We start from the raw sequence: 53,090 nt of genomic DNA on the forward strand, positions 1-53,090 counted from the left end.
AGACGGGGAGGTGGAGGGGCTCTGGCTCGGTGCGGAGGGCGAAGGGCTGCGCGGTCCTGACGGCAGCGCGGCGGCATCCTGACGGTCCGCCGTGGGGGAGCCGCCGTTCCCGGACGGAGCCCACGCGCCGTACGCGATCAGTACCGTGACGGTCGTCGCGAGGGCGGCTGCCCCGGCGTACCACCACCGGAGCCGACGAGGTGATCGTGCGCCGTGTCGTCTGCGTCCTCGTGCCATTCCCGCGCCCTTCCCAGTGCTCCTCGGATGCGTCCCTGCCTATCGGTGACCTGGTCTACGGCGGCCCGACAACATAAATTGCGAAGCCGATCGGCATACATCGCGAAGCCGGTCGGCCGATTTTCTGTTGTACGCGGTTGCGTCGGCGGTCTCCGTTCCAGGGAGCGCGCTCCTCAAGTCCCGTTCCGGAAGCCCGGTTCCGGGCCCTGGGAAGCCGCCGCAGCCGGACCACACGCGGAGGAACAGAACCACATGCCCAAGTTCCACAGGAGTGGACCCGACTCCGCCGTGGTGACGGCCGCAGGCGCGGGCGACAGACAGGCCCTGGACGCCTTGGTCACGCAGTGCCTGCCGCTGGTCTACAACATCGTCGGCCGGGCCCTGAACGGTCACGCCGACGTCGATGACGTCGTACAGGAGACGCTGTTGCGCATGGTGCGGGGGCTGCCGAAACTGCGGGACCCGTCCGCGTTCCGGTCCTGGCTGGTGGCCATCACGATCAGACAGGTACGGGACCGCGAACAGTCGCGGGCCACCGACCGCGACCGCAGGGCGCACCTGGAGGACGCCGAGGCGATCACCGACCCCGCCCTCGACTTCGCCGGACTGACCATCCTGCGCCTTGGTCTGACCGAGCAGCGCCGCGAGGTCGCCGAGGCCACCCGCTGGCTCGATGCGGACGACCAGGAACTGCTGTCCCTGTGGTGGCTGGAGGAGACCGGCGAACTGGAACGCGCCGAACTCGCGGGCGCGCTGGGCCTGTCCGACCGGCACGCCGCCGTCCGCGTGCAGCGCATGAAGAAGCAGATGGAGATATCCCGGGTCGTGGTGCGGGCGCTGGCGGCCACCCCGCGCTGTGCCGAACTGGACGAGACGGCCGCCCTCTGGGACGGCACGCCGAGTGCCCTGTGGCGCAAGCGGTTCGCCCGGCACATCCGCGCCTGCGGGGTCTGCGAGGGCCTGGACGACGGCCTGCTCCCGATGGACCGCCTGCTGAGCGGCCTCCCACTGCTGGCCGTCCCCGCCACCCTCGACCCGTCCCGCGTGCTGGTCACCGTCATAGGCGGCGGTCAGCCGGCCGACGCGGGTGCCGGTTCCTCGACCGGCTCCGGCACCCCGTCCGCGCACTCCGCGCACAAGGCCGGAGCGGGCCGCGGTCATCGGGCGGCGCGCGGAAGTCATGGGCGCCGAGCGGCTCGTACGGGCCTGCGTGCCGCTCGCGGCCAGGTGATCGGCGGTTCGGCGGCGGTCGCGGTCCTCGCGGTGGCCGCGTTGGTCGCGGCGCGGCTGACGGGGGACACCGCCACCCCCGCCGCGGAGTCGGCACCGCCCAGCCCGGTGGCCGTCACCTCGCCCAGCTCCACTCCCTCGCCTTCCCTCTCCCCGTCCGCGAGCCCCAGCAAGTCCCCGACCCGCAAGCCCAAGCCGAGCCCGTCCAAGCACACCGCTGCCGCCCCCGTGCACATCGCCTCCGGCGCCAAGAAGGGCGTCGGGGTGTGGACGTTCAACGGGGTGAGTCAGGCGCTCGGCGCGAGCGGGGCGAGTTGGTACTACACCTGGAACACCCAGCACCAAGGGGTCACGACACCGTCGTCGACCTCCTTCGTGCCCATGATCTGGGGCGCGGACTCCGTCACCGACAGCGCGCTGGCCCAGGCCAAGGCGAACGGTCCCTATCTCCTCGGCTTCAACGAACCGGACATGGCCGCGCAGTCCAACATGTCGGTCGAGCAGGCGCTGAGCCTGTGGCCCAAGCTCATGTCGGCCGGCCAGACCCTGGGCAGCCCCGCGGTCGCCTACGGCGGGGACACCGCGGGCGGCTGGCTGGACCGGTTCATGTCCGGGGCGGCGGCGAAGGGGTACCGGGTCGACTTCATCACGCTGCACTGGTACGGCGGTGACTTCCGCACCCCGCAGGCCGTGGACCAGTTGAAGTCGTACCTGGCAGCGGTGTACGCGCGCTACCACAAGCCGATCTGGCTCACCGAGTACGCGCTGATCGACTTCTCCCAGGGGACCCGGTTCCCCTCCCCGCAGCAGCAGGCGGACTTCGTCACCGCGTCCACCAAGGCGCTCGACGGCCTGTCCTACGTGCAGCGTTACGCGTGGTTCGGGCTGGGCGCGGATCCGTCGAAGCCGAGCAGCGGGCTGTTCACGAACGGTACGACGGCGACGGTGGCGGGCCGCGCGTTCCAGGCCGCCGACTGATCTGCGACCGACCTACGACTGACCTGCGTCATGGGCGCCCGCCTCCAACGGAGACGGGCGCCCGCACGAGGTCATGCGCTCGACGTCATGGACTGACCCCCCAAGTGATGCGGTACCCGCACTCTCCCGAGCAGGTCAGCACGCTGGTCTCGTCGTCGTTGACGTAGGAGTACGCGAAGGGCTCGGCCTTCTTGAACACGGCCGCCGAGTTGATCGGCCACGACGAGGGCACGCACTGGGGCCGCGCCGCGTACGCGCCCTCGCAGCAGGTCTGGTCCGTCTTGAAGACCAGGCAGGCGCTCAGACAGGCCACGACCTTGCCGCCCCGGATCCGCTGCAACTTGGTGGGGCAGGACGCGTTGGCGTCCTTGGTGCAGCCCGCGGCGGAGCAGCCGTTCGCGTCGATCTTGTCGCGGGACGAGCCGCCGTAACTGTTGATCCACATCGGCAGGTTGTTGCCCTCGACCAGGCTGACGTCGTAGAAGTCCATGCCGTTCCACGCGTTGAGGTTGAACTCGGCCAGTGTGGAAGGGAATTCGCCCCAGGTCGAGCCGCACTGGAAGCGACCGCAGTCCCCGGTCACGCAGTGGCCGTTGCCCGCGGAGTCGAAGGAACAACCAGTGCGCGCCCATACCCGGACGTCCCAGTGATCGGGGACGGCGAAGCTCAGGCTGGCCCCCGGCTTCAGCACCCAACCCGTGGCTTCCACCGGGTGGTTGGGGTCGGCGGCGATCGCGGGCCAGATCGTCTGGTCGAGGCGGTTGACCAGGGTGACGGTGCGCTTGCCGGGGCTGACCCCCGTGTTCTGCTTGGCCGTTCGGGACGGCGAGGCGCTGGCGGACGGCTTGCGCGCGGCGGGTGACTTCGACTGCGAGGGCTTGGTGCGCGGCGATGTCGTAGGCGAAGGGCCAGGGCGGGATGGGGAGTTGGTGGCCGACGTACTGTGCGCGGACTTCGGGTCCGCGAGGTCCGTACGTCCTCCCGAAGGGGTTCCTGTCTGGCCGCGGGTCAGCAGGACACCGACCACCACCGCGAGGCACGTGAAGAACACCGCGGAGACCAGAGCGACCCGGCCGCGTCTCGGGCCGCGCGGGCCGGACGGGGATGCGCGGTGGCGGCTCGCCGGGGGTCGTTCGCGCCCGCGTCGGGGGATGGGCAACCGGCGACGATGCATGTCCACAACACTCCTGTCCGCTCCACGGCCCGCCGCGCCGCGCTCCGGCGGACGGGGTCTTCCGTAGAGGAGACCGGGTGCTTTCGGGGCGGATAACGGAAACGGGGGCCGCCCGGCCAACTCCCGTTCGGCACCAGGCTCATGGGCGGAGGCGGAGGCGGAGGCGGTGCGGGCGGCTCGGCCGGCGCCCCGGGGGGCTCGTCGCCAAGTACCCCCGGGTCGCCGGCGTGACCGACCGGGTCGGCTTACGTGATCGCGAGTCGGAACCAGCCCGCCCAGCCGCCCGTGGCGTCCCACCACGTGCTCTGGACGAGTCCGTCCGTGCCGACCGCGAACACGTCGAGGTGCTCGGTGACCCGGCTCAGTGCCGCGATCTGGCTGCCGGGCTTGGCGAGGCCGCCGGAGACGTTGAACCAGGCGGCCCAGCCCGTGGTGTCGTGCCACCACGTGGAGTAGACCCGGCTGTCGGTGCCGACGACGAACAGGTCCATGTGGTTCGTGTAGCGGACCACGGCCGTCACCGGGGAGCCCGCAGAGGCGACTCCGCCGGAGATCTGGAACCAACTCGCCCAGCCGCCGCGGGCGTCCCACCACGTCGACATGATCTTCCCGTCGGACGCGGTGGTGAACAGGTCGAGATGGTCGGGGTAGCGGGCGACCGCGGTGACCGTGGAGTCGGGACGGCAGGTCACGCCCGGCAGCGGGAACCAGTTCGACCAGCCGGTGCGGTCGTCCCACCAGGCGCTGTAGACGCGGTTGTCGGTGCCCACCGTGAACACGTCGAGGTGGAAGGGGTATCGGGCGACCGCGGTGACGGTGGCGCCGTTCGCCGCGACCCCGCCGCCGATCTGGAACCAGTCGGCGGCCCAGCCGGTACGGGCGTCCCACCAGGTCGACATGGTGCGGCCGTCGGACGCGGTGGTGAACAGGTCCAGGTGGTCGGCGTAGCGGCTGACCACGTTGACCGTCGAGCCGGGGCGGGCGACGAGGCTGCCGACCCGGAACCAGGGCGCCCAGCCGCTCGACCGGTCCCACCACGACGAGTAGACGCGGTTGTCGGTGCCGACGACGAACAGGTCGAGGTGGCCGGAGTAGCGGGCGACCGAGGTGATCGGCGAGCCCGTGCCGCCGGGTGAGGCGAAGCCGCCGGACAGCTGGAACCAGCCCGCCCAACCGCTGGACTGGTCCCACCAGTCGGACATCGTGCGCCCGTCCGAGGCGACCGCGAACACGTCGAGGTGCTCGGGGTAGCGGGCGACGACGCTGATAGGCGTACGGTCGCGGGCCGGCAGGGTGGCGAGCGGGCCGATCCGGTTCCAGATCACCTGACGGCAGACCCGGCAGAACGGGACGCTCAACTCCCGCATCTTGCAGTTGTGTTCGGGGCGGAAGGCGCCGCAGTGGTAGTAGTGCGCGCCCTCGAAGCAGCCGACCGTGCCGGCCGGGACGGTGCTGGCCCGGTTGTCCACCGTCGCGCAGTCGGGGTTGCTCATGGTCGGCAGGGCGGTGGCCGCGGCGACCGCCCAACCCCACTTGAGGGTGGTGCGGTTGGTGTTGAGCGTGACGTTCGGCTCGCCCGGTTCACCGGCCGGGTGGTGGTCGTGGCCGGTCTCGTTGCCGCCGGCGTAGTAGGCGTACTCGTCCGCGAGACCGTAGGCCGTGTGCCCGGTCTCGTGCAGGGCGATCTCGGTGGCGCCGGCGGCCAGCGAGTAGGTGCCGACCGAGCCGCCGCTGCCGCCGTAGACCGTGGAGTTGACGACGACGATCGCCACGGAGAACTCCGGGACCTGGGCCGCGGCCGTCTGTAAGACGGTCGAGTTGTTGCAGACCAGCAGCCGGCGGATGCCGTTCGCGCCGAAGGTGGAGTCGAAGTAGGTGCGGGCCGTCGCGCCGGTGCCGCCCGCGGCGACCGGGTCGTCGGCGCCGGAGTCGGTGGAGGCGACGTTCACTCGCCATACGTTGATCGCCGGCGCGAGTTCGTCGTAGGGAGGCGTGGCGATCAGGGCGTCCACGAACTCCTTGCAGACGGTCTCGAAGTCGGCCTGCTGCGCGGCGGTGAAGCCGTCGCCGAGCAGGACGACGGTGAAGGCGCGGTTGCGGGGCGCGGAGCCGAATATCTGCGTGCGGCCCTGGACGGTGCCGTCGGACGTGGTCATGGCCGCCCCCTACCGCTCTAGCCGGAAGGTGGCGAGATCGATGTCGGACGTCGTGCCGGGCGGTGGACTGGTCGCGCCGCCGAAGGGCTGTGCCTCGGATCCGGGCCGGTCCACGCGGACGACGGCGACCTCGGTGGCCTCGGGCGGGGCCGGGAGCAGCACGGTGAACGCGCCGCGCGCGGCCACGTCGACGCGGGTGATGGGCTGCGAGTGGTCCTCGGGGAAGACCTCGGCGCTCTGCTGGAAGGCACCGCGCGCGGCGACCCGGGCCAGGCCGTGTCCGTCCTCGTCCCGGGCCTCCACGAAGTGGCCGGGGCGGACGTCCGGGTGGGCGTCGAAGCCGCTGACGACGGTGTCGACGGGCTGCTGTGCGACAAGCGTGACGGACTCGCCCTCGTACTCGAAGATCAGGCGGACCGTATGGCTGGTCGATGTCTGTTCTGGGCTGGTCATGCTGAATCATCCCCCGGAGAGTCGGTTGTCCGGAGATGCTCCTCGGTGACCATGTGCCCGGCAAGCCCTGGGAGTTGCCGGGTACGGGAAGTCGCATCGGCCTGCGCCGTGCCGTCTAACGACGGCTCGGGCAAAGGGGCGAGGGCTGAGGGAGGTAGGACGCCGTCCGCTCGCGGCGTCTGCCGCCCGACGGGTTCAGAGCACCTTTCGCTGGACGAGCGCCGACAGCACCAACGCGCCCGGTATCAGCGGCAGCCAGACCGTCAGGACGCGGTAGCCGATGAGGCTCGCCGCGGCGAGGTCCATGGGGGCGCCGAGCACGGTGAGGGTGAAGACCATCGCCGCGTCGATCGGGCCGATGCCGCCCGGCGCGGGCACGGCGCCGACCGCGGTGCTCGCCACCAGGAACGCGAAGGTGACCTGCGCCCAGGTCAGGGTGAGGCCCAGCGAGGCGCCCACGCACATGATCACGGTCGCCTGGAGCACCGGCGCGGCGGCCGCCCCGCCCCACAGGGCGATGATCCGCGAGGGCCGGGTGTGCAGCGTGCGTACGTCGGTCAGGGCGGTGCGTACGCCGTCCAGGAGCGGTCGGCGCAGCGGCCGTACCGTCGTCACCAGGACCGCCGCGGTGCCGAGGCCGAGCAGCGCGCTGCCCGTGACCAGGAACAGAGTCCGTTTGTCCGGGACGAGTCCGCCCAGGCCCAGCAGATCGGGGTAGGCCACCAGGAAGCCGAGCAGCACCATCGTCTTCGCGATCGGCCGGACCAGGGAGTACAGGGCGAGGGAGGCGGTGGCCCGGGCGAAGGGGATGCCGCGGCCCAGCAGGAAGCGCAGGGTGACGGCGTGGGCGCCGAGACTCGCCGGGAGTACGTGGTTGGCGGCGCCCGCGGCGAACTGCGACGCGATCAGCAGACCGGTCGGGAGCCGCTCCGGCAGCGCGCCCTGCCGTACGCACGAGGCGGACAGCCAGCCCAGGCAGGTGAAGAAGAACGCGGCAAGCAGCCACCAGGGGTCGGCGGAGCCGAGGCGGGTGGTGCCGTCGTACAGGGTCCGCCAGTCGGACACCACCCAGGCGCCTATCAGGAGGACCGGGAGCAGGACGAGGGTGCGGCGGGCCGCGCGCGCCCAGGAGCGGGGCAGGCGCGGGAGGGACAGGAACGACGGGAGCGACGGGAGGGGAAGAGGAGCGAGAGCGGGGGTCGCGGTGCCGGTGGGGGCGCCGGCGACCGCGGGGACGAGGGATGCGGCGGGGCAGGAGGCCGGGGCGGGGAGTGGCCCGGCGGTGAGCGGATCGGAGGGGGCGGTGGGCGTGGCGTCGAGCGGCAGCAGGGTCACGGCGCACGTCGTCCTTCCACGTCACTCCCGCACACCGCGGGGGCGGCGTGCGAGCGGGACGGATACGGGGCGAGGCAGGAGGGGACGGCCGAACCGTTCCCGTCCGGCGTGACGCCATGGTGTCCGGAAACCGACGCGCCGCGGGCGCGTACACGTACGAGTCTTCCCACACCGCCCGGATCCCACCCGCCCGCGGCCTTGCCGACGGTCCCATCCGCCGTCCCGTCGGTGGTCCGGGCCTTGGGTCACCAGGACACGCCCCGGTGACGCGGCCATCGCCGGGCATGAAACGCAGGCCGTCGAGTCGGTGAATCAAACAATCCAAGGCTATGTTGACTTTCGGCTGATTGAGCCAGAAGAATTCCGAGGGTGACCTTCGAGCGCGTGTCCGTCGGCGAGGCCCCCGCCCCGGCCCTGTCCTCCGTCTCCTCCGACCTGGACGAGGCGGTCCACCGCTGTCTGGTCGCCGGCTTCGAAGGCACCACGACCTTCCCCGACACCCTCAAGCGCCTCATCGACCGCGGCCTGGGCGGGGTCATCCTGTTCACCCGGAACATCCGCGACGCCCAGCAGGTCCGCGAGCTCACCGACTCACTGCGCGCCCTGCGCCCCGACCTGATGATCGCCATCGACAACGAGGGCGGCGGCATCGGCCACCTGACGAAGGCCGGCGCCCCCGAGGTCCCCGGCTCCTACGCCCTCGGCGTCGCCGACGACCCGGACCTCACCGCCCGCTGCGCCGACGCGCTCGCCGGCCACCTGGCCGCCCTCGGCATCACCGCCTCCTACGCCCCGGTCGCCGACCTCCAGTTCCGCCCGGACAACCCGATCGTGCGCACCCGCTCCTTCGGCGCCGACCCCGACCTCGCCGCCCGCCACCTGCGCGCCTGGATCACCGCCACCGAGGCCCGGGGCATCGCCTCCTGCGCCAAGCACTTCCCCGGCCACGGCGGCACCGTGACCGACAGCCACCACGACCTCGCCGTCGACCCGCGGTCGTACGACGAACTGTGGGCCGATCTCGCGCCGTTCCGCGCGGCCGTCGCCGCCGGGGTGCCGATGCTGATGAGCGCGCACGTCGTCTTCCCGGCCCTCGACGCCAACCGTCCCGCCACCCTCAGCCGCCGCATCCTGCGCGATCTGCTCCGGCACGACATCGGCTTCGACGGAGTCCTGGTCAGCGACGCCCTGGAGATGAAGGCGATCGCCGACCGCTACGGCGAGGCGGCCGGCGCGCGCATAGCCCTCGCCGTCGGCGCCGACCAGGTCATCGTCGCCGTACCGGACCTGGAGGTCACCCTGGCCTGCCGGGACGCGGTGCTCGACGCCCTGCACACCCGGCGGCTGACCGAGGAGCGCGTCTGGGAGGCCGCGGGGCGGGTCCGGACGCTCACCGACCGGTACGCGGCACCGGCCGCCGCCGCGGTCGCCGGCTGGGACTCCGGCGCCGGCCTCACCGCGGCCCGCAAGGCCGTACGCAGCCGCGCGCTTCCGATGCCCGTACGCGGCGCCCACGTCGTCGACCTCTTCCCGACCCCGCACCCCGCGCTCAACTGGGGCGGCGAGGACCTGCTCACCGAACTCCGCCCGCTCGACCCCACGGCCACCGGTACGGCGGTCACCGGCGAGGCCTGCGACCCCGCCGACCTCGTCGACGGCATCCTGCGCGTGGTCGGCAACTCGCCTCTGATCCTGGCCACTTGCGACGCCGAACTGCACCCCTGGCAGACCCACCTGCGCGACGCCCTCCTCTCCCGCCGCCCGGACGCCCTCCGCATCGACACCGGCCTCCCCGAGGGCGGCGCCCTCTGCTCCTACGGCCGCGGCCGCGTCAACCTGCGCGCGACGGCAGAGGTGTTGGCGGGGAAGTAGGGACCGGAGCCGGGACTTCCGGCCCGCGTCGATCAGCGCCGTGCCCGTCCGGACGTCACAGTCGTACGGTCCTCACGATCCCGCGCGCCGCCAAGTACCCCGCGTCCTCTGCCCGTTCGGCCAGGACCACGGCAGGCCGTTCCCCTTCCTCGCGCAGTCGCATCCACGCCTCGAAGTACGCCCCGCCCGGGCCGGAGACGGAACGGGTGGCCGGCGCGCAGTCCAACACCAGGGCGGTGTCGCGGGGTTGGGGTGAGAGGGGCCGCTCCCGCAGCTCGGCGATCGTCGTGGCGAGGGCGTCGGCGATCGGCTTGGCGCGGCCGGCGGAGTCGAACAGGCCCAGGGTGTACTCCAGTTCAGGGAAGTCGAGCAGCGCCCGGTCCACGTCGTGGGAGCACCACCAGGTCACGCCCCACAGGTCCGTGCAGCCGGCCGCGTTGAGCACGGTGGCGCGGGCGAAGGCGGGGGCGTCGGCCGCCGGGATGTGCGGCTCGGGGGCGCCCGTCTCCTGGATCCAGACCGGCCTGCCCGGATCGTCGGCGTAGGCCTTGGCCAGTTCGGTGCCGTACTCGGCGAGGTGCAGCACCTCGGGGGAGCCGGGGCCGTAGCGGCGGGCGCAGTCGGCGGAGAACACCCAGGGGTGGACCGTCGTCACATCGCCCTTGCGGGCCGAGGCCTCGGGGGTGAAGGGGTGGTCGTCGCCGTACCAGGCCGCGTCGTAGGCGGAGTGCGTGGCGAGCTGCCCGGGGCGCAGGCCCTCGCGGGCGGCCGTCAGCAGCGTGTCGAGGTAGTGGTCCACCTCGGCCGCGGTCACCGGGTTGTGCTCGACCAGGTTGTTGAGCTCGTTGCCGAGCTGGAGGCCGATGAGGTTCGGGCGGTCGGCGAGGGCCCGGCCCAGCGCGCGCAACAGCTCCGCCTGCGCCTCGATCGCCTCGGGGTCGGTGAAGACATTGCGGTGGTGCCAGCCGCGGGCCCACTCCGGGTAGAAGTCGAAGCTCGATAGATGCCCTTGCACGCCGTCCACCATGACGTCGAGGCCCGCCTCGCCCGCGAGGTCGACGAGGTGCGCCAGCTGGTCGACGGCGGCGGTGCGGATCAGCGCGCGGTTGGGCTGGAGCAGCGTCCACAGGTGGAAGACCCGGACGTGGTCGAGGCCGAGACCGGCGATCTGGGCCAGGTCCTCACGGGCGCGCGCCGGGTCGAAGTCCTGCCAGGAGTGGAACCAGCCGCGGCGGGGCGTGTAGTTGACGCCGAAGCGGGGTGTGGGAATGGGATCCTCCTCGCGTCGCCGACCCGGAGGGGCCGGGGGCTTGTCCTCGCTGAATGTATCAACCACCATGGTCGGTAATGAATAACGATTTCAACCAGAGCGGTCCGCGGGCGGATGCCGAGGCGGTTCGGGCGGATGCTGAGCCGCCTCGGGCGGACGCCGGCGTACTTCGTGCGGATGGCGGAGTGCTTCGTGCGGATGCCGACGAACCGGCGCTCGTAGTCGGCCTGGACGCCGGCGGCACCCGCACCCGTGCTGTCCTCGCCACCGCGGCCGACGGCCGTCTCCTCGGCGAGGGCGCAGCCGGTCCCGGCAACGCCCTGACCGTGCCGTTGCCCGAGCTCACCGACCATCTCGTCGAGGCCGTGGCCCAGGCGGTGCCGGAGGCCGCACGGGGCCGGGTGGTCGCCGTGGCCGGCGGTTTCGCGGGCGCGACCGGCGTCTCGGCGGACGACCTGGGCCACCGCAACGCCCAGACCGCCCTCACCGTCGCCCTCCGGGGGCTGGGCATCTTCGCCGGGCCGCCCGGCATCTGCAGCGACATCGAGGCCGCCTTCGCCTCCGCCCCCGGCACCCCGGCCGACGGTCTCGCCCTGGTCGCGGGCACGGGCGCGGTCGCCATGCGCATCACCGACCGCCACTGCACGGCCACCGTGGACGGCGACGGCTGGCTCCTCGGCGACGACGGCAGCGGCTTCTGGATCGGCCGCGCGGCGGTACGGGCCGCGTTGCGGATGGCCGACGGGCGGGGACGGGAGACGGTGCTGGCGGGGTTGGTGGGGCGGGAGTTGGGGTTGCCGGGGGAGGCGCTGCCGGAAGGGGTGGCGGCGGAGGGGGCGTCGACGGAAGGGATGCTGCCGGAGGTGGCGTTGCCGGAAAGGGCGCCGGCGAAAGGGGCGTTGCCGTCCGCCGCCCCCGCCCCTTGGTCCCGCCCCGGCCGAGAGGCCTACCGCATGCACCTGCTCCCTGTCGTCATGGCCGAACCCCCGATCCGGCTCGCCCGGCTCGCCCCGCTGGTCGTCGAGGCGGCCCAGGACAAGGACGCCGTGGCGCTGGCGATCCTCGACGAGGCCGCTGATCAACTGACCGCCACGGTGCGGGCGTTGGAGCCGGGGCCCGGCGAACGGGTCGTGGCGACCGGTGGTCTCCTCGGTCCTGACGGGCCCCTCACCGACCGTCTCGCCGCCCGCCTCCACACCCTCGGCCTGCCCCTGGACTGGGTCGCCGACGGCTGCCTGGGTGCCGTGGCCCTGGCCCGGCTGGAGTACGGACGCCGGTCATGACACAGGCACCAGTCGCGAACGGCACCTATCGCGATCCCGCCGCGCCCATCGACACCCGCGTCCAGGACCTCCTCTCCCGGATGACCCTGCGCGAGAAGGTCGGCCAGCTCAACCAGCGCATGTACGGCTGGGACGCCTACCGCCGCACTCCCATCGGCTTCGAACTCACCGACGCCCTGCGTGAAGAGACCACGCGCTTCGGCGGACTCGGCGCCCTGTACGGCCTGATGCGCGCCGACACCTGGTCCGGCGTCGGCCATCTCAACGGGCCGGACGCCGAACACAGCGCGGAACTCGCCGAGTCGGTACAGCGACACGTCATCGACAGCAGCCGCCTCGGCATACCGGCGCTGTTCGTAGAGGAGGTCCCGCACGGGCACATGGCCCTTGACGGCACGGTCCTCCCGGTCAATCTGGCCGTCGGCGCCACCTGGGACCCCGAGGTGTACGAGCGGGCCGCCGCGCACGCTGCCGCCGAACTGCGCGCCCGCGGCGGCCATGTCGCCCTGGTCTCGGCCCTCGACATCGCCCGCGACCCCCGCTGGGGCCGCACCGAGGAGTGCTTCGGCGAGGACCCGCACCTCGCGTTGCGGCTCACCGAAGCCCTCGTGCGCGGTATGCAGGGCGCACCGGCCGAGCACTTCGCCACCGACAAGGCTCCCGTCGTCCTCAAGCACTTCGCCGGACAGGGCGCCACTGTCGGCGGCCGCAACTCCGCCGAGTCGGAGCTGAGTTCGAGGGAGCTGCACGAGATCCACCTGCCCGCCGCCCGCGCAGGCGTCCGTGCCGGGGCCGCCGCCGTGATGGCCGCGTACAACGAGGTCGACGGCCTGCCCTGCGCCGGCAACCGAGCCCTGCTCACCGAACTGCTGCGGGAGCGCTGGGGGTTCAGCGGCCTGGTCATGGCCGACGGCCTCGCCGTGGACCGGCTGGCCCGCATCACCGGCGACAGGGTCTCCGCGGGCGCGCTCGCGCTCAACGCCGGTGTCGATCTGAGTCTGTGGGACGAAGGCTTCACGCACTTGGCGGAGGCGGTCGAACGAGGTCTGGTGGCGGAGTCCGTCCTCGACATGGCCGTGGCCCGCGTCCTGCGCCTCAAGTTCCGCCTCGGCCTCTTCGAACAGCCCTACGCGAGGGGAGAGTTGCCGTCCCCCGAGCAAGGCCGTGCCTTGAGCACCGACCTCGCCCGGGCGTCGGTCACCCTCCTCAGCAACCACGCCGGTACGCTCCCGGTCGCGCCCACCGTCTCCCGTATCGCCGTCATCGGTCCCCAAGCCGCCACCACGGCACACCAGTTGGGCGACTACACCGCCCCGCAGCGCCCCGGTGTCGGCACCAGCGTGCTCGACGGGCTGCGCGGGCTCGCCCCGGCCGGCGTCGACATCCGGCACGCGCCCGGGTGCGCCCTCACCGGCGACGACCTCTCCGGCATCCCCGAGGCGGTCGCCGCGGCCGCCGCCTCCGACCTGGCCGTGCTGGTGCTGGGCGGCAGCAGCGCCCGTACCCCGGACACGAACTTCGCCGCCAACGGGGCCGCGGTCGGGGCGGTTTCGGAGATGACGTGCGGCGAGGGGGCCGACCTGGCGGGACTGCGGCTGGGGGCGGCCCAGTACGCCCTGCTGGACGCCGTCGTCGCGACGGGCACCCCGACGGCGGTCGTGCTGATCCAGGGCCGCCCGCACCTCGTACCCGAACGGGCGGGAGCACTGCTCACCGCCTGGTACCCCGGCCCCTGGGGCGGCGAGGCCATCGCCGAGGTCCTGCTCGGCCACGCCGAACCGACCGGCCGACTGCCCCTCTCCGTCCCGCGCTCGGTGGCCCAACTCCCCGTCCACTACAACCACAAGGACATCGAGTACGGCGGCTACATGGACATCGACGCCGAGCCGCAGTACTCCTTCGGGCACGGGCTGTCGTACACGAGCTTCGAGCTCGGTCCGCCGCGCCCGGTCGGGGACACCGTCGAGGTTGAGGTCACCAACACCGGTCGGCGGCAGGGCCGTTCGGTCGTCCAGATGTACGTGCGCCGACTGCTCACCCCGGTCTGGCCGCGCACCCTCGAACTGCACGCCTTCCAGGGAGTGGACCTGGCACCGGGCGAACGCCGCACGGTCGTCCTCCCCTTCGGCACCGACCGGTTCGAGCAGGTCGGTGCCGTGGAGGTCCGGGTCGCCGAGTCCGCGCGGGCCGCGCTCGCCGTCGAACCCTTCCTTGTACGCCTCAGAGCTTGACGGCTCCCGCCGACACGCCCTTGTAGAACCAGCGTTGGGTGATGACGAACAGGAGCAGGACCGGGATCACGGAGATCACCGAACCGGCCATCACCACCCGCTGGTCGTAGCCGAACGACGAACTCTGCAGCCGCGACAGGCCCAGCGTCAGCGTCATGTGGCTCTCCGAGCGCAGCACGATCAGGGGCCAGAGGAAGTCGTCCCAGGCGCTGATGAAGGTGTTGATGACGACCACCAGGATCGCGCCCCACGCGGACGGCAGATACAAGTGCCGGAAGCGCTGCCACTCGTTCGCTCCGTCGAGCATCGCCGAGTCCTCGATCTCGCGCGGCACCGCGAGGAACGCGCCGCGCATCAGCAGGACGTTGATGGCGCCGACGAACCCGGGCAGCCACACCCCCGCCAGGCTGTCGACCAGCCCGAGGTCGCGGATGCTCAGGAACAGCGACACCATGATCGACTCGAAGGGGAACATCATCGAGGCGACCAGCACCACCCAGACCGCCCTGCGGCCCTTCCAGCCGGGCTTGGAGAGCATGTAGCCGGCCGTGGTGGAGAACACCAGTTGGCTGGTGACCGAGAGGGCGACCACGATCAGGCTGTTCCTGATGTACGTGGCCACCGGCACCTGGTCGAAGACGGTCCGGTAGGCGCGCAGGGTCGGGTGCTGAGGGAGCAGCGAGGCGTTCGCGCCGAAGACGTCCTCGCCGGTGCTCTTGAGCGAGGCCAGCAGCTGCCACAGCAGGGGGCCGACGGTGAGGCCGAGGACGAGGAGCAACAGCAGGTAGCGGACGACCAGTTCGCGCGGGCGGCCGTAGTCCCGCCAACGGGGTGTCAGGCGGCGGGACTTGGGCCGCACGGCGGTCGCCGTCATGACTCGTCCTCCTTCGTGAGGCGCTGCGCCAGCAGGGTCAGGCCCAGGGTGAGGACGAACAGGGCCACGCTCACCGCCGAGCCGTATCCGGCGTTGCCGGTGATGGGGTCCAGGCCGACATCCCGGATGTAGAAGGGGAGGGTGCGGTCGGCGCCGCCGGGGCCTCCGGTGGAGCTGCCCAGCATGTAGATCTCGGTGAACACCCGCAGCGAACCGATGCCGGTGAGCGTGCCGACGAGCATCATCGCCTGCCGTACGCCGGGCACGGTGATGTGCCAGAAGCGGCGGGCGGCACCGGCACCGTCCATGGCGGCGGCCTCGTGCAGTTCCTTGGGCACGTTCCCGAGGGCGGCCAGGTAGAAGACCATGTACCAGCCCAGGCCCTTCCACAGGGTCAGGCCCATCGCGGAGAGCAGGATCAGCCACGAGTCGGAGAGGAAGGGGATGGCCGACCGGATCAAGTGGGCCTTCTCCAGCCAGGTGTTGACCAGTCCGTCGTCCGCGAGCAGCCACTGCCAGCTCAGTCCGACGACCACGCTGGAGGCGAGCACCGGCGTGTAGAAGGCGGACCGGAAGAAGCCGATGCCGGGCAGGTTCTTCTCCACCAGGACGGCGAGCAGCAGAGGCAGCAGCACCATCAGGGGGACGACGATCAGCGCGTACAGGACGCTGTTGCGGGTCGCCAGCCAGAAGTCCGAATCGTCCAGCATCCGGGTGTAGTTGGAGAGCCCGACGAAGCTCGCGGCGCCGCCGAGCGGCTTGGCGTCGGTGAACGACAGCAGGAGGGTGTTCAGGAAGGGGAACACCCCGAACACCACCGCGCAGCCGATCGCGGGCGCGGTCCACAGCCACGGCAGCCACCAACGGCGGTACATCGCCGCCCCGTTGGCACCGGGAGCGGGACCCGGCAGGACGGCCCGGGCGAGTCGGCGGAGGCGGGAGGGGGCAGTGCCCGGCGCGGTGGCGGTGCGACGCGTACCGGGCACGGTGGCGGTGTGCTCCGCGCCCGGTACGGACACCGGGTCGGTGAACTGTGCCGTCACCGTCAGCCCGCCTGCTTCAGCAGCTCGTTCGCCTTCTCCTGCGCGTCCTGCACTGCCTGTTCGGGGCTCTTCTTGCCCTGCATGGCCAGCTGCACCTGGCCCACGATGGCGTTCTGCACGGCCGTGGAGAGGTTGGTCTGGTAGGCGGTGGCCGTCTTGAGCTGCTCGGCGACGAGCTTGCGGGCCTGCGCGAACGGGTCGTCACCGCTCGCCTGTTGGAAGAACGGGTCGTCCAGCGAGGCCGTGGTCGTCGGGAAGATGACCACGTTCGGGTCCTTGCACCAGGCCGTCTGGTTCTCGGTGTTCGTGAGGAACTCCGCGAACGCCAGTGCCGTGGGGGCGTTCTTGCTGGTCGCCGCGGTCGCTATGTACTGCGGGGCGCCGGTGGTGTGGCCGAGCGCGTCGAACGGCTGCTGGCCGACCGCCGTCCTGGCATAGATCGACGGGCTGTTCTGCTTCACGAAGCGCACGAAACTCGGGTTCGTCGAACCGTAGGCGACCTTGCCCTGGCTGTAGAGCGTGGAGGGGTCGTTGTTGGAGGACAGCGAGTCCTTCGGCATCGCGCCCTCCTTGTACAGCTTCGCCATCCAGGCGACCCACTGCGTGGTCCGCGGATCATCGGCGAACACAGCCGACTTGCCGTCGGCGGAGAGGGACTTGATGTTCATCTGGTCCCAGTCGGCCGGGATCCGCCAGACCGGGTTGGCCATCGTCGCGTAGTACTTGCCGTCGGCCTTCTTCGCGATCTTCTCGTAGTCGGCGAACAGCCCGAACAGGGTCGTCGGCGGCTTCGCCGGGTCGACGCCCGCCTTCTTCAACAGGTCGGTGTTGTAGGTCAGAAGGACACCGCCGGTGTACCAGGGCAGCACGGTGTGCACCGAGGTGCCCGAGGTGTCCTTCATCGTGCTGGACTTCCAGAACGCCGGGACGAACGGCTTCGCGGCATCAGGGTCCTTGACGCCCAGGTCGAGCAGATAGCCGGCCTTGGTGAGGGCGGTCGCGGTGGGGGAGTCGACGTTGAGCACGTCCGGCAGGGTGCAGGCCTGGGCGTCGGCGACGGTGCGCTGGCCGAAGGTCGCGTCACCGGGATCGTCGATCCACTTCACCTTCGTACCTGGGTGCGCCTTCTCGAACGCCTTGATCACGCCGTTGAAGAAATCCCCGAAGTCCTTCTTCAAGTTGGTCGTCTGGAAGGTGATGTCGCCCTTGACGTCACCGGTCAACTCCCCGGACCCGACATTGCCCTTGTCGACCTTGCAGCCGCCGGCGGTGGCGCCGCCGCTGTCGGAGCCGCCGGACAGGCCGCACCCGGCCGCCGTCAGCGTCAGGGCGATGAGTCCCGCCACGGATGCGGTCAGTCTTCCAGCGCGCATGTCCACCCTCCTGGGACCAGCCGACGGCTGGTTCAATGAACCGACTTCCACTCCGATTGATGAAAAGGTGGACCAGAATTCATCGGAGGTCAATGGGTTCCCGTGTTGCTTTTAGGTTCCGTGGACGATCAATGACGGTGTTCGTGGTCCGGGTGCGCGGGGTCGCCGGGGTGCTCGTGACCGGCCGCGTACTCCACGTCGGCGCGGGCCCGGTCGAACCATGCGAAGAAGGCGCGGGTGCCCGCCGCGCGCCGCAGTTCGGCCGCGATGCCCTCGCTTACCTGCGCGTACGGCAGGAAGTCCGCGGGCGTCGGCCGCCCGAACGGATCGACCCCGCGCCGCAGCGCGTCCGGCGTGAGGAAGCGGTCGAGGTTGCGCTCGTAGTAGTCCCGTACGGCCGTCTCCGGCACGTCCTGCTCGGCCGCCAGCTCGGCCAACAGGGCGCGGGCGGCGGGGGAGTGGGCGAGCGCCGCCGCGACGATGCTGCCGAGGTCGGCGACATCGGTCTCGGCCACGGCGAGCAGCCGGGTCGGCGACACCTCCGGCGGCAGGGCCAACCCCCGTTCCGCGCAGGCCCGTCGGGTCAGTTCGTCGGCGACCACCACCTGGGTCGCCCACCGCCGGCGCTGCCGCTCCGCCCGCGCGAGCGACTCGGGGCGGCTCGTCTCCCGGTCGCGCGCCGGCACGGACTCCAGCAGCGCGTCCACGGTCGCTCGCGGCACCGCTCTGCCGTGCACCACGGCCGCGTGCTCCGAAGTCACGTGCGCCGAGGTCACGTGCTTCGAGGTCACGTGCTCCGAGGTCACGGTGTCACCTCCAGCTCGACGGCCTCCGTGTAGACGACCCGCCCGTGCCAGGCGACCTTCGCGAGCAGCCAGTACGAGCCCGGCGGGATCGCCCCGCCGTCCACGTGGACGAAGACCTCCGCCTCCTCCCCGCCGGCCACGGTGAAGCCCTGGCAGCCTGGTCCGACCCCCGGCCAGGTCTCCCACGCGGACACCGCCCACAGGGTGCCGTCGACCGGCCCGCGGGTGGTGTTGCGCAGGGTCACCGGAACCCGGGTCCGTTCGCCTCTGCGTATGCGGACCCAGTCAACGCCCAGGTCCGCCAGCAGAGTTGGTGCTGCGTGGCGCTCGCCCGGAACGTCGAGCGCCACGACATCCTCGTAGTCCTGTCCCTCGTACGACAGGCGTGCGGTGAGCCAGTGCCGGCCGGGTACGGCGTCCGGCGGTGGCGTCACGGTGACTTCGGTGAGCGTGAAGCCGCCGGGGCCCAGTGCGTACGGCAGTTGGGCGGGCTCGGCGGCCCAGCCGGGCGGGACGCCGACCGTGACGATGCCCGAGACCGGCGCGTCGGTGAGCTCCGAGGAGACCCGGACGGTCGCGGTGACCGGGCCGCCGGATGCGGTGAGCGCGGTCGGCGAGAGGTAGACGGCCACCGGCATGTTGCCGCGGGGCGCGGGGCCCGAGTTGTGGAGCCAGTAGCGGGTGGCGACCGGCTGCGCGGGCTCGTGCGCGGCGACACCGGAGCCGTGGTCGTGATCGGGGTCGTAGGAGAGCCGCGGGCCCTCCCGGGGCGTGGCCAGGAGCGTGGCGACCTCGAAGCCGGTCAACCCGACGCCGAGCGCGCCCTGTTGGTCCGCGGCGAGCGGCTCGCCGGGTCGTTCCAGTACGTCCGCACGGGCGCCCCGGGTCCACTCCCGCGGTCCGCGCACCCGCGCCCGCACCGGACGCCCGTTCACCTCGTGCGCCCGGACGACGACCCCGCGTCCCGGATCGGCGGGCGTGACACCGCCCCTGGCGAGCGGGGAGCCCAGTGGCTTGAACGCGTCCAGCAGGACCTCGCCGGCGGGCTCGATGCCGAGCAGCACCGACTCGCGCGGCAGGACGGGATCGTCCGAGGACCCGCGCATCCGTGCGGTCAGCGGATGGTTGAACTCGTGCCCCAGGCGCGGCAGTTGCTGGTCCCGCCAGTCGCCCTCGCCCGCGACCACGGCGTACTCGAAGGTGTGCGACCAGCGTTGGAGCTGGAAGGCCGAACCGTCGGGCGCGGTACGGCGGGGCGGGTCGACCCAGATGCCGGACGGCCAGCCCGTGCAGGAGCGCATCAAGGACATGTAGAGATCGCCCGAGGAGGTGACGACACACCCGGGCGTGCCCCGGTTGAGGACGGCGAAGCCGCGCCCGTCCCAGGCGTCGCCCGGCGGCAGCGCCTCGCCCCCGCCCGCCGCGGTGGCCCGGACGACCCCATCGTCGAGGTCGGCCACCAGCGCGTCCACCGCCTTCGCGTCGCCCTCGGCGTCGACGCCCGCGACCACCAGCAGCGGCAGCCGCTCCAGGTCGCGCAGATCGGCCCCGGGCACCCACTCCTCGCGCAGCCCGGCCCGCGGCGCGATCCAGACGAACGCCACCCCGTTCTCGGCCAGTTGGCGCCCGAGCTCGCGCCCGGCGGCCGGGTCCCAGCCGAGCGCCTCGGCGACCACGGCGTTGCGGTCGGGGCCGCCGACGGCGATCCGGATGTCGGGCAGGTTGGAGTCGACCTCCAGGTCGCCGTAGCGCGGTCCGTCCGCGATCGTCGAGGTCGCGGTGACCCCGGCGCGGACCAGGGCGGCCGCGAGCGGGGTACCCACCTCGCCGGCCTCGGCCCAGGAGGCGTACACCAGCTCGGCGACCCCGATCGACCGTCGGCCGAGCAACACCCCGGTGTCGTCCCGGAGTTCGACCCGTGCCGTCGAGCCGAGCCCGAACCAGGTGTTGGCCGGGTTGTCCAGCGTCCACGGGAACCGCTCGCTGTCCACGTCGACGAACCCGAACCCGCGCCCGATCACCGCGTCCGCCACCTCGTGCACGGGCAGCCCGCCCTGCACGTCGGAGGGCCAGCGGACCCGGATCAGCCGGTCCGCGCCGGTGTAGCCGTCGATGGTGGTGGTCACGTCGAGGCGCGGCACCCCCGTCCACAGCGTCAGCCGCTGGGTGTACCGGAAGAGCCCGAGGTCGGCGTTGACGGTGATCCGGGAGCCGGCCGGCGCGTGCTCGACCTCGACCTCGGCCTGAACGTCCTTGCTGCGGGCGGCGGTTGTGCCGGTCGGGGTGAGGTGCCAGGGGCCCTCGCCGAAACGGGGGTGCCTCGGGTACTCCTCCTGCACGACCAGCTCGTTGCCGATCTCGCCGGCGCGCAGCAGCTCCCGGCCGCCCTCGGCGAGCGCGCGCAGGCTGCTGACGCCACCGCCGCGTGCGGGGTCGACCGTCACCTCGTAGAACTCGTTGCGGATGGTGGTGCCCGTGGCGGGGGTCCACTCGGGGGCCGAACTCCCTGTGAGGGGGAGGGCCTTGAGGCCGATGCCGGGGATCTCCGGTACTACGACGGTGAGTCGACCGTCCTCCAGCACGGCGGGCAAGGGGGTGCCGGAGTCGTCCAGGGGGACCTGGCCGTCCGGGTCGGGGAGGGTCAGGACGTCGCGGCGGGGCCAGCTCGCGGAGTTGAAGACGACCAGGTCGGATCCGTCTCCCGGGGTGACCCGGTCGGCGAGGGCCTGGGTGGCGTCGGTGTGCACGGTCTCGGCGAGGTCGGCCAGTTCGCGCCAGCCGGTCATCAGGTCGATGTAGACCTGGTCCGACTCGGAGCCGGTGATCGCGTCGTGATGGGCGCCGTAGATCAGCTGCCGCCAGGCCTTGTCCAGGGCCGCGTCCGGATAGGGGTGCCCGGTGACCAGGGAGGCGAGGGTCGCCCAGGCCTCCGCGTCGGCGAGGAGCGTCTCGCCGTACCGCTGGGCCTGTTTGGTGTCGATGTAGGAGACGTCCTTGCCGGTGTAGACCGGGTTCATGTCCCGGGTCTGCGGGGACGCCTTGCGGCCCTCGGCCGCCAACTGCCCCCGTACGGCGGCGAAGAAGTCCCTCGGTACGGCGCTGACGAAGCGCGGCCAGAGGTAACGGGCGTTCCAGTCCCGGTGGATGTCCATCACCCAGCGGCACGGGGGCGCGTAGTCGCCGCCGACCGGGAGCAGCACGTTGCGGGTGAGCGCGACCTTCTTCAGCCCCCGGAAGAGCTTGAGGGCTGCCGCCTCCGCCTCCGGGAGGGTGGGCGCGTTGTCGATCGCCCAGCCGGCGCCGTAGTGGTTGACCATGTAGGCCGTCAGCAGCCCGCGTCCGGAGGGCGCGATCCAGCTGAACTCGGCCGGGAACTGCATCCGTTGGGGATCGCGCGGCTCCTCGCCGAACACGGAGAGCGTCGGACCCCACTGGTGGAACGGTCCCCGTGCCCACGAACTCGAACCGAGCCCGGCGTCCGCCATCAGCCCCGGGAACTGCGGGTCGTGCCCGAACGCGTCCAGCTGCCAGGCGGTCTGCGGCGACGCGCCCATGATCCCGCGCTGGAATCCGTCGCCGTACAGCGCGTTGCGTACGGTCGCCTCGGCGCCGGTGAGGTTGGTGTTGGGCTCGTTGTAGGTGCCGCCCATGATCTCGACGCGGCCGGTGCGGATCAGCTCCCGCAGGAAGGCGCGCTCCTCGGGGAAGGAGTCCCAGTACGGCTTGAGGTAGTCGACCTCGGCGAGCACGAAGGTGTACGCCGGATCGCGCCGGGCCAGGTCGCAGTGGGCGCGGACCAGGCTCATCCCGGACTGGCCGCGCGAGTCGAAGGTGCGGGCCGGTAGCCCGGTCAGGGCGGGGTCGTCGGCGACGTCCCAGGTCGCGGTGTAGGCGGCCTGGGTGTTCCACCAGACGGGGTCGTAGTGGAAGTGGCTGACCATGAACATCGTCCAGCCGGGCTCGGCCACCGTGAACTCGACCGCGTACCGGGCCACTTGGTCCCCGCTGACGGCGGTGACCGTGACCTCGGTGCGGTCGCCCGGCGCGAGGCCGTCGACGCTCACGGGTATCTCGGCGCGCACCCTGCCGTCCTCGCCCGCGGTGACGACGTGGTCCCCGGCGACCCCCGGGCCCTCGACGGTGCACAGGACCGTCCGGCCCGGGACGTGCTCGATTTCGGCGACCACCACCTGGTGCGGGTGCTCGGCGGTCCCGACGAAGAGCTCGGTCGACTCGGCGGCCGTGACACGCATGGGTCTCCTACGAGGAAGCTCGGCGAAGCCCCATCCTGGCACCGCCGGGATGGTTCAAACAACCATCATCGTGATTCCTCGGTGGTTCATCCATGCACCGTCGGCCGCACTCACCTCGTCCGGCGGGACTTCACCGCGTGCTGCGGCGTGATGTGGTCCGTGAGGGCGAGGGAGGCGCTCGCGCGCTGGTAGGAAAGCTGCGCGACCCGGACGTAGAGGCAGTCGATGAGCATCAGGACGGAGTGCCGGCCGCCGATGCTGCCGGTGCGGAAGCTGGTCTCCGAGGTGGCCGAGATGAGCCGGATGTCGGCGGCCCGGGCCAGCGGCGAGCGCGGGTCCGTGGTGAGGGCGACGGTGGTGGCGCCCCGCTCCTTGGCCATCTCGAACGGTTCGAGCGTCTCGCGGGTCGCCCCCGAGTGGGAGATGCCGATGGCCACGTCCGCCGGGGTGAGCAGGGCCGCGGAGGTGGCCGCCGCGTGCACCTCGGTCCAGCCGCGCACCGCGCAGCCGATCCGGAACAGCCGGGTCTCCGTCTCCTGCGCCACCGCTCCGCTGCCGCCCACGCCGTACACGTCGATCCGGCGTGCGCGGGCCAGCGCCTGGGCCGCGCGCTCGATCGCGTCGAGGTCGATCCGGTCGATCGTCTGCTGGATGGCGCGCAGGTCGGCGGTGCCGACCACCTGCACGACCCGCTCCAGGTCGTCGTCCGGGGAGATGTCGGGACCGATCTCCGCGGAGCCCCAGTCGGAGACCTCGCCCCGGCCGCGCTCCTGGGCCAGCTCGATCAGCAGATGCTGGTAGGAGTCGAGCCCGATGGCCCGGCAGAAACGGGTCACCGTCGCCTGCGAGGTGCCGGTGCGGCGGCCCAGCTCGGCGGCCGAGCAGTGGGTCACGGCGGCCGGATCCTCAAGGATCAGCTCGCCGACCTTCCGGAGCGATCCGGCCAGCCGCGGCAGCTCGGTGCGGATCAGTGTGGTGACGTCCGTCGAGGGCATGAAGAGAAGGTATCAGCCACCGATGGAGAGGCTGTCTGAATACCAGGACCCGCCCGTGCGGCCGACATCGGCTCACTGCTCGGCCGCCGACATCGGCTCATTGCCCCGATCCCGGGCATGTGATTTATTGATTCACTAGATGGGTCATACACAAGGTGGTTCAATCCACCAGTGGGGAGTGTTCGCGTGTCCGTCGAGTCTGTGAGCGCCGAGGGCTTCGCGCGCGAGGGCCTGGCCGTCCTCCAGGATCTCACTCGGTCCGCACGCGACGAGGTGACACGTGCCGCCGAACTGATCGCCGACTGCGTGCGCGGCGACGGCGTGATCCAGGCCTTCGGCACCGGCCACTCCCAGGCGATGGTCCTCGAACTCGCGGGCCGCGCGGGCGGGTTGGTCCCCACCAACCGGCTGAGCATCGCCGACCTCGTCCTCTACGGCGGCGAGGACCCGAGCGTCCTCGACGACCCGCTCCTAGAGCGCCGCGCAGGTGTGGCCGAGCGGATCTACCGGCTCGCCGATCCGCGCCCCCAGGACCTCTTCGTCGTCATCTCCAACTCCGGCGTGAACAACGTGATCGTCGAGACCGCCCTGCGCGCCAAGGAGCAGGGCCACCGCCTGCTGGCCATCACCTCCCTCGCCCACACCCGCGCCGTCCCGGCCGGCCACGCCAGCGGCAAGAAGCTCGCCGACCTCGCCGACGTCGTCCTCGACAACCGGGCCCCGCGCGGTGACGCCCTCCTCGAACTCCCCGGCGGCGGCGCCGTCTGCGCCCTGTCCACCCTCACCGGCGTGATGCTGATCCAGATGACGATCGCCGAGGCGTCCCGCCAACTCCTTGCCACGGGCGATCGCCCGCCCGTCTACGTCTCGGCCAACGTGCCCGGCGGCTTCGAGGGCAACCTGGAGCTGGAGAAGCGGTACGAGGGCCGCATCCGACGCACCGCGAGCTGAACCCCGACTCCGGCGCCAGGACTCAGTCCCGGCGGGCCACCAGCCGATAGGCGTTCGACAGCCGCAGCCGGCCCGACAGCGGCTTCACGACGATCCGGTCCAGGACCGTGCCCAGCAGGAAGGCCGGGATCCCGGCGATCAGGACGGCGGTCCGCAGCCGGCGCCGGAACGCGGACGGCTGTGCCGCGTGCCAGGGCACGTCGTCGGGCACGGCGGTGTCCAGGGCCAGCCATACGCCGGCCAGCAGATCGACCGGGTCATGGGGCTCGGCGTGCTGCTCCGCGACCACCGTGAAGCCCAGCTCCGTCAGCCGGGCGCGCAGGTTCGCCACCGGGACGAAGTGCAGGTGCTGCGGCTGGAGCCAGGGCAGCCACCAGCGCCCGAGCAGCCGGGCCAACCGGCTTTCCGGGTCCGGGACTTCGATCAACAGGTGGCCGCCGGGACGGATCACCCGGTGCGCGGCCCTGAGTTCCTGGTCGGGCTGCGTGCTGTGCTCCAGGTAGTGGAACATGCTCACGACGTCGTAGTGGCCCGAGAACTCCGGGGCCAGTTCGGGGAAGCTGCCGCGGTATCCGCGCTCCACCCGCCCCTCCCGCTCGGCGAGTTCGGCGCCGTCGGTGAAGTCGAGGCCGTCGAAGGCGGTGTCCGGGTATACCGTGCGGGCCGCCTCGCAGAAGTGCCCGTGACCCGTTCCGACGTCCAGCCAGTTCTTGGGAGTCGGGGCGTGGGCCACGAGCGACTGCGCGCGCTCCTCGTACATCTTGGTCCGGCCGCCGAATGTGGTGCCGACCTGCTTCTCACCGAGGCCGTCGTAGAAGTCCCGGTAGTAGAACTCCAGCCCCGCCTCGCTCAGTCGGGGGTTCTGGAAGGTGTGCCGGCAGCTCTGGCAGCGGTCGAGGACGAAGGCGCCCGGTTTGTGCTGGAGGAGGTCCGTGGTGCGCAGCCGGGTCTTCAGCTCCGGTGAGTCGCACCAGGGGCAGGTGGTGCGGCGGGGTTCGAAGAAGCGGGCGGTGCCTTCGGCGAGGTCGGCCTGGTAGGCCGGGCGGAGGGCGGTGACTTGTTCGGTGCGCGAGGGAGCGGGGGCCTCAGAGGGCTCGGGGGTGTTGCTCACTGGTCCTCCTTCGAAGGACGCGCCAGTCGTTCCAGGTGGGTGGCCGCCGTCCCGGTGCCGCCGGCCGCGCGGAAGGCCGTACCGATCCGGTCCGCGGCGACGCGGTACTCCGGCTCGTGCAGTACGGCGTCGATCGCCGCGCCCAGCTTCACCGCGGTCACCCGGCCGAAACGGACCCGGACCCCGGCTCCCGCGGCGGTGACTTGACCCGCGATGACCGGCTGGTCGTCACGGATGGGGGCCACGACGAGCGGGACCCCGTGCCACAGGGCCTCACAGACGGTGTTGTGGCCGGCGTGAGAGACGACCGCGTCGACCCTTTCGAGGAGCGGGAGTTGGGGGACGGAAGGAACGATCAGTACGTCCTTGTCGTCGGTGGGGTTGCCGGGGGTGGGGGAGTCGTGGCCGGCGTCGGACCCGGCGAGTGTGCCGCCCGGGTCCACGATCACCGACTGCACCCGGTCCGCCCGCGCCCGCAGCGCGGTCAGGCACTCGGCGAGGAAACGTCCGCCGACGTCGGTGTTGGCGGTGCCCAGGGTGACCAGGACCCGGTCGCGGGACGGGTCGAGCCAGTCCCAGGGGAAGCCGGGTGTCGCCGGGCGGGGCGCGATCGACGGACCGACCCAGCGGATGCTCTCGCCCTCCAAGGCCTCGGGGCCGGCCAACTCCCTTGTGCTGAAGGCCAGTACGAGGTGCGGGGAGAAGCGGGGATCGGAACTGCCCGCCGGGTCGCCGATGCGGACGCGCAGGGCGTGGATCTCGTCGTCCAGCCAGCGCCTGACCTTGGGCAGGCCCGCCAGCGCGTCGGTGAGTTCGGCCGAGGTGGTCGCCGAGGTGGCCCAGGGGATGCCGAGCCGCTCGGCCACCAGGCCGCCGGCCAGGGTCTGTTGGTCGGCGACGACCGCGTCCGGCGCGAACTCCTCGACAGCGGCCTCCACTCCGGGCGCCATCTCGACGGCCAGCGGCACCAGGAACCGCTCCCACAAGAACTTCAGCGCCTCGGGGCCGCGCAGCTCCGGCGGCCGTGAACCGTCACCCGAGCTCAGCATCGGTCCCGCGCACGGGTACACGCGGACACCGTCCCCCGCCAGCCGCCGGACCAGCGCGGGATCGGCGCAGGCCCACGCCGACTCGTGGCCCCGGGCGGCGAGTTCGGCGGCCACCCCGACGGTCGGGTTGATGTGCCCCACCAGGGGCGGCACGACGGACAGGAATCTGCTCACCGGACGGCCGCCGGGGTGGCTTTACGGGGTTGCTCGGTGGCTTCCTGGATCTGCGCGGTCGCTTCCCGGACTTGCGCGGTCGCTTCCCGGACTTGCGGGGTGGCTCGCTGGATCTGCTCCAGCACATGGCCGCCCACCGCGCCCGCCGCCTCCACGAGCACCGAGTGTTCGTGTCCCGGCAGGACGACCGTCCGGCAGTCCGGCAGCAGCTCCTCCAGCCACGGGGTCAGCAGCGCGAGCCCCGAGTCGGCGCCGTACACCCCCAGCACTGGGCAGGCCACGGAACTGATCTGATCGTCCGTCAACACCCGGCTGGCGGCGATGTCCTGGGCGAGGCTGGTCTCACGGGCCAGCCGAGCCGCGCTCTTGGCCAGCCGGGCGGTGTTGTGGCTGCGGTTGACGGCGATCCAGGCGAGCGCCTGGGCCTCGTTGAACGCCAGCTCGTGCAGCACCTGTTGGAGGACGGCGTCCATCTTCTCCGACCAGGTCGCGGTCGCCGGCTGGGACTCGATGAGGGAGACGCTCGCCGCCCGCTCCGGGTGCCGGGCCGCGTAGCCGAAGGCGATGGTGCCGCCGTAGGAGTTGCCGACCAGATGCACCGGGCCGGTCACGTCCAGAGTGTCGAGCAGGGCCTCCAGGTCGTCGAGGTTGTCGTCCAGGGTGTAGCCGTTCGACGGACGCTCGCTGCGGCCGTGGCCGCGCAGGTCGTACATGACGACGTCGAGGCCGGCCGCCGCGAACGGCGGTCCGATCGTGAAGTAGTAGCTGGCCAGGCTGTCGGTGAGCAGACCGTGGACCAGGACGACCGTGGCGGTGGGGGCGCTGCCGTCGCGGGGTCCCATTCTCTGTACGTGCATGCGGAGTTGACCGGTGTCGACCACTGCCATGGCTCAGCCCGCCTCCGCCGACTTCAAGCTCTGCACCACGTACTCGACGAGCCGTCCGACGGTGAGCTCGATGATCTCGTCGAACTCCATGTCGGCCAGGAACTCGGCGAAGTTGACCCGCCTGCCGTACTTCTCCTGCAACAGCCCGGCCAGCGTCACCAGGTCGATGCTCTCCAGCTCCAGATCGCGGTTGAACGTGGTCGTCATGCCGATCTCGACGTCGTCGAGGCCGTACTCGTCCTCCAGCAGGCGCGCCAGCATGCCGGTGATGTCGGCGAGAACCGCGTCCTCGGTGGTGCCGGTGGAAGGGGCGATGGGATCGGTCATCGGTCGTACGACTCCTCTGCGTGCTGCGGGCCGGTGGTCCAGGCCACGACGTAGTCCCGGTCGGGCAGTGCGGGGGGATTGACGGAGCGTTCGAGGTGCACGGTGTACGCGCGTTCCAGCCGCCCCGAGACCAACAGCCGGTCCGTGCCCGGGACTTCGAGCACCTCGAAGTCCCGTGGGCGACCGCCGAAGCCGGTTCCCTCGGCCTTGGCGACCGCCTCCTTGGCGGCCCAGAAGCGGGTGAACCACAGTGCCTCGGACTCGCCCGTGTTGGCGCATACGGTGTGCAGGAGCCGGAGTTCGGCCGGGCCGAACGCGGTGAGGAAGGTCGAGGGGTCGCGTTCGACGACCTCTTCGAGGTCGATGCCTGGGCCGGGACCGGGCGTGTGCGGCCGGACGATCGCGACCGCCGACTCGGCGCGGTGTGCCAAGGAGACGTCCAGCGCGGGCAGTTCACGTCCGTGCAGACCGGTGACGTACGGGCGGCCCAGGTCGTCGTTGTGCACCCGGATCTCCGCCGGGAAGACGGGCCCCTCGCCGTGGTCCCACAGCCACTGCCGTACCGCGTCCTTGAGCGCGATGCGGCCGAGCAGCCACTGCCTGCGCCCGCGCGGGGCGTGCTCGGCGTACTGCGAACGCTCCGCGCCGCTCAGGGAGTTGCGCATGATCAGGTCGCGCGAGGCGAGGTCGGGCCAGCGCTCGTGCAGCAGACTCCAGCCGCCGGGGCGGGCCTCGGAGAGGGTGTTGCGGTCCGGGAAGCGTTCCACGGGACGGGTCTTGGGGTCGTTGTCGAAGCGCCGGTCCTGCCAGCCGGTCAACTCCGCCCAGACCTGGCCGCCGACGCTCAGCCGCACGTCGGCTTCGAGTACGGCGGCGGTCAGGGAGGTGATCCGGACCACGCACTCCACGTCCGTACCGGGGCGCGGGTGAGGGCCGTAGAAGCGCATCTCGCGCATCTGGACGGGGAAGACGACCGTCCGCTCCGTGCGCGTCGCCATGATCCAGTACCCGAGGATCTGGCCGACGTTGTCGAGGAGCGCGCCGGGGGCGGGCGGGGTCGTGATCACTCCTCGGACGTGGTGCTCGCCGATGCCCGTCAGTTCGGTGACGCCCTGGAACGCCGGGCCGTGGAACATCCAGCGTTCGCCGTAGAGCTGGGCGGCGGTGTGCTCGGGGGTGCGGTCCCCGCCGGGGTGGAGGTGGTGCGCGGGGGCGGCCGGGTAGGTCGGGGCCAGCTCCACGACGGCCCGGGCGCCGGGGCCGAGGGTGACGGCGAGGCGGTTCGGGCCGTCGGGGGTGACGGTCACCGGCACGTCGACGGGGGGTGTCGCCGTCAGCCACTGTTCGAAGCGCGCGCCGTGCACCGCGACCGCCCGCATGCCGGGAGCGTGTGCCTCGGCCGTCTCCATCATGTGCTGCACGATCGTCGTCGCGGGGACGACCGGCCATCGGTCGGCGACGTCGGGCCAGCCGGGGCGCTGCGGGAAGAAGCAGTGGTCCAGGAGGTAGGGCATGGAGTCGGGGGAGACGTGGAGGGTGGTGCGGTGGCCGGTGGCCGGGGGTGTCTGGACACGGGGGTTGTCGGTGGGCGGGGGTGTCTGGACACGGCGGCCGTTGGTGGGTGGGGGCGCCTGGACACGGAGGCCGTTGGCGGGCGGGGCGAGTGACGTGGGTGCGGGTGAGGAGGAGGACGCCTGACCGACACTCGCTGTGATCAGCGCGGCGGCGGTGTCGGCGGTGTCCCGGAGGAGGGCGGAGAGTTCGGCGGCGACCGGGGAGTCGGCGACGAGCGCTTCGAGGATGGGGGAGCTGCCGACTGACGTCAGGGGAGAGGCGGTTGCCGCCGCGGGTGTGCGCGCGGTGGTCAACGGCCGTAGTTCTGCCCGGAGTTCCGTAAGGGTCCCGGCATCGAGCGACACCAGCGCCCCGCCCAGGTCGAGGCGGATGGGCGGTCGGTCGATTCGTGTGGGTCCCTGAGAGGTACGTCCCTGAGGTGTACGTCCCTGGGGTGTGCGTCCCTGAGGTGGCAGGTCGGGTGCGATCGCCGCCCCCGTCGTCCACAACGCCGTTGCCACCCGGCGGAGTTGAGCGAGGCCCGTGCGGTGGGGCGAGTTGGCGGCGACGACCAGATGCTCGCGGGCGCCGAGGGTGTCGCCCACCAGGGAGCCGAGCTGGCCGGTGCCGACCTGGACGAAGACGCGGTGGCCGGCGGCGTACAGGCCCTCGACGAGTTGCCGGAACCGGACCGGCTCCAACAGATGCCGGACGAACAGCGCCCGGATCGCGGCCTCGTCCTCGGGGAACGGAGACGCGGTCGTCCCCGACCACAGGGGGACCGTCGGCGGGTAGAGCCGGAAGCGGTCGGTGGCCTCCTCGATGGGGCCGAGGTAGGGCTCCAACATCGGTGTGTGGAAGCCGGATTGGAACGGCAGCACCTGACTGAGAACGCCCTCGGCCCGGAAGGCCCGGACGAGTTCCGACACCGCCTCCTCCGGACCGCACACCATCGACTGGCCGGGTGAGTTGTCGTGGGACAGGACGACACCGGCCGCCGCCCACTTCTCGTCCAGCGCGGCGACGACCCGCTCCGCGGGCGCGCCGATCGCGCCGAACGCCAGCCCGGGGACTGTCAGTTGGTCCGGGTCGAACGACTCCATGAAGACGCCGACCTCGTCCCCCGCGTACACCCCGGCCGCCACCATCGCGGTCCACTCGCCCACGCTGTGCCCGGCGACCGCGTCCGGCATCACGCCCATGCGGCGCAGAGCGGCGTCGAGAAGCCGGCCGACGGAGACGACACCCAGGCCGTGCCGGCCCACGTCCCCGACGCGTGCCGGGCCCGCCGAACGCACCGGTGGCAGACCGAAGTGGTGGGCCACGTCGTCGACTTGGGGGTCGAAGTCGCCCTCCAGGCCGGGGAAGAGGAAGGCCGTTCCGCCGCTCAGGGGACGCGGCGCGAACCACACGTCACTGCGCCCCTGCCAGGCCTTCCCCTTGGCCACCGCCCGCCGGGCCAGCGCGAGTCGCTTCGCGGTCGGGTCGACGATGCCGAGCCGCGCGCCGCCCGCCGCGGCCGACGGGCGGGTGGTGTCGAGGCCCGCGGCCAGTACGGCGCTGTCGTCGGTGTCGAGCAGGGTGGCGAGGTCCTCGGGGGTGCTGGCGGCCAGGGCGAGGACGCGTTCGGGTTCGGTGACGGTCGCCGGACGTGCCTGTCTCGGCCGTACCGCGCCCGGCGCCTCCTCCAGCACCACATGCGCGTTGATCCCCCCGAACCCGAACGCGTTCACCGCTGCTCGCCGCACCGGCTGCTCTGTCGATGTCTCCCAGGGCGTCGCCTTCTCCAGTGGGCGGAAGCGGGTGGCCGCGAGTGCGGGGTGCGGGTCGTCGCAGTGGAGGGTCGGGAGGAGCATGCCGTGGTGGACGGCGAGGGCGGCCTTGACGAGGCCCGCGACTCCGGCGGCGGGCATGGTGTGGCCGATCATCGACTTCACCGAGCCGATGACCGCGTCGCCTTCGCTCCGGCCGGAGCCGGATGTCCCGTCCCGTCCGGGCTTCTCGCTCCGGCCGAACACCTCGGCCAACGTGGCCAGTTCAGCCCCGTCTCCGGCGGGCGTCGCCGTCCCGTGCGCCTCCAGGAGACCGATCGAACCGGGCTCCGCCGGGTCGAGACCGGCCGCCCGCCAGGCCTGGCGCACGGCGTGGGTCTGGCCGGCCGAGTCGGGGTTGAAGAGGCTCGCCGCGCGGCCGTCGCTCGCGACACCCGTGCCCCGGATCACGGCGTAGATCCGGTCGCCGTCGCGTTCGGCGTCGGCGAGACGCTTGAGGACGACCACGCCGGTGCCCTCGCCGATGAGGATGCCGTCGGCGCCCCGGTGGAAGGGCCGGATGCGCTGGCTCGGGGAGAGGGCGCGCAGTTGGGAGAAGACGCTCCAGAGCGTGATGTCGTGGCAGTGATGGACGCCTCCGGCGAGCATCAAGTCGCAGCGCCCGGAGTCCAGTTCGGTCACCGCCTGGTCGACGGCGACCAGCGAGGAGGCGCAGGCCGCGTCCACCGTGTACGCGGGGCCGCGCAGGTCGAGGCGGTTGGCGACCCGGGAGGCGGCCAGGTTGGGGACCAGTCCGATGGCCGACTCGGGGCTGTCCGGGCCGAGTCGCTCGGTGAACGCCGTCCGCACCCGGTCGAGTTGGCCGGGTGTCAGGTCGGGCAGCAACTCGCCCAGTGTGCGGACGAGTTGTCCCGCCGTACGCACCCGCTGGTCGAGCCGGACCAGGCCGGGGGTGAGATAGCCGCCCCGGCCCAGGATGATCCCGACGCGGTCGCGGTCGGGCAGCCGGTCCTCGCCGCCCGCGTCGGCGACGGCCTGCGCGGCCACCTTCAGCGCGATCAGCTGGTCCGGCTCGGTCCCGGCCACCGAGTTCGGCATGATCCCGAACCGGGTGACCTCGACCTCCGCCAGCGTGTCCACGAACCCGCCGCGTCGGCAGTACACCTGATCGGCGACGGCCGGACTGTCGGCGGAGCCCGGCCGGTAGTACGCGTCCGCGTCCCACCGGCCGTCCGGCACATCCGTGATGGCGTCGGTGCCGTCCAGCAGATTGCGCCAGTAGGAGTCCAGATCGGGGGCGCCCGGCAGCAGCACCGACATGCCCACGATGGCCACGGGGCCGGTCATGTCACCAGCCCGACGCGGTGTAGACGACGGACCGGGCCGACTCCTCGCCCCAGGCGAGTTCGCGCAGCAGTGCCGCGGTGCCCTCCTCCGGGTCGATCAGGCCGATCCCGCGCCGGGCGTACTCGCGGCCCAACTCCGGTGTCACCATGCCGTGATGACCGCCGGTGGGCGCCCACGGTCCCCAGTGCACGGTCAGCGCGCGCCGCCCGGTGCGGGCCGCCCAGGCCGTGCCGAGACTCTCCAGCGCGTCGTTGGCGGCGGCGTAGTCGACCTGCCCGCGGTTGCCGAGGACGGCCGAGATGCTGCCGAACAGCACCGCGAAAGCAGGGCCGTTGGGGAGTTCGGCCAGGGCGGAGAGCAGGGTCTCGGCGCCCTCCGTCTTGGTGCCGTAGACCCGTTGGAAGGACTCGGCGGTCTTCTCCGCGATCAGCCGGTCCTCGATCACCCCGGCCGCGTAGACGACCCCGTCGAGGCGGCCGTGCTCGGCGTGGATCTCCTTCACCGCCTGGAGGGCGCCGTCGGGTTCGCGGAAGTCGACGGAGTGGTAGCGCGCCGGGCTGCCGAGCGCGGCCAGTTCCGCCAGCGTGGCGGTGATCTCCCGCTGGGCCAGCAGGAGTTCGGCGGCGCGGTTGATGTCGGCGGGGGAGCGACCGCCCTGCGCGGCGAGGGCGGCGCGCAGTTCGGCGGGGGTGCGGGCGGCGGCGGTCGCCGGGTCCTCGGGTCCGACCGGGGCGGGCGTACGGCCGAGCAGTTCGATCCGGCACCGGGAGGCCCCGGCCAGCGCGGCGGCGAACTTCGCGGTGATGCCCCGCGCGCCGCCGACCAGCAGCACCACCGAGTCGCGGTCCAGGCCGAGCGCGGCGGCCTCGGCGGCTCCGTCACCCGCCGGTCCGGCGCCGTTGGTGGCGAGCGCCCCGAGCGGCACCTCGGTCAGCTCCAGGCCGTGCCGTCCGGACGCGCCGCGCACCACGACGGGAGTGTCGTCGTCGGCGGTCAACTCGCCGACCACCGCGTCTGCCACGGCAGTTGGGGTCAGGTCGTCGACGTCGACGATCCGCGCACGGGTGTCCGGGTACTCGCGGGCGACCGTACGGAACAGCCCGTGCAGGCCCGCCGAGCGGGGGTGCGGCTCGGCGGGGCGCACCGCCAGCAGGTGGCGTGGCGCGCGTCCCAGGACCGCCTTGAGGACGGCGAACGCGTCGGGCAGCACCGGGGGCCGGGCGCCGGCAAGCGGGTCGAGGAACAGCACGCCGTCCACGGCCCCGTCGGCCTCGGTGAGCAGGTGGTCGGCGGCGAGCGGGGTCACCTCGGCGCCGTGCGCGGCCAGCCGTGCGGCGACCTCACGGGCCACGGCCGCGGTGTCGTCGTCACCGAGGAGCACGAAGCGCTTCCCGGCCAGCGCGGGGGAGTTGAGGCTGACGGAAGCGCCCTCGCCGGCGAGGGCGCTTCCGTGTCCAGGGAGGAGCACGGACCGGAGCACGAAGCGCCGGGGAGCCACGCCACCGACGTCCGGGGTGTCGGGTGCGGCCGGGGCAGCGGGGGTGACAGGCGTGTCAGGAGTCGCGGCAGGCTGCTCCTGAGCCGTCGTCGTGGGCCCGGTCAGGCGCGCCGCCAGCCAGTCCGTCACCGAGGCCGCCGTACGGGCCTTCGCCAGGTCCTCCAGCTCGGAGTCGTCCAGCGCGGTCACGTCCATCCCGGCACCGATGCCCAGTCGCTTCGCCAACTCCCCTGCTATCTCGGCCCGTTTGATGGAGTCGATGCTGAGGTCCGCCTCCAGGTCGAGGTCGGGCTCGATCATGTCGACGGGGTAGCCGGTCCGTTCGCTGATGATCTCCAGGACGACACCGAGGACGTCGGCCTCACCGAGAGCCTCGGCAGCGGGCGCCGCGGATTCCTGCGCGGGCACAGGGAGTTGGGGCAGGGGTGCTTCCTGCGCGACGGACGCGACCGCTGCCGGTACGGGCGCCGCGGTGGTCCCGGGGACCCACTGCATGGGTGCGGCCGCGGGCGCGGGCACCCACTGTCCTGGGGCTGTCGCACCGAAGTACGTCAACAGGACGTCCCGTTGCGCGGCCACCATCTCCCGGCTGGTGCGCAGGAATTCGGCGATCAGCTCGTCCCGGTTGACCGGGGCGGGGCCCGGCTGGTTCGTCGTCACGATCGTCTCCACAACGCGTCGAGCCGGTGCGAGCGCACCGGGAAGGGTGTCTCCTGCGGCCGTACGGACCAACTGGCCGTCGACCGTCCAGCCGGGGCGCTTGGGTGCGGTCGCCTTGGTCGCGTCGACCGCGTCACGCCCCTGGAACAGCCATCCGGTGCGCACCGGCACGCCGGCGACGGCCAGTTGGGCCAGCGCGTCGAGCCAGCCGCGCAGCCCGCTGCCGGGACGCGGCTCGCAGGCGACGACCTGGTGCGGGCGGTCACCGAGGATCTGGCCGACCAGCCGGGTCAGCACCGCCCCGGGCCCCGCCTCCACGAAGATGCGCGCCCCGGCCTCGTACATCGCCTCGATCTGCGCGACGAAGCGGACCGGTGCGCCGATCTGGGCGGCGAGTTCGGCGCGGATCGCGTCGGCGTCACCGGCGTAGGGGGCGGCGGTGCGGTTGGACCACACCGGGAACTCCGGCGGGTGCACGGGCCGATCCGCGAGCGCCTGCGCGAACCGCTCGCCCGCGTCCGCCACCAAGGGGCTGTGGAAGGCGCAGGCCACGGAGATGCGCTTGGCGCCGAGTCCTGCCTCGCGCAGCAGCCGTACGGCGGTGACCACCGCGTCCGTCGGGCCCGAAATCACCGTCTGCTGGGGCGAGTTGTGGTTGGCGAGGACGACCGACTCGGGGGCGCTGGTCGCCCGCAGAGCCGCCGCGACCTCCTCGGCACCGGCGGCGACCGCGGCCATCGTGCCCGGGTCGTCCCCGCCGGTGGCCGCGAGGATCGCCGCGGCACGCTCGGAGCTCAGCTCCAGCAGTGCCTCCGGCTCGATCACCCCGGCCGCGCACAGGGCGGCCAGCTCGCCGTAGCTGTGCCCGGCCGCCATGTCGGGCCGCACACCCGCCGCGCCGAGCAGGGAGTACGCGGCGAGCGAGGTGATCCCGAGGGCCGGTTGGGCGACCCGCGTGTCGGTCAGGTCGGCCTGCGCGCGGTCCCGTCCGGCGTCGTCGAACGCGGCGGGCGGATAGAGCGCGGCGGCGTGGTCGCGGCCGAGCTGGAGGTAGTGCTGGAGTTCGGGGAAGGCGACGAAGACGTCCGCGAGCATTCCGGGTCGCTGGCTTCCCTGGCCGGGGAAGAGAAAGGCGACCTTGCCCTCAACTGCCGTGTGGGGAGCGGTCGGTGGGGTGACTTGCGCGGGGTCGGTCGCCGAGTTCGATGTGTTCGCCAGATGGATCCCGGCCGCCGGATCGTGCTCACCGGCCAGCGCGCGCCGCAGTCCCGTCACCAGTCCCTCGACGTCCGTCGCGACCACCGCCGCCTGGACGGGCTCCTGGCGGGCGTCCGACCTGCGGGACGCGGCGAGCGCGAGATCCCGTAGGCGCCACGGCAGTTGACCGTTGGCGCCGGAGGACTCCGCGGTCTTCAGGACGGTCTCCATGCCCCGTCGGGCCGCCGCCGAGTCCGTCCCCCGGAAGGTGAACAGCTCGGCCGGCCAGGAGTTGAGGCCGTGGGCCGGCGGTACGGCGTCGGCGTGGGCCTCGATCACGGCATGGAAGTTGGTGCCGCCGAAGCCGAACGCGCTCAGCCCCGCGATGCGTTCGCCGGCCGGTGCCGCCCAGGGGCGGGCCTCGCTGTGGAAGACGAAGGGGCTCTCGCCCTCCCGCCAGGCCGCGTTGGGCCGCCGTACGTGCAGGGTGGGCGGCTTGACCCCGGTGTACAGGGACAGCACGGTCTTGATGAGCCCCGCGAGACCGGCGGCGCACTTGGTGTGCCCGATCTGCGACTTGACCGAGCCGAGCGCGCAACTGCCGGGCGCGGCACCGGACTCGGTGAACACCTCGCTGAGGATGGTGAGTTCGGTACGGTCGCCGACCACCGTCCCCGTGCCGTGCGCCTCGACGAGACCGACCTCGGCAGGCGAGACACCCGCGTTGCGGTACGCCCGCTGCAGCGCGGCCCGCTGCCCCTCAGGGCGCGGTGCGGTCAGGCCCAGCGAGCGGCCGTCGCTGGAGCTGCCGACTCCCTTGACCACACCGTAGATCCGGTCGCCGTCGCGCTCGGCGTCGGACAGCCGCTTCAGGACGACGCACGCGACACCCTCGCCGAGCGCGATGCCGTCGGCCGAACTGTCGAAGGCCCGGGAGCGGCCGGTGGGGGACAGAGCGTGCACGGACGAGAAGAGCACGTAGTCGTTGATGCCGTTGTGCAGGTCGGCGCCGCCGCACAGCACGACGTCGCTGGTGCCGCCCACGAGTTCCTTGCAGGCGACGTCCAGCGCGGCCAGCGAGGAGGCACAGGCCGCGTCCACCGTGTAGTTGGCGCCGCCGAGGTCGAGCCGGTTGGCGATCCGGCCGGAGACAACGTTGGCGAGCATGCCCGGGAAGGAGTCCTCGGTGAGGTCCGGCAGCTGCTCGGCCAGACCGTCGGGGACCTTGCCGTAGTACGAGGGCAGTACGGCCCGCAGGGTGGTCGCGTTGGAGAGGTCGCTGCCGGCCTCCGCGCCGAACACCACCGAGGTGCGGGCCCGGTCGAACTCCCGCCCCCGCTCGCCGTATCCGGCGTCCTCCAGCGCCCGCCGGGCCGCTTCGAGGGCCAGCAGCTGCACCGGCTCGATGTTGCCGAGGGAGGTCGGCGGGATGCCGTAGCGCAGCGGGTCGAAGGGGATCTCGGGCAGGAAGCCGCCCCACTTGGACGGGGTGACGCCCGTGCCGTCCTCGGACCAGTGCACGGCGGGGTCCCAGCGGGCGGCCGGCACCTCGCCGACCGCGTCATTGCCGCCCAGGACGTTGGCCCAGAAGGAGGCGAGGTCCGGTGCCCCCGGGAACATGCAGGCCATACCGACGACAGCGATGTCGAGCGGCTCGGGTACGGCCTCCTCACCCAAGTCCTCGTCCTCGCCGAGGAGTTCACGGGACCGCCCGGCGTAGAACTCGGCGGCGCCCGCCGTCACCGAGCGGTGCAGCGCGTCGACGGTCGTGGTCGCCGAGCGCAGCACGGCCACCTCGCCGGCCATGAACATCCCCTCGGCGAGCTGCCGTTCCTCGTCGACGGCGGCCAACTCGCCACCGGTGTCCCGCTCGACGCCCTTGCTGGCGATCCGCAGTCGGCCGACGTTGAGCCGCTCCAGCTCCTCCCACATCCGCCGGTCGGGTACGCCACGCGCACGCAGCTCGTCCCCCAACTCGCGGAAACCGTCGCTGAACGGGCTCCGTACACAGCGGGTCGCATGGCCGGGCGCGGTCTCCAGCAGGGCGGTGCTCGTCGCCCGTACGACCTGTTCCTGGAACAGGGGCCGGATCGCCCCGCACTCCACCGCTTCCTCGGTGAACAGGTAGGCGGTGCCCATGAGGACGCCGACGGCCGCGCCGCGCGCGGTCAGCGGGGCGGCGAGTGCGGCGACCATCGCGGCCGAGCGCTCGTCGTGGACACCGCCCGCGAAGAACACCTCCAGGCCTTCGGCCTTGGGGAAGTCCTCCAGGACGGCGAGTTGGGCCTCCCAGAGCGGAAAGCTGTTGCGAGGTCCGACGTGGCCGCCGCACTCCGAGCCCTCGAAGACGAACCGGCGGACGCCCGCCTCCAGGAACTGCCGCAGCAGCCCCGGGGAGGGCACGTGCAGGAAGGTGCGGATCCCGGCGGCCTCCAGCGCCTCGGCCTGCGAGGGCCGGCCGCCGGCGATGATCGCGTGCGTGGGCCGGAGTTGCCGTACCGCTTCGAGCTGGGCGTTCCTGGTCTCCTCGGGTGCGAAGCCGAGCACTCCGACGCCCCAGGGCCGGCCGGCCACGGCGTCCCGGGTCTGCGTCAGCATCGCGTGCGTCTGCTCGCCGGTCGCCAACGCCAGCGCGATGAACGGCAGTCCGCCCCCGCCGGCGACCGCGGCGGCGAACCCCGCCTGGTCGCTCACCCGGGTCATCGGCCCCTGGGCGATGGGCAGTTCGGTGCCGAGGGCCTGGCTCATGGGGGAATCGTGACGAAGCGCCACTGCGGGTCCGTCGTCCTGCACGGCGTCCCGCACGGCGGCGGTCAGTCCACGGACCACTCCACCGACGTCACCCCACCGCTCGGCGAACCGCGCGGCGAGAAAGCCGTCTTGACCCACGGGCAGGAGCTGGGTGCGGAGATCCTGGGCGCCGAGGGAACGGGCCACCTCGGCCGGATCGTCGCTCCGCACCTTGGGGGCGTCCGGGCCCCGGCGGTGCAGGACCCGGTGACCGGCCACGACCGTCGTCTCGGAGCCGTCCATCGAACGCAGCGCCGCGGCCGCCGCCTCGGGCAGCCCGGACTCGGCCAGCAGCGCGAGCTGACTGTCGAGCACGACCCCGGCCGCCCCGCCGGCCACCGCCGCGGCGGCCGTACGCGGACCGATGCCGCCACAGGCCCAGACCGGGACGTCCACGCGGGGTTCGGCCAGCAGCTGCTGCAGGAGCACGAACGTGCTCAACTCGCCTACCCGGCCGCCGCTTTCACTGCCGCGGGCGATCAGCCCGTGCGCACCGGAGCGGACCGCGACGAGGGCTTGGTCGAGGTCGGTCACCTCGACGAGGACGCGATGGGCCCCGGCGAGTTCCGCGATCGGCACCGGGGCGTCGGCGGTCAGGACCACGGTGGCCGGGCCGTCCGCGAGCTCGGCGGGTCGGATCCGGCAGCCCGCTCCGAGGCGCACCCCGTAAGGCCCGGGCACCCAGCGGTGCAACCGGGCCAGGGCCTCTCTGGTTCTTCGGTCACCGGGTCCGAGATCGAGTACGCCTAGACCACCGGCACGGCTGACGGCCGCGGCGAGTCGGGCGTCCGGTTCACGCAGCGGCGTGATTCCAATGATCAAGTCTTCGGCACGCAGGGCAGACGTCATGATTCTCCGAATGAACGGCGAAACTGCACGGTGGGGGGATACGGCCTACGAGCGGCGAACCGGTGCGAAAGGGCACACCGTTATGCGTGGAAAGTCGTGTGGATAACTAGTGAAAAGCTAGCCCCACGGTTACCCGCGGGTCAACATCGCCTACCCGGTCGATCGGCCCCGCGCCTTGATCCAGCCAGTCCCGCCAGCTCATCCCAAACGTCGGAAAATCCGGCCATTCCGCGCCCAATTCCCTCCGGGGCGTGCTCGCATTCACTTGCGTCACATGCCTCCGAAACGTGACGGACAGGGGGCGGAGCCCACGTAAACATTTCGTATCGCGGAGGGCGCGCGAGTTGTGTGCGGAATTGTGCGTCGCCGAATTCCGTCCATCCGCAGCCAAAAGCCGCTGTTGTAGTTTCAGTCGACAGTCACCGGAATGTCAGCGCTTTCTTCGCGGACGCGTTCTTCCCGTCGCGTTGTTCACCAACCCGTCAGCAAGAGGTGATTGACGAGGAGGGCGAGCACAGCCTGTCCGGCCAGCCACGCACGCGGCGCCGTCAGGAATGCGCAGGACGGCAGCAGCCACATCGCGAACGGCAGCCAGATGCGTTCCGTCTCCGCCTTGCTCATGCCCGACAGGTCCGCGACGAGGAGGGCGAGCAGGGCGGCGGCGACGAGGAGCGCGAGGCGGCAGGCGGACGTCCGGTCGCGCCGCAGGAGGGTCGCCCCGGTGCGGCGCAGACCGGCCGCCGTCGCCGGGCCGACGATGATCGCCGTACCGGCCAGGTTCGCCCACACCCAGTAGCCGTACGGGCGTACCCCGCCCGCGCCTTGGTAGTAGCGGGTGACCAACAGGCGGTACGCCTCCCACCAGTTGAAGCCCAGCGCGGTGAACACCACGGGTACGACGGCGAGTCCGGCCAGGACGAAGGGCAGCGGGCGGGCGCGGGCGTGGCCCAGGAGGAGTACGGCCGCCGCGATCAGGGCGAAGAGGGTGAGGCCGTACGAGAGGTAGGCGGTCAGGCCGAAGAGCAGGCCGGAGGTGAGGCCGAACCATCGCGGTCGGTGGCCCGTGACCGCCAGCGCGAGCAGCGTGAGTGCCCACGCGGCGACCGCCGCGAAGTAGCCGTCGGCCGAGGTGCCCACCCATACCGCGGCCGGGGCCAGTACCAGGAAGGGGGCGGCGCGCCGGGCCGACTCCTCGTCGGCCAGGGCGCGTACGGCGATCAGGACCGCGACCGCCGCGGTGGTGCCGACGGTGATGACGAAGGCGCCGGCCCAGCCACCGCCGCCCAGTCCGATCCGGTCCAGCAGGACGAAGGTGAGGGTGGCGCCCGGCGGGTGCCCGGCGACGTGCGCGGGCCAGTTGTCGGGGGAGTCGATCAGGATGTGGCGGGTGAAGTCCCGCAGGGCGTACGGGATGTCGTGGAAGCGGCCGACGGAGCGCAGGTACTCGTTCCTCGTCGTCAGCTGCTCGGCGACACCCCGGTTCCAGCCGTCGACCAGGGCGAGAGACCACGTCCACGCCGACCCCGCCGCCCAGACCGCGAGGAGCAGCGCGCGCCAGGGGAGCCGGGCGGTGAGCGTGGGGCCGTACGCGATGACGCCGACCGCGACGACGATCGCGGCCGGTGTGCCAGGGCCCACGTGCGGATTCCAATCCGCCAGCAGGGGCGGCCAGTTGACGCGGAGCGAGCCGTCGCGGTGCTGGATCGCCCGGCCGATGAGAACGGCGGCGAGGACGAGGACGGCTGCCGCGAGGGCCGAGCAGAGATCAAGGCGTAGGTCGCGACGGGGATCACGACACAGATCGCGACCGGGGATGCGGCGGCGAAGGGGTCGGGTCAGGTCGGGGAGAAGGTCGCGGTGCACGTGGGAACGCTAGGCCGCCGTGGCCCGTCCGAGGCGCTGACGTGGGCGGACGTCAGACTTTCGTCATGATTCGCAGACCCTTTCAAGGGTGCTCGCGGACCTACCGTCGGGGCATGCCACGCACTCCCTTCTCACCCGCGTTCTGGCGCAGCCCGTTGCGCGGGCCCTGGTTCACCTCGCTGCTCGGCCTCGTCCTGCTCGGCGGGATCACGGTGCTGTTCGTGACGGGACTGCTGTCGTACGCCGCCTACAACCCGGACCTGTCGCCGGTGAACGACAAGACCCCGGGCAAGGGGCTGCTCGGCTTCTACCTGTTCGCCTGGCCGACCGACCCGCACTGGCTGTACCGGCTCACCCAAGGCGTCCACGTCACCCTCGGGATCACGCTGATCCCCGTCCTGCTGGCCAAGCTGTGGTCGGTCGTGCCCAAGCTGTTCACGCTGCCGCCGGCCCGCTCCCTGACCCACGCCCTGGAACGGCTCTCGCTGCTGCTCCTGGTCGGCGGCGGCCTCTTCGAGTTCGTCACCGGCGTCCTGAACGTCCAGCTCGACTACATCTTCCCCGGCTCCTTCTACCCCCTGCACTTCTACGGCGCCTGGGTGTTCTTCGCCGCGTTCATCGCGCACGCCGTGCTGAAGACGCCGGCGGCTCTACGGAATCTGCGTGTGCTGCGCGGGCAGCCTGATGTGCACGAACTGCCGGGCGAGAGCGACGAGTTGACCTCCCCGAACCCTGCCCCGCCCACCGTGTCGCGCCGTGGCGCGGTCGCGTTCGTCGGGGGCGGTTCGCTGCTGCTGTTCGGTACGACGGTCGGGCGGAGCTTCGACGGGCTGCGCTGGAGCGCGCTCCTCGCCCCGCACGGCGGCACCGAACCCGGGAACGGACCCGGCGCCTTCCAGATCAACAAGACCGCCGCGTACGCCGGGATCAGCGCGGCCGAGACGAGCGAGGAGGCCTGGCGCCTGGTCGTGACGGGACGCGGTGGCACCGTCCGGCTCAGCCGGGCCGAACTGCTCCAACACCCCTTGCACAGCGCCGCGTTGCCCATCGCCTGCGTCGAGGGCTGGGCCACCTCCGACCAACTGTGGCGCGGGGTACGGCTGCGGGACCTCGCCGCCCTCGTCGGACACGACGAGCCGACCGACGTCTTCGTCGAGTCGCTGCAGATGCACGGCTCGTTCCGCCGGGCGGCCCTGCGCGCCAACCAAGTCGCCGACCCCCGCTCCCTGCTCGCGCTCTTCGTCAACGGAGCGGAACTGACCCCCGACCACGGTCACCCGGCACGGATCATCGTGCCCGCGGCGCCCGGGGTGCTCAACACCAAGTGGGTGGGCCGGTTGACCTTCGGAGACCTGTGATGCCGACGACTTCCCGGCGACCCGCGACGCGACCGACCTCAGGAGTTCTGTGATGCGCCCCCGCTTTCCACTCGGCAGCACGCTCCGCGTCCGGCTTCCGCTCGGCAGCCCGTTCCGCCCCCGCCTCAAGCTCGGCAGCCCGTTCCAACTCCTCCTGCTCGCCTGCTCGTTCGCGCTCGCCGCCTATGCGGGCGTGCGACTCCTCGATCGTGACTGGTTCGACGTGGCGCTGTGGATCGTCGGCGCGGCCCTGCTCCACGACCTGGTCCTGCTGCCGTTGTACGCGGCGGCGGACCGCGCGCTCGTGCGGGCGGCGGGCCGACGCAGGGACGCGGTGATGTACGTCCGGGTGCCCGCCGCCCTGTCCGGGCTGCTTCTGCTGGTGTGGTTCCCGCTCATCGGCGGTGAGGTGGCGGGGCGATACACCCGCGCCACCGGCCTGTCCGCCGACGGCTTCGCGGCCCGCTGGCTGCTGCTGACGTCGGCGCTGTTCGGCGGCTCGGCCCTGCTCTACGTCCTGCGGTACGCGGTGCGGCTGCGCAGGGCGACGAAGGATCGGCCGTCGGCCGACCACTGATCGACGGCACGCCAGCCCGCGCGGTCCCCGAGCCGCAGCAGGGCCGGCGTGCCGAGCCGCGCCCACGGGAAGGCGGTGCCGACGGTCCCGCGGGCGTCGGTGACACATACGTGGATCTGCTCGTCGACGTCCAGTCCCGCCACTGTCTCGGCGATCAACAGGCCGTCGGGGGCGAGGAGTTGGGCGGTGCGGTCGAGCAGGGCGCGCGGGTCGCCGCCGATGCCGACGTTCCCGTCGATCAGGAGTGCCGTGCCCCAACGGCCCTCACCGGGCAGCGGTTCGAAGACCGACCGGTGCAGGGCCTGGCCGCCGAGGGCCACCGTGCGGGCCACGGCCGCCTCGCTCACGTCGATGCCGAGCACCCGCCGGCCTCGTACGGCCAAAGCCGCGACCAGGCGTCCCGGCCCGCAGCCGACGTCCAGCACCGGGCCCTCGCAGCGGTGCAGCACCTCCAGGTCCGCCGCGTCGGCGTCCGCGCACCAGCGCTCGACCTCCAGCGGCAGCAACCAGCCGTCGGCCCGCCGCAGGAAGAGCGGCCCTCGGCCGTTGCGCAGGGCGTCGGAGTACGGATCGGCGGACCAGGGCCGTGCCTCGACCGAGCCGCTCTGCCGGGCGACCCGTTCGGCCACCCTCGTCACGCCGCTCACCGAACCCCCGCTCCGGTCAACTCGGCCCAGCGCGCGGCGAATCGGCTCCCTGCCGCCGCCCGCGCCACGACCTCCGCGTCGTACGCCGTGTCCACGTCCCGGAGGCGCGGCAGCTCCCGTACCCGCAGGCCCGCCAGCCGGGCCCGTTGGGCGGCGCCGGTGTGCGGGGTCGACATGGGGACGCCGAGGAGGAGCGCGGGGTCGGGCTCGGCCAGGCCCAGGGACCAGAAGCCGCCGTCCTCGGCGGGGCCGAAGTACGCGTCGCAGTCGGTGAAGTCGACGGCGAGGAGGTCCGGGGTGATCTGGGGGGTGTCCATGCCGACGAGGAGGGTGGGGCCGGTGCAGCCCGCGAAGGCCGCCGCGAGCCGGACGTCGAGGCCGCCCGCGCACTGCGGCACCACCTCGAAGCCGGGCGGCAGCCAGGGGCCGGGCGCGCCGTCGAGGACCAGGACCCGGCGGTCGGCCGGGGTGCGCGCCACCGTGTCGAGGGTGTCCGCGAGCGCTGCCTCGGCGAGGGCCGCGGCCTCCTCCGGCGTGAACGGCGGGGTCAGTCGCGTCTTGACCCGGCCGGGGCGGGGTTCCTTGGCGATGACGAGGAGCGTGGTCGTGGTCATCGCAGGGCTCCCTCGTCGGCGGGACGCTCGGCCAGTACGCGGTTCATGTCCCGTACCGCCTGCCAGGTGCCGCGCCAGGTCCCGGTCACTTTGGAGGCGCCGAGCCGGGGACGGTACGGGACGTCGTACTCGGCGATCCGCCAGCCCGCCTCGGCGGCGCGGACGACCATCTGGAGCGGGTAGCCGCTGCGGCGGTCCGTGAGGCCGAGGGAGAGGAGCGATTCGCGGCGGGCGGCGCGCAGGGGGCCGAGGTCGTGCAGGCGCAAACCCGTGCGGCGGCGCAGGAGTTGGGCGAGCGCGAGGTTGCCGGCCCGGGCGTGCGGCGGCCAGCTGCCGCGGCCCTGCGGCCGGCGCCGGCCCAGCACCAGGTCGGCCGCGCCGGACCGGATCCGGTCCACGAAGGGCACCAGGTCGGCCGGGTCGAGGGACGCGTCGCAGTCGCAGAAGCAGACGATGTCCGCCGTGGCGGCCAGCAGACCCGCGTGGCAGGCGGCGCCGAATCCGCGCCGCTCCTCGCGCACGACGGTCGCGCCGAGCGCGCGGGCGAGCTCGGCCGAACCGTCCGTGGAGCCGTTGTCCACGACGAGGGCGCGCCAGCCGGCCGGCACCCGCGCCAGGACTTCGGGCAGCGCCTCGGCCTCGTCGAGGCACGGGAGCACGACGTCGACGCCGGAGGACGCCATGGCCGGGAAGGGGGAGGAGGTGGGGGTGGTCGTCACGCTCTCACCCTACGAATGAAAAACGGGCATTTCGGACTTCGGGTTCTTACGAAACGCGGACGTCAGAGGCCTGCGACGGCATCGGCACGGGCCGGGTGCGAGGCTGGCGGCATGGAACAGCAGCCGTACGCAGCGGACGGGGCGAGGGTCCTCGTCGTGGACGACGACCCCACCGTCGCCGAGGTCGTCTCCGGATACCTCGACCGGGCCGGATACGTGGTCGACCGGGCCGGCGACGGCCCCGACGCGCTGGCCCGGGCCGCCGCGCACTGGCCGGATCTCGTCGTCCTCGATCTGATGCTGCCCGGCATGGACGGCCTCGAAGTGTGCCGGCGGATGCGCGGGCAGGGGCCCGTGCCGGTGATCATGCTCACCGCGCGCGGCGACGAGGACGACCGCATCCTCGGCCTGGAGGTCGGCGCCGACGACTACGTCACCAAGCCCTTCAGCCCCCGCGAACTGGTGCTCCGCGTCGAGTCCGTGCTGCGTCGGGCCCGGCCTGCGTCGGCGCCGCGCGGCCCGTTGCGAGCGGCCGGTCTCTCGCTCGACCCGGCGGCTCGCCGCGCCCTCAAGGGCGGAGCCGAACTCGCCCTCACCATCCGGGAGTTCGACCTCCTCGCCTTCTTCCTCCGCCATCCCGGACGCGTCTACAGCCGCGAGGACCTGATGCGGGAGGTGTGGGGCTGGGACTTCGGCGACCTGTCGACCGTGACGGTCCACGTCCGGCGCCTGCGCGGCAAGGTCGAGGACGATCCGGCCCGGCCCCGCCTGATCCAGACGGTGTGGGGGGTCGGGTATCGGTTCGACGCGACGGGACAGGAGGCGGCGGGGCACGACGGCGCAGGTCAGGACGCGCCGGGTCGGGACGGCTCCGGGCCGGACGCCCCCGGAGACGGTTCCGGACAGGAGGCCTGAGTCATGCGTGACACCATCCTCATCGCTCTCTTCGCCTTCCTCGGCGCCGCCGCGGCCGGGCTCCTCGGCGCCGGCGTCCTGCTGATGATCCGGCGGCGCTCGGTCGTCGCGCATCTCGCCGTGGTGGCCGCCGTCGCCGTCACCGCGATGCTCGCGGGGACGCTGGCCGTCGCGCAGGCGATGTTCCTGTCCAGCCACGACCTGAGCGTCGTCACGACGGTCGTCGCCATGGCCACCGTGGTCTCCCTGGCGACCGCCCTGCTGCTGGGCCGCTGGGTCGTCGGCCGCAGCAAAGCCCTCGCGCTCGCCGCCCGCTCCTTCGGCGACGGCGGTGACTTCACCACCCCCGAGGGCGCGGCCACCGCCGAACTCGCCGACCTCAGCCGGGAGTTGGAGAGCACCAGCGCCCGCCTCGCCGAGTCCCGGGAACGCGAACGCGCCCTGGAGTCCTCCCGGCGCGAGCTCGTCGCCTGGATCTCCCACGACCTGCGCACCCCGCTCGCCGGACTGCGCGCGATGTCCGAGGCCCTGGAGGACGGCGTCGCCGACGACCCCGACCGCTACCTCCGCCAGATCCGTACCGAGGTCGAACGCCTCAACGACATGGTCGGCGACCTCTTCGAGCTCTCCCGCATCCACGCGGGGGCGCTGGCGCTGAGCCCCAGCCGGATCTCCGTGTTCGACCTCGTCGGCGACGCCCTCGCGGGGGCCGACGCGCTGGCCAGCGAGCACGGCGTGCGGCTGATCGGGGATCGGGTCGAGCCCGTCCCGGTGGAAGTGGACGGCAAGGAGATGAGCCGCGTGCTGGGCAACCTGCTCATCAACGCGATCCGGCGCACCCCGGCCGACGGCACGGTCGCTGTAGCCGCCGAACGCTCCCCGGAAGGCGTGGTGTTGTCCGTCACGGACGGTTGCGGAGGCATTCCGGAGGAGGACCTGCCCCGCGTCTTCGACACCGGATGGCGCGGCACCCACGCCCGAACTCCCCCCGCCGGAGCGGGACTTGGCCTCGCCATCGTGCGGGGCATCGTCGAGGCCCACCAGGGCCGGGCCACCGTACGGAACATCCCCGGAGGCTGCCGCTTCGAGGTGACCCTGCCGGTTCCGGTGCCTGAGGTGTGAGCCGCCCGCCTCAGGTAACGCCCAATACCTCTACTCCGCCGCAGCGAACTCCCGCATCCCCTCCTCGAACCCCACCCCCGCCTTCCACCCCAACTCCGTGCGCAGCAGCGTCGAGTCGGCCGCGATGTGCCGTACGTCGCCGAGCCGGTACTCCCCGGTGACCACAGGCTCCGGGCCACCGTGGGCGGCGGCCAGCGCGCGGGCCATCTCGCCGACCGTGTGCGGCTCGCCGCTGCCGGTGTTGTAGACCGACAGCGCGCCTTCGGGTGAACTCGCCTCCAGCGCGGCCACGTTGGCCGCCGCCACATCCCGCACATGGATGAAGTCCCTTAGCTGGCGCCCGTCTTCGAAGACGCGCGGTGCCTCACCGCGGGCCAGCGACGAGCGGAAGAAGGAGGCGACGCCCGCGTACGGGGTGTCGCGGGGCATGCCGGGGCCGTACACGTTGTGGTAGCGCAGCGACACCGCCGAGGCGCCGGGAGTGGCACGGGCCCAGGCCGCCGCCAGGTGTTCCTGGGTGAGCTTGGTCGTCGCGTACACGTTCCGCGGGTCGACCGGGGCGTCCTCCGCGACCAGCCCGCGCGACAGCTCCGCCCCGCACGTCGGACAGGGCGGTTCGAAGCGGCCGGCGTCGAGGTCGGCGACCGCACGCGGGCCCGGCCGGACGACCCCGTGCGCGGAGCAGACGTACCGCCCCTCGCCGTACACGACCATCGACCCGGCCAGCACGAGGCGCCGTACGCCCGTCTCGGCCATCGCGGTGAGCAGCACGGCGGTGCCGAGGTCGTTGCGGGAGACGTACTGGGCGGCGTCCGCGAAACCGGTGCCGAGGCCGACCATCGCCGCCTGGTGGCAGACCGCGTCGACGCCGGACAGGGCGCGGCGGACGGCGTCCGGGTCCCGTACGTCCCGGGCCGGGTCGGCGCGGTCGTCGTACACGACGGGCTCGTGCCCGTGTGCCTCCAGTGCCCGTACGACATGGGACCCGATGAACCCGGCACCGCCGGTGACCAGTACTCGCATGCGTCCACGCTAGGGCGGCGACCCGGCTCGGCGAGGGCTCACACCTCGCACGTCACGGGTCCGTAAGACCTGCCGTGCCGTTGAGCGGGAGCCGGACCGTGAACACGGTCTCGCCCGGTCCTCCGCCCAGCTCGATCGTCCCGCCGTGCGCCCGCACCAGCGCGTTCGCGACCGACAGGCCCAGGCCGCTGCCGCCCCGGTCGCGGCTGCGGGCCTTGTCCACGCGGTAGAAGCGGTCGAAGACGCGCTCCCGGTCGGCGGCCGGGATACCGGGGCCCGCGTCCGTGACCCGGACCACCGCGCCGGAGCCCTCGGCCGAGACCGCGATCGAGACAGGGGTGCCCACGGGGGTGTGGACGGCCGCGTTGGTGAGGAGGTTGTCCAGGACCTGACGAACGCGCTGCGGGTCCAGCCGCAGCCGGAGCGACTCGGGGCCCTTCTCGACCGTCAGCGGATGGTCGGCGTGGCTCGCGCGGAACGCGTCCGCGGCCTCCTCGGCCAGCTCCACCAGGTCCGACTCCCGCATCCGCAGCGGCGCCTCGACCTCCGCCGCGTCGAGGCGGGCGAGCAGCAGCAGGTCGTCGAGGAGCACGCCCATGCGGGCGGCCTCGGCGCGCAGCCGGGCCAGGTGCTTGTCCCGCTCCTCGGGGGCGTTGGCGGCGGCGTACTGGAAGAGGTCCGCGTAGCCCCGTACCGACATGAGGGGTGTCCGCAGCTCGTGCGAGGCGTCCGCGACGAACCGGCGCAGTCGCTGTTCCGCCTCCGCGCGGACCGCGAGGGAGTCGTCGATGTGCTCCAACATGGTGTTGAAGGCGGTGCGGAGTTCCTCGACCTCCGGGCCGCCGCCCCGCTCGTCCGCGCGCAGCGGCAGCCGGGCCGCCGACTCGGTCAGGTCGTGCGAGGCGATGCCGTGCGCGGTGTGCGCCATGTCGCTCAGCGGTTGCAGACCGCGCCGCAGCAGCCGGCGCCCGAACACCACCAGGGCCAGCAGCGCGACCCCGAAGGCGACCACCTGGATGGTCACCAGCTGCTTGACCGTGTCGTCGATGTTGTCCATCGGCGCCCCGCTGACCAGCACCACCCCGGGCTCGACCTCGCAGGCGCGCAGCCGGTACTCGCCCTCGCCCGTGATGTTCCGGGTGCGCAGCAGCTCGGACTTGGCGGAGGTCTGCGCCTTGGCCAGGGCGGTGAGGTCCTTTATGTCCGTGGGCAGGTCCGAGTCGTCCTCGGGCTTGCGCAGCACGGGGTTGCCGTCCTTGACGTCGTACACCGCGTAGTACCAGCGGTAGTACTTCTTGCCCTCCAGGGAGCCCTTCGCCGCGATGTTCTTGGACTGGGCGGTCTGGGCGAGGCCGAGCTGGTCGTCGAGCTGGGCCGACAGATAGTCCCGCATGTACATCGTCAGGGCGGTGCCGACGACGCCGAACGCCACCAGGGCCAGCACCCCGAGGCCCAGCGCGAGCCGGGTGCCGAGCCGCAGCCTGCCGTACGTGCGGCGCAGCCGCCCGATCACTCGGCGACCTGCCGGACCACGTACCCGAAGCCGCGCACGGTGTGGATCAGCGGCTCGCCCGTGTCGTCGAGCTTGCGGCGCAGCCGGCTGACGACCAGCTCCACCACGTTCGAGCGGCCCCCGAAGCCGTACTCCCACACATGGTCGAGGATCTGCGCCTTGGTCATCACGGTCGGTGACTTGCGCATCAGGAAGCGCAGCACCTCGTACTCGGTCGGGGTGAGCGTGAGCAGCTTGTCGCCGCGCCGCACCTCGCGGGTGTCCTCGTCCATCGTCAGGTCCGCGACCTGGAGGACCGACCGCTGGAACCCGGGCCCCGCGCTGCGTCGCAGCACGGTCCGCAGCCGGGCCATCAGCTCCTCCACCGCGAACGGCTTGACCAGGTAGTCGTCTCCGCCCCGGGTCAGCCCGGCCACCCGGTCGGCGACCGCGTCCCGCGCGGTCAGGAACACCACCGGCACCATCGTGCCCGAGCCGCGCAGCCGGTCGAGCACGCCGAAGCCGTCCAGGTCCGGCAGCATCAGGTCGAGCACCACGATGTCCGGATGGAACTCGGCGGCCCGCCGCAGCGCCTCCTCGCCGGAGTTCGCGGTGACCGCCTCCCAGCCCTCGTAGCGGGCGACCGTCGCGACGAGATCGGCGATCGGCGGGTCGTCGTCCACGACGAGGAGTCGTACTTTTTCCACCCGCACATAGTGCGCCACCCGGGCCTGAATGCCACGGCCGGTGTCCTCGGGCGACCGTATCGATAAGCACTTGAAAGTTGTCCGACAGCAAAACGACAGGCCTGGCCAGCCAAGCTTTCGGATATCCAGGACCCGATCTAGGAGCTGCCGTCCCGTGACGACCGTCCAATCGCCCCCCGCGCCCCCCACGGCGATACGGCCCAGGGTGGTGGCGCGCACGAGCCTGTACGCCGTGCTGGCCGCGAACGTGGCCGTGGTCGCCTACTTCTTCGCCCAGGCGGGCTTCGCCTCCAACGCGCTGATCGTGATCGGCCGGGCCGCCGGCCTCTACGGCGCCCTCCTCATGGCCTTCCAGCTGGTCCTCGTGGCCCGGCTGCCCTGGCTCGACCGCCGCATCGGCATGGACCGGCTGACCTCGTGGCACCGCTGGACCGGCTTCGGCATCCTGTGGACGCTGCTGGCGCACGTCGTCTTCATCACCTTCGGCTACGCGGACGGCACCGGCGTCGGCCCGGTCAGCGAGATCATCGACCTGGCCGAGACCACCGAGGGCGTCTTCCGCGCCGTCGTCGCCTTCGGCATCATCCTCGTGGTCGGCGCGGTCTCCGCCCGCTACGCCCGCCGCCGCCTCGCCTACGAGACCTGGCACTTCATCCACCTCTACACCTACGTCGCCGTGGTGCTCGCGTTCACGCACCAGGTCGCGGTCGGTACGACCTTCACGTCCTCGTCGGCCGCGACCTCGTACTGGTACGGGGTCTGGGGCGTCGCCCTCGGCTCGGTGGTCCTGGGCCGCGTGGTCCTGCCGCTGTGGCGCAACACCCGCCACCAGTTCCGCGTCGCGGCGGTCGTGCCCGAGTCCCACAACGTCGTCTCGATCACCATCACCGGCAAGGACCTCGACAAGCTGCCCGCGCAGGCCGGCCAGTTCTTCCTGTGGCGCTTCCTGACCCGGGACCGCTGGTGGCAGGCCAACCCCTTCTCCCTCTCCGCCGCCCCCGACGGCCGCAGCCTGCGCCTCACCGCCAAGGCGGCCGGCGAGGGCAGCGCCGCCCTGCGCCACCTGAAGGTCGGCACGCGCGTCTTCGCCGAGGGCCCCTACGGCGCCTTCACCACCCTGCACCGCACCAAGTCGGAGTCCCTGCTCATCGCCGGCGGCGTCGGCGTCACCCCGATCCGGGCCCTGCTGGAAGACCTGGAGGGCCACGCCGTCGTCCTCTACCGCGTCTCCTCCGACCGCGACGCCGTCCTCTACGACGAACTGCGCGACCTCGCCCTCGCCAAGGGCGCCGAACTCCACCTGGTCACCGGACCGCCCGTGCCCGACAAGCTGGCGCCGCGCGAACTGGCCCGGCTGGTCCCGGACATCGGCGACCGGGACGTCTTCCTGTGCGGACCGCCCCCGATGATGAACGCGGTGCTGCGCAGCCTCGGCGACCTGGGCGTGCCCAAGCAGCAGATCCACTTCGAGCGCTTCAGCCTGGCCGGTTGAGAGAGACTGAGAGAGCCATCGTGAAGCGAGCCATACCCGTCGTCGTCCTGAGCATCGCCGGTCTCGTCCCGGTCTGGCGCTACGAGCCGTCCCTCGGCACGACGAGCACCCAAGCCTCCGAGCCCGCCTCGACACCGTCCTCCTCCTCGGGCAGTTCGTCCGGCACGTCCTCCGGCACGGTCGTCAAGGGCACGCTGGTCAACACCGAGAAGGGACCTGTTCAGGTCCAGGTGACCTTCGACGGCGACAAGATCACCGCCGTGAAGATGCTCCAGCAGCCCAACCACCCGCAGACCACGGCCGCCGTGCCGGTGCTGATCTCGGAGACGCTGGAGGCGCAGAGCGCGGACATCGACACCGTGTCCGGTGCGACGATCACCAGCGGCGCCTACAAGGAGTCCCTCCAGGCGGCGATCGACGCGAACGCCGAGTCGGCCGCCGCGTCGCCTTCTCCGTCGGCGTCGGCGTCGTCCCCCGCCACGACCTCGCAGACCCTCACCGGTTCCACCGTGAACACGGAGAAGGGCCCCGTGCAGGTCCAGGTGACCCTTGAGGGCGACAAGATCAGCGCCGTGAAGATGCTCCAGCAGCCGAACCATCCGCAGACCACGGCCGCGGTGCCGGTGCTGATCTCGGAGACGCTGGAGAAGCAGAGTGCCGACATCGACACGGTGTCCGGCGCGACCATCACCAGCGACGGCTACAAGGAGTCCCTCCAGGCCGCGCTCGACGCGAAGGCGGCCTGAGATGCGCCGCGTCGAACACGTGATGGGCTTCCCGGTGTCCCTCCGCATCGATGAAGAGGGCGGCGGCGAGGGCGAGTTCGAGGCCG

Annotated in this window: 35 protein-coding genes and 1 pseudogene (1 of these 36 only partly in view); 11 read left to right on the plus strand and 25 right to left on the minus strand. The window is 72.4% G+C overall.

Annotated elements, in window-relative coordinates:
• Positions 1-237: the 5' end (the start) of a thaumatin family protein gene (locus ACWDR3_RS08345; RefSeq protein WP_450351663.1), read on the minus strand. The gene continues 798 nt to the left of window position 1, outside the view; the window shows 237 of its 1,035 coding nt (coding positions 1-237); the start codon lies at positions 235-237; its stop codon lies off the left edge, out of view.
• Between the two features lie 252 nt (positions 238-489).
• Here ACWDR3_RS08345 and ACWDR3_RS08350 point away from each other — a divergent pair, with 252 nt between their 5' ends.
• Complete coding sequence (locus ACWDR3_RS08350; RefSeq protein ID WP_450351664.1) at positions 490-2,445, plus strand: sigma-70 family RNA polymerase sigma factor; 1,956 nt, start codon at positions 490-492, stop codon at positions 2,443-2,445.
• Positions 2,446-2,530: 85 nt separating this feature from the next.
• Here ACWDR3_RS08350 and ACWDR3_RS08355 read toward each other — a convergent pair whose 3' ends face one another.
• The 4 genes from ACWDR3_RS08355 to ACWDR3_RS08370 all read right to left on the minus strand — a co-directional run bounded on the left by ACWDR3_RS08355 (position 2,531) and on the right by ACWDR3_RS08370 (position 7,563).
• The gene (locus tag ACWDR3_RS08355; RefSeq protein ID WP_450351665.1) at positions 2,531-3,496 is read right to left on the minus strand and encodes a thaumatin family protein; all 966 of its coding nucleotides are present in this window, start codon (positions 3,494-3,496) and stop codon (positions 2,531-2,533) included.
• A gap of 368 nt (positions 3,497-3,864) precedes the next feature.
• A complete protein-coding gene (locus tag ACWDR3_RS08360; RefSeq protein ID WP_450351666.1) occupies positions 3,865-5,775 on the minus strand; it encodes a M64 family metallopeptidase in 1,911 nt (636 codons plus the stop codon).
• A 9-nt stretch (positions 5,776-5,784) separates the two neighbouring features.
• Positions 5,785-6,228, minus strand: a complete 444-nt coding sequence (locus ACWDR3_RS08365) for a hypothetical protein (protein WP_450351667.1) — start codon at positions 6,226-6,228, stop codon at positions 5,785-5,787.
• Positions 6,229-6,423: 195 nt separating this feature from the next.
• Positions 6,424-7,563, minus strand: a complete 1,140-nt coding sequence (locus ACWDR3_RS08370) for a lysylphosphatidylglycerol synthase transmembrane domain-containing protein (protein ID WP_450351668.1) — start codon at positions 7,561-7,563, stop codon at positions 6,424-6,426.
• Positions 7,564-7,947: 384 nt separating this feature from the next.
• On the opposite strand from ACWDR3_RS08370, the gene nagZ reads away from it, so the two are divergent.
• Positions 7,948-9,435, plus strand: coding sequence for a beta-N-acetylhexosaminidase (gene nagZ, locus ACWDR3_RS08375; protein ID WP_450351695.1), 1,488 nt, complete (start codon positions 7,948-7,950; stop codon positions 9,433-9,435).
• A gap of 55 nt (positions 9,436-9,490) precedes the next feature.
• Here the strand turns inward: nagZ and ACWDR3_RS08380 are convergent, their stop codons facing one another.
• Positions 9,491-10,774, minus strand: a complete 1,284-nt coding sequence (locus ACWDR3_RS08380; protein WP_450351669.1) for a glycoside hydrolase 5 family protein — start codon at positions 10,772-10,774, stop codon at positions 9,491-9,493.
• Positions 10,775-10,890: 116 nt separating this feature from the next.
• Between ACWDR3_RS08380 and ACWDR3_RS08385 the strand changes: the two genes are divergently transcribed.
• The gene (locus ACWDR3_RS08385) at positions 10,891-11,988 is read left to right on the plus strand and encodes an N-acetylglucosamine kinase (RefSeq protein ID WP_450351670.1); all 1,098 of its coding nucleotides are present in this window, start codon (positions 10,891-10,893) and stop codon (positions 11,986-11,988) included.
• The gene (locus ACWDR3_RS08390; protein ID WP_450351671.1) at positions 11,985-14,219 is read left to right on the plus strand and encodes a glycoside hydrolase family 3 N-terminal domain-containing protein; all 2,235 of its coding nucleotides are present in this window, start codon (positions 11,985-11,987) and stop codon (positions 14,217-14,219) included. Before ACWDR3_RS08385 ends, ACWDR3_RS08390 begins: the two co-directional genes overlap by 4 nt.
• Here the strand turns inward: ACWDR3_RS08390 and ACWDR3_RS08395 are convergent.
• From ACWDR3_RS08395 to ACWDR3_RS08420, 6 genes are all read right to left on the minus strand, one after another.
• Positions 14,209-15,093, minus strand: a complete 885-nt coding sequence (locus tag ACWDR3_RS08395; protein ID WP_450351672.1) for a carbohydrate ABC transporter permease — start codon at positions 15,091-15,093, stop codon at positions 14,209-14,211. The genes ACWDR3_RS08390 and ACWDR3_RS08395 overlap by 11 nt on opposite strands.
• Positions 15,090-16,136 (minus strand): carbohydrate ABC transporter permease, encoded by a 1,047-nt coding sequence (locus ACWDR3_RS08400; RefSeq protein ID WP_450351673.1) that lies wholly within the window; start codon positions 16,134-16,136, stop codon positions 15,090-15,092. The genes ACWDR3_RS08395 and ACWDR3_RS08400 overlap by 4 nt, the downstream gene beginning before the upstream one ends.
• Before the next feature lie 2 nt (positions 16,137-16,138).
• Positions 16,139-17,509: an extracellular solute-binding protein gene (locus ACWDR3_RS08405; protein ID WP_450351674.1), complete on the minus strand. Its 1,371-nt coding sequence runs from the start codon at positions 17,507-17,509 to the stop codon at positions 16,139-16,141.
• 128 nt (positions 17,510-17,637) lie between these two features.
• Positions 17,638-18,315: a peptidyl-prolyl cis-trans isomerase gene (locus ACWDR3_RS08410; protein ID WP_450351675.1), complete on the minus strand. Its 678-nt coding sequence runs from the start codon at positions 18,313-18,315 to the stop codon at positions 17,638-17,640.
• Positions 18,312-22,568 (minus strand): glycoside hydrolase family 38 N-terminal domain-containing protein, encoded by a 4,257-nt coding sequence (locus ACWDR3_RS08415; RefSeq protein WP_450351676.1) that lies wholly within the window; start codon positions 22,566-22,568, stop codon positions 18,312-18,314. The genes ACWDR3_RS08410 and ACWDR3_RS08415 overlap by 4 nt, the downstream gene beginning before the upstream one ends.
• Before the next feature lie 110 nt (positions 22,569-22,678).
• Positions 22,679-23,563, minus strand: a complete 885-nt coding sequence (locus ACWDR3_RS08420; protein WP_450351677.1) for a MurR/RpiR family transcriptional regulator — start codon at positions 23,561-23,563, stop codon at positions 22,679-22,681.
• Positions 23,564-23,749: 186 nt separating this feature from the next.
• Here ACWDR3_RS08420 and ACWDR3_RS08425 point away from each other — a divergent pair, with 186 nt between their 5' ends.
• Positions 23,750-24,514: a sugar isomerase domain-containing protein gene (locus ACWDR3_RS08425; RefSeq protein ID WP_450351678.1), complete on the plus strand. Its 765-nt coding sequence runs from the start codon at positions 23,750-23,752 to the stop codon at positions 24,512-24,514.
• A gap of 22 nt (positions 24,515-24,536) precedes the next feature.
• On the opposite strand, the gene ACWDR3_RS08430 is transcribed toward ACWDR3_RS08425, so the two are convergent.
• The 7 genes from ACWDR3_RS08430 to ACWDR3_RS08460 all read right to left on the minus strand — a co-directional run bounded on the left by ACWDR3_RS08430 (position 24,537) and on the right by ACWDR3_RS08460 (position 41,544).
• Entirely contained in the window at positions 24,537-25,625 is a 1,089-nt protein-coding gene (locus tag ACWDR3_RS08430; protein ID WP_450351679.1) for a class I SAM-dependent methyltransferase, read from the minus strand.
• Positions 25,622-26,848 carry a nucleotide disphospho-sugar-binding domain-containing protein gene (locus ACWDR3_RS08435; protein WP_450351680.1) on the minus strand — a complete coding sequence of 409 codons (1,227 nt, stop codon included), beginning with the start codon at positions 26,846-26,848 and terminating at the stop codon, positions 25,622-25,624. Before ACWDR3_RS08435 ends, ACWDR3_RS08430 begins: the two co-directional genes overlap by 4 nt.
• Positions 26,845-27,735 carry an alpha/beta fold hydrolase gene (locus ACWDR3_RS08440; RefSeq protein WP_450351681.1) on the minus strand — a complete coding sequence of 297 codons (891 nt, stop codon included), beginning with the start codon at positions 27,733-27,735 and terminating at the stop codon, positions 26,845-26,847. The genes ACWDR3_RS08435 and ACWDR3_RS08440 overlap by 4 nt, the downstream gene beginning before the upstream one ends.
• A 3-nt stretch (positions 27,736-27,738) precedes the next feature.
• The gene (locus ACWDR3_RS08445) at positions 27,739-28,062 is read right to left on the minus strand and encodes an acyl carrier protein (RefSeq protein ID WP_450351682.1); all 324 of its coding nucleotides are present in this window, start codon (positions 28,060-28,062) and stop codon (positions 27,739-27,741) included.
• On the minus strand, positions 28,059-32,735 hold the full coding sequence (locus tag ACWDR3_RS08450) for a type I polyketide synthase (RefSeq protein WP_450351683.1): 4,677 nt from the start codon (positions 32,733-32,735) through the stop codon (positions 28,059-28,061). Before ACWDR3_RS08450 ends, ACWDR3_RS08445 begins: the two co-directional genes overlap by 4 nt.
• Position 32,736: 1 nt before the next feature.
• Positions 32,737-39,729 (minus strand): SDR family oxidoreductase, encoded by a 6,993-nt coding sequence (locus ACWDR3_RS08455; protein ID WP_450351684.1) that lies wholly within the window; start codon positions 39,727-39,729, stop codon positions 32,737-32,739.
• A 471-nt stretch (positions 39,730-40,200) separates the two neighbouring features.
• A complete protein-coding gene (locus tag ACWDR3_RS08460) occupies positions 40,201-41,544 on the minus strand; it encodes a hypothetical protein (protein WP_450351696.1) in 1,344 nt (447 codons plus the stop codon).
• A 161-nt stretch (positions 41,545-41,705) separates the two neighbouring features.
• Between ACWDR3_RS08460 and ACWDR3_RS08465 the strand changes: the two genes are divergently transcribed.
• Complete coding sequence (locus tag ACWDR3_RS08465; protein ID WP_450351685.1) at positions 41,706-42,950, plus strand: molybdopterin-dependent oxidoreductase; 1,245 nt, start codon at positions 41,706-41,708, stop codon at positions 42,948-42,950.
• 52 nt (positions 42,951-43,002) lie between these two features.
• The gene (locus ACWDR3_RS08470) at positions 43,003-43,527 is read left to right on the plus strand and encodes a hypothetical protein (RefSeq protein WP_450351686.1); all 525 of its coding nucleotides are present in this window, start codon (positions 43,003-43,005) and stop codon (positions 43,525-43,527) included.
• On the opposite strand, the pseudogene ACWDR3_RS08475 reads toward ACWDR3_RS08470, so the two are convergent.
• From ACWDR3_RS08475 to ACWDR3_RS08485, 3 genes and pseudogenes are all read right to left on the minus strand, one after another.
• Positions 43,464-44,165 (minus strand): annotated as a pseudogene (locus ACWDR3_RS08475) (class I SAM-dependent methyltransferase); the annotation flags it as partial. The gene ACWDR3_RS08470 and the pseudogene ACWDR3_RS08475 sit on opposite strands and share 64 nt — an antisense overlap.
• Positions 44,166-44,170: 5 nt before the next feature.
• The gene (locus ACWDR3_RS08480; RefSeq protein WP_450351687.1) at positions 44,171-44,788 is read right to left on the minus strand and encodes a TIGR04282 family arsenosugar biosynthesis glycosyltransferase; all 618 of its coding nucleotides are present in this window, start codon (positions 44,786-44,788) and stop codon (positions 44,171-44,173) included.
• Positions 44,785-45,471 carry a glycosyltransferase family 2 protein gene (locus tag ACWDR3_RS08485; RefSeq protein WP_450351697.1) on the minus strand — a complete coding sequence of 229 codons (687 nt, stop codon included), beginning with the start codon at positions 45,469-45,471 and terminating at the stop codon, positions 44,785-44,787. Before ACWDR3_RS08485 ends, ACWDR3_RS08480 begins: the two co-directional genes overlap by 4 nt.
• Before the next feature lie 147 nt (positions 45,472-45,618).
• On the opposite strand from ACWDR3_RS08485, the gene ACWDR3_RS08490 reads away from it, so the two are divergent.
• Together ACWDR3_RS08490 and ACWDR3_RS08495 are read left to right on the plus strand one after the other, a co-directional pair.
• Positions 45,619-46,422: a response regulator transcription factor gene (locus tag ACWDR3_RS08490; protein WP_450351688.1), complete on the plus strand. Its 804-nt coding sequence runs from the start codon at positions 45,619-45,621 to the stop codon at positions 46,420-46,422.
• Between the two features lie 3 nt (positions 46,423-46,425).
• The gene (locus tag ACWDR3_RS08495; protein WP_450351689.1) at positions 46,426-47,544 is read left to right on the plus strand and encodes a sensor histidine kinase; all 1,119 of its coding nucleotides are present in this window, start codon (positions 46,426-46,428) and stop codon (positions 47,542-47,544) included.
• Between the two features lie 30 nt (positions 47,545-47,574).
• On the opposite strand, the gene ACWDR3_RS08500 is transcribed toward ACWDR3_RS08495, so the two are convergent.
• From ACWDR3_RS08500 to ACWDR3_RS08510, 3 genes are read right to left on the minus strand one after another with little or no spacing between them, the layout of a single operon-like run.
• Positions 47,575-48,567: an NAD-dependent epimerase/dehydratase family protein gene (locus tag ACWDR3_RS08500; protein ID WP_450351690.1), complete on the minus strand. Its 993-nt coding sequence runs from the start codon at positions 48,565-48,567 to the stop codon at positions 47,575-47,577.
• 52 nt (positions 48,568-48,619) lie between these two features.
• Complete coding sequence (locus ACWDR3_RS08505; protein ID WP_450351691.1) at positions 48,620-50,080, minus strand: sensor histidine kinase; 1,461 nt, start codon at positions 50,078-50,080, stop codon at positions 48,620-48,622.
• Entirely contained in the window at positions 50,077-50,766 is a 690-nt protein-coding gene (locus ACWDR3_RS08510) for a response regulator transcription factor (protein ID WP_185146008.1), read from the minus strand. The genes ACWDR3_RS08505 and ACWDR3_RS08510 overlap by 4 nt, the downstream gene beginning before the upstream one ends.
• 154 nt (positions 50,767-50,920) lie before the next feature.
• On the opposite strand from ACWDR3_RS08510, the gene ACWDR3_RS08515 reads away from it, so the two are divergent.
• The gene (locus ACWDR3_RS08515) at positions 50,921-52,258 is read left to right on the plus strand and encodes a ferredoxin reductase family protein (protein ID WP_450351692.1); all 1,338 of its coding nucleotides are present in this window, start codon (positions 50,921-50,923) and stop codon (positions 52,256-52,258) included.
• Between the two features lie 20 nt (positions 52,259-52,278).
• Entirely contained in the window at positions 52,279-53,004 is a 726-nt protein-coding gene (locus ACWDR3_RS08520; protein ID WP_450351693.1) for an FMN-binding protein, read from the plus strand.
• Positions 53,005-53,090 lie beyond the last annotated feature (86 nt).

This window comes from Streptomyces sp. NPDC001002 (assembly GCF_053599215.1).

What these genes read in the sequence shown, in the direction of transcription:
- ACWDR3_RS08380 (WP_450351669.1), bottom strand. Translation starts at nt 10,774, where the DNA reads ATGGTGGTTGATACATTCAGCGAGGACAAGCCCCCGGCCCCTCCGGGT.
- ACWDR3_RS08440 (WP_450351681.1), bottom strand. Translation starts at nt 27,735, where the DNA reads ATGGCAGTGGTCGACACCGGTCAACTCCGCATGCACGTACAGAGAATG.
- ACWDR3_RS08495 (WP_450351689.1), top strand. Translation starts at nt 46,426, where the DNA reads ATGCGTGACACCATCCTCATCGCTCTCTTCGCCTTCCTCGGCGCCGCC.
- ACWDR3_RS08445 (WP_450351682.1), bottom strand. Translation starts at nt 28,062, where the DNA reads ATGACCGATCCCATCGCCCCTTCCACCGGCACCACCGAGGACGCGGTT.
- ACWDR3_RS08365 (WP_450351667.1), bottom strand. Translation starts at nt 6,228, where the DNA reads ATGACCAGCCCAGAACAGACATCGACCAGCCATACGGTCCGCCTGATC.
- ACWDR3_RS08455 (WP_450351684.1), bottom strand. Translation starts at nt 39,729, where the DNA reads ATGACGTCTGCCCTGCGTGCCGAAGACTTGATCATTGGAATCACGCCG.
- ACWDR3_RS08450 (WP_450351683.1), bottom strand. Translation starts at nt 32,735, where the DNA reads ATGACCGGCCCCGTGGCCATCGTGGGCATGTCGGTGCTGCTGCCGGGC.
- ACWDR3_RS08360 (WP_450351666.1), bottom strand. Translation starts at nt 5,775, where the DNA reads ATGACCACGTCCGACGGCACCGTCCAGGGCCGCACGCAGATATTCGGC.
- ACWDR3_RS08470 (WP_450351686.1), top strand. Translation starts at nt 43,003, where the DNA reads ATGCGCCCCCGCTTTCCACTCGGCAGCACGCTCCGCGTCCGGCTTCCG.
- ACWDR3_RS08480 (WP_450351687.1), bottom strand. Translation starts at nt 44,788, where the DNA reads ATGACCACGACCACGCTCCTCGTCATCGCCAAGGAACCCCGCCCCGGC.
- ACWDR3_RS08420 (WP_450351677.1), bottom strand. Translation starts at nt 23,563, where the DNA reads ATGCCCTCGACGGACGTCACCACACTGATCCGCACCGAGCTGCCGCGG.
- ACWDR3_RS08350 (WP_450351664.1), top strand. Translation starts at nt 490, where the DNA reads ATGCCCAAGTTCCACAGGAGTGGACCCGACTCCGCCGTGGTGACGGCC.
- ACWDR3_RS08490 (WP_450351688.1), top strand. Translation starts at nt 45,619, where the DNA reads ATGGAACAGCAGCCGTACGCAGCGGACGGGGCGAGGGTCCTCGTCGTG.
- ACWDR3_RS08405 (WP_450351674.1), bottom strand. Translation starts at nt 17,509, where the DNA reads ATGCGCGCTGGAAGACTGACCGCATCCGTGGCGGGACTCATCGCCCTG.
- ACWDR3_RS08415 (WP_450351676.1), bottom strand. Translation starts at nt 22,568, where the DNA reads ATGCGTGTCACGGCCGCCGAGTCGACCGAGCTCTTCGTCGGGACCGCC.
- ACWDR3_RS08500 (WP_450351690.1), bottom strand. Translation starts at nt 48,567, where the DNA reads ATGCGAGTACTGGTCACCGGCGGTGCCGGGTTCATCGGGTCCCATGTC.
- ACWDR3_RS08485 (WP_450351697.1), bottom strand. Translation starts at nt 45,471, where the DNA reads ATGGCGTCCTCCGGCGTCGACGTCGTGCTCCCGTGCCTCGACGAGGCC.
- ACWDR3_RS08395 (WP_450351672.1), bottom strand. Translation starts at nt 15,093, where the DNA reads ATGACGGCGACCGCCGTGCGGCCCAAGTCCCGCCGCCTGACACCCCGT.
- ACWDR3_RS08390 (WP_450351671.1), top strand. Translation starts at nt 11,985, where the DNA reads ATGACACAGGCACCAGTCGCGAACGGCACCTATCGCGATCCCGCCGCG.
- ACWDR3_RS08465 (WP_450351685.1), top strand. Translation starts at nt 41,706, where the DNA reads ATGCCACGCACTCCCTTCTCACCCGCGTTCTGGCGCAGCCCGTTGCGC.